Source organism: Roseateles sp. P1_C6, from assembly GCF_056406315.1.
This window is the reverse complement of the sequence record NZ_JBFUAK010000010.1, coordinates 219,333-275,250: the sequence shown is the minus strand read 5'-3', so window position 1 is coordinate 275,250 and position 55,918 is coordinate 219,333. Positions and strand designations below refer to the sequence as shown.

Sequence of the window (55,918 nt, the reverse complement as noted above, 5' to 3'; positions counted from 1 at the left end):
CCAGCAGGATCAGGTCCGGCGGCTCGGCGTCATGGGCGAACTTGAGTGCCTTCTCGCCATTGCTGGACAGGCTGACCCGGTAGCGGTCCTTGAGCAGGCCGGCCATCAGGGCCAGGTTGTCGGCGGTGTCGTCGACGACGAGGATCTTGAACTTGCGAACGCCGGTGTCTGGATCAGCCATGCGGTTCTCCCTTGTGTCGGTCGCACCTGGCTGGCCAGAATAGTTGATGCGGGAGGGGGCCACAACAAGGAACACACCCACCGCTCGGGCCTGGTCCACCTATCCGATGGTTAGCCCTTCCCGGCGCGACGACGCGGAACGGCGGGAACCAGCCTGACGCCCTCGCGAAGAAGCTCAGCGGGCTCGAAGGGTCGCGATCAACCCGTCGCACGCGGCCTCGACCAGATCCAGCACCTCGTCGAAGCCGGCCGCGCCGCCGTAGTAGGGATCGGGCACATGGCGACGGCCGGTGTGGGGGGCGTAGTCCAGCAGCAGCTTCAGCCGATGACGTTGCGCGGGTGGGCACAAGCGTTCGGCATGGGCGAGGTTGTCGTCGTCCATGGCCAGCACGAGGTCGAAGCGACTGAAGTCTTCGGCCACCAGCTTGCGGGCGCGCAGGACGCTCAGGTCGTAGCCGCGCAGGCCGGCGTGCGCCTGGCTGCGTTCGTCCGGCGGCGCGCCGACGTGGTAGCCGTGCGTGCCGGCGGAGTCGACCTCGACGTCCAGCCCGGCCGCGGCCAGCTTGGCGCGCATGACGCCCTCGGCCGTGGGGCTGCGGCAGATGTTGCCCATGCAGAAGAACAGGATGCGGCGGGTCATCACCGCATTCTCGGCGGCGGCTAGAACCGCATGTCGGCCCGCAGCGAGACCACCCGGAAGGTCTTGTTGCGCGACCAGCTCTCGGTCAGGCGGTGGTTGATGACGTCGAGGCCCTCGGACGACGACGTGGCTTCGCGCGGCACCAGGTTGGCCATGGACAGCCGCCAGTTGATGCCGTCGCGCACCGCGCCGCTGGCCCAGGACAGATAGGCGTCGAACTGGCGGCGGTCGCTTTCCTCGCGCCTCAGCGTCTCGGTCTGCTGCACGCGGCTGGCCGGCACGTAGTTGATGTTGAAGCCGCTGCCGAAGTTCTGGCCCAGCGCCTTCCAGCGGTGGTCGATGCCGAAGTTCAGGCTGCCGCGCGGCTGCTGGTCCAGGCGGGCGTTGGCGCCGGGGATGCCCTTGACCTTGCTGTCGAAGACGGCGATGTTGAAGCGCAGCAGCATCAGCTGCAGCTCGGGCGGCGCGTCCTCCCAGATCTCGTCCATGCGCGCCTTGACCTCGAACTCCAGGCCCATCGTGCGCGCGCCTTCCATGTTGCGCGGGCGGCTGACCCAGCGCTGCGAGGTGTCCCAGGACACGGTCTCCAGCATCACCTGGCTGCGGATCAGGCTCTTGATGTCGCGCACGAAGGCGCTGCCCGAGATGATGCCGCCGGTGGGCAGCCAATGCTCCAGGCTCAGGTCGATGCCGGTGGCCAGTTCCGGCTTCAGGTCGGGGTTGCCGGCGCGGTCGGCATAGGTCTGGTAGTTGGGCCCGTCCGGGTAGGTGGCGTTGATGTTGGGGCGGGCGATCAGGTCGTTGAGGTTGGGCGAGCGGTAGCTGCGCGTCAGGCTCAGGCGCACCTGATCCTTGGGGAAGGCCTCGGGCTTCCACAGCAGGTGGAACAGCGGCGACGTGACCTGCGACACGTTGCGCGTCTCGGGCAGCGTGCCTGCGGCATCGGCGGTCGTCTGGATGCGCTCGTAGCGGATGCCGGCGTAGACCGACCACTGCTTGGTCGGGCTCCACTCGTCCTGCGTGTAGGCCGCAAAGCGCTGGTTGCGCGAGCCCAGCGTGTTGCCGAACTTCACCAGGCCGGGAATGACGGCACCGTTGACCAGCGTGTCGCGCACCTGCGTGCGCTGGCTGCGCTCGGTCTCGATGCCGGTCACCCACTGGTGCTCCTGGGCCGTCTTCAGGCTCCACTTGCCGCCCAGGCTGGTCTGGTCCTCGTCGACGACGTTGTGGTCGTCCTGGATGCGTTCGGTGGTGACACCCTGGAAGGCCCGCGTGTCGCGGCGATGGCTGTTGCCGGTGTTCTTGAAGCCGCCCCGGCCCAGGCGCAGCTCCCAGGTTTCGCCGACCTGGGGCCGGTAGTTGGCCGACATGTTGAGCCGCAGGTTGTGCATGCGGCCGTCGGTCTCGCCATGCGCGTCGCGAAAGCGCGTGCCCTCGGCATTGTTCTGGCTGCTGCCCTCGCTTTGCGACAGCGCGAAGAACGGCGAGATGTTGAAGCTCAACGTGTCGCTGTACTTCCAGCGCAGCCGGGCGTTGCCGTTCAGGTTGGCACTGTTGCCCATGCTGGTGCCGATCTGCGCGGTCTCCTCCACGACCTCGCCGGTCTCGGTGTCGGTGACGCGGTTGTGCGAGTCGATGTTGTTGAAGCGCCGGTGCAGGCCGCCGTTGGTGGAGAAGGCGCCGACGAACTCGTCGCCGTTGGCGCCGCCCCACTTCAGGTTGCGCGTCCAGCTGAAGTCGGCCTGAGGCTCGCCGCGGTCCTGGCCCAGCGTGAAGCGCAGCTCGTGGTTGGCCTTCACCAGCGGCTCGCGCAGGATGATGTTGATGGTGCCGGCAATGGCGCGCGCGCCCGTCTCGGCGGTCGGGGCGCGGTAGATCTCGATGCGCTCGACCTGGTCGGGCGGCAGGTCTTCCACGGCGAAGCCGGCCGGTGCGCGCTCGCCGTCGACGAGGATCTGCGTGAAGCCGCTGCCCAGGCCGCGCATGCGGATGTCGCCGCCGCGCCCCGGCCGGCCGCCGATGGTCACGCCCGGCAGGCGGCGCAGCACGTCACCCAGCGCGGTGTCGCCGTAACGGTCCAGGTCCTCGCGCTCGATGACGATCTTGCTGGCCGTGCTGTTGCGCCGCCGGCTGTTGGCGGTGGGGCCGCTGCTGACCTCCACGCGGTCCAGCCGGTTGCCGGCACCGCTGGCGGCAGGCGCCGGGGCGGCCGCTGCGGCGGGCGCGGCGGGAGAGGGGGCGGGCTTGGTCTGGGCCGCACACAAGGCGCTGGCACACAGCGTTGCCAACGCAAGGAGGAGGCGGCTCATGGCGGCGGATTCTGCGGGCCACCCCCGCCGGCCAACCATGTAAAGCGCTCATTTACATGAGCGGAGCGCCGCCGCGGGCGCGTCAGGCGGCGGTCTTGCCCAGGCGCTTGCAGAGTTCCAGCGCCAGCGCCGATTGGTTCAGCGTGTAGAAGTGCAGGCCCGGCGCGCCGCCAGCGATCAGGCGCTCGCAGAGCTGCGTGACGACATCCAGGCCGAAGGCGCGGATGCTGGCCGTGTCGTCCATGAAGCCTTCCATCTTCATCTGCACCCAGCGCGGGATCTCGATGCCGTCGCGCTGCGCAAACTGGGCGATGCGGCCGTAGTTGTGGAAGGGCATGATGCCCGGCACGATGGGCTGGGTGACGCCCAGCTTGCGCGCCTCGGCGACGAAGTGGAAGTACGCGTCGGCGTTGAAGAAGAACTGCGTGATCGCGCCGTCGGCGCCGGCACTCATCTTGTCGACGAAGTGCTGCAGGTCGCGTGCCGCATAGCGCTGCTGCGGGTGCACCTCGGGGTAGGCGGCCACCTCGATGTGCCAGTCTGGCCCTTGGGTCTCGCGGATGAAGCGCACCAGCTCGGACGCATAGCGGAACTCGCCCGCCGTGGCCGTGCCGCTGGGCAGGTCGCCGCGCAGCGCCACGACGCGGTGGATGTTCTGCGCGCGGTAGGTGGCCAGGATCTCGGCGATGTTCTCGCGCGTGGAGCCCACGCAGCTCAGGTGCGGCGCGGCCTCGAAGCCGGCCGCGGCGATGTCCATCACGGCGGAGAGCGTCTTGTCGCGCGTGGAGCCGCCGGCGCCGTAGGTGACGCTGAAGTACTGCGGCGACAGGGTGCCGAGGTCTTGGACGACGGTCTTGAGCTTCTCGACGCCGACCGGCGTGTTGGGCGGGAAAAATTCGAAGGAAACAGGGGTGCTCATCGGGAGGCCCACAAGAAGAATTCGCGGTTGCCATCACCGCCGGTGATGGGGCTGTCGAAGTAGTCCAGCACCTTGAGGCCCAGGGCCGTGCAGGCCAGGCGCACGCGGGCTTCCAGTCGCGGGTAGTCGGCCTCGTCCTTGACGAGACCGCCCTTGCCCAGGGCTTGTGGCCCCAGTTCGAACTGCGGCTTGATGAGCACGAGCAGGTGGCCGTGCACTTCAAGCCAGGGCAGCAACTCCGGGAGGCTGCCGATCATGGAAATGAAACTCAGGTCGCCGACGATCAGCGTGAAGCCGCCCGTCGGTGCGTGCTGGCGCAGCACGGCCAGCTCGCGCACATGCACGCCTTCCAGCGCCGACACGCGCGCGTCGGCCTGCAGCCGCGCATGCAGCTGGCCATGGCCCACGTCCACGCCGACGACGTGCCGCGCACCATGCGCCAGCAGGCAGTCGGTGAAGCCGCCGGTGCTCTGGCCCACGTCCAGCACGATCTGGCTGGCGGGGTCGAAGCCGGTGTGCTTGAGCGCGCCTTCCAGCTTCAGCCCGCCGCGCGACACGTAGCGCAGCTCCGCATCGTCGGTGACGCGCAGCTGCGCCGTCTCGGGCAGGTCCTCGCCAGCCTTCTTCAGCGCGGCCCAGCCGGTGGGCGAGGCCCATTCGGCAGCGCCGTTCGAGATCAGGCGCTGCGCGACCGAACGGGTCGGCGCAAGGCCCTGGGCGACGAGGAGCTGGTCAGCGCGCATGTCAGGTCAGTAGCGGTACGCGTCGGGCTTGTAGGGACCAGCCTTGTTGACGCCGATGTAGGCCGCCTGCTCCTCGGTCAGCTCGGTCAGCTGCGCGTTCAGCGTGGTCAGCTGCAGGCGCGCGACCTTCTCGTCCAGGTGCTTGGGCAGCACGTAGACCTGGCCGACGGCGTAGTTGTCCTTGTGCGCGTACAGCTCGATCTGGGCGATCGTCTGGTTCGCGAACGAGGAGCTCATCACGTAGCTCGGGTGGCCCGTGCCGCAGCCCAGGTTCACCAGGCGGCCCTTGGCCAAGAGGATGATCCGCTTGCCGTCCGGGAAGATGACGTGGTCGACCTGCGGCTTGATCTCTTCCCACTCGTACTTCTCGAGCGCGGCGACCTCGATCTCGTTGTCGAAGTGGCCGATGTTGCAGACGATGGCGTTGTTCTTCATCGCCAGCATGTGCTCGTGGCGGATGACGTTCTTGTTGCCGGTCGTCGTCACGAAAATGTCGGCCTTGTCCTGGGCGTACTCCATCGTCACGACGCGGTAGCCTTCCATCGCCGCCTGCAGCGCGCAGATGGGGTCGATCTCGGTCACCCAGACCTGGGCCGACAGCGCGCGCAGCGCCTGCGCCGAGCCCTTGCCCACGTCGCCGTAGCCGGCCACGACGGCGATCTTGCCGGCCACCATCACGTCGGTCGCGCGCTTGATGCCGTCCACCAGCGACTCACGGCAGCCGTACAGGTTGTCGAACTTGCTCTTGGTGACCGAGTCGTTGACGTTGATGGCGCGGAACAGCAGCGTGCCCTTGGCCGACATTTCCTTCAGGCGGTGCACGCCCGTGGTCGTCTCTTCCGTCACGCCGATGATCTCGGCGCTCTTGCGGGTGTACCAGGTGCCGTCCTCAGCAACCTTCTTCTTGATCGCCGCGAACAGGATGCGCTCTTCCTCGCTGCCGGGGTTGGCCAGCACGGAGAGGTCCTTCTCGGCCTTCTGGCCCAGGTGCATCAGCAGCGTTGCGTCGCCGCCGTCGTCCAGGATCATGTTGGGGCCTTCGCCCGCCGCGCCCTTATCCGCGAATTCGAAGATGCGGTGCGTGTAGTCCCAGTAGTCTTCCAGCGTCTCGCCCTTGTAGGCGAACACGGGTGTGCCGACGGCGGCCAGCGCGGCGGCAGCGTGGTCTTGCGTCGAGAAGATGTTGCACGACGCCCAGCGCACTTCCGCGCCGAGAGCCTGCAGCGTCTCGACCAGCACGGCCGTCTGGATGGTCATGTGCAGCGAGCCGGTGACGCGCGCGCCCTTCAGCGGCTGGCTCTCGGCGTATTCCTTGCGGATGGCCATCAACGCCGGCATCTCGTGCTCGGCGATCTTGATCTCTTTGCGACCCCAGTCGGCCAGCGACAGGTCCTTGACGATGTGGTTCGTGGTGCTCATGCAGGGCTCCTTCAAGCGAATGAAGCCGCTGGCGGTCGTGCGAGGGGATCAAACCTCACCCAGGCACGGATGGCCAGCGGGTGAGCGCGGTTGCAGGGGGGGTGAAATCTCCGAGCCTGGCCTCAAAAGGTGCTGAGGTTGCAACGCTCCTCGGAAGACGCGCATTCTAGGCGCAGGTCAGCCGGTGCTGGCACGCAGAAGTGAGATGTCCTCACGCGGCGGCGTGCCGAAGAGGCGCCGGTACTCGCGGCTGAACTGCGACGGGCTCTCGTAGCCCACCCGGTGCGCGGCGCTGGCGGCGTCCAGGCCGTCGCCCAGCATCAGCTTGCGGGCCTGCTGCAGCCTCAGCGTCTTCTGGAACTGCAGCGGCGACAGGGCGGTCAGCTGCTTGAAGCGCAGGTGCAGCGTCGACGGGCTCATGTGCGCGATCTCCGCCAGCTCCTCGATGCGCAGTGGCTCGGCAAAGCGGCGCGACAGCTGTTCGACGACGCGACCGACACGCCGCGTGACGCCGTCGGTGTGGGTCAGCGTGCGCAGGCGCGGGCCCAGCGGCCCGGTCAGCACGCGATACAGGATCTCGCGCTGCAGCAGCGGTGCCAGCGTCTTCAGGTCCTGCGGGTGGTCCAGCAACTGCAGCAGCCGCAGCGCCGCGTCCAGCAGCGGCGCGGTGACGGGTGCGACCTGCAGGCCGGCCGCGCCGTCGTCCGCCTGCGTCGGCGTGTCGCTGTCAAGCAGCAGTTCGGCCAGCGCCTGGGTCTCGCAACTCAGGCGCAGGCAGACGTAGGGCTTGGCGGGGCTGGCCTCCATGACCTGGCCGCGCGGCAGCATGGTCATCGGCACGAGCAGGCATTGCATCGCGTCGTACTGCACGACGGCGTCACCGACCCGGGCCTGCTTGCGGCCCTGCAGCACAAGGACGAGGCCGGGCTCGTAGACGGCCGGCACCGGCTGGGCCGGGGCGCTGGCGCGGATCAGCCGCAGCCAGGGCAGGGCGGTGCCGTGCAGGCCGTCGCTGCCGGCACGAGCCAGCGCCAGTGCAATCGCGCGTTCGCGCAGGGCCAGCAGGTCGTCGTCTTGGGGCATGCGGCCCATTGTGCAAAGGCTGACGCGGGTTTTGTGTAACGCCGGGCATGGCCTCGGAGGATCAGGCAAGCATGCCCCAGCTTTGTGCTGGGCGAAGCGGGGTGGGGATTCCTAAGCTCTCGTCATCCCGTTGATGATTCATTCAAGGAGTTCCGCGATGACCACCACCCCCTCTCAACACCTGCCGCGCCGCCGCCTGGGCACCCACGGCCCCGAGGTCTCGGCCCTGGGCCTGGGCTGCATGGGCATGTCCGATTTCTATGGCCCGGCCGACGACGCGCAGTCGCTGGCCGTGCTGCACCATGCGCTGGACATCGGCATCAACTTCCTCGACACGGCCGACATGTACGGCGTGGGTGCCAACGAGCGCCTGCTGGGCCAGCTGCTGGCGCTGCGGCGCGATGACGTCGTGCTGGCGACCAAGTTCGGCAACGTGCGCGCGCCGGACGGCGCGGTGCTGCGCATCGACGGCAGCCCGGCCTATGTGCGTGAAGCCTGCGACGCCAGCCTGCGGCGCCTGGGCGTCGAGCACATCGATCTCTATTACCAGCACCGCGTCGACAAGAACGTGCCCATCGAGGACACGGTCGGCGCGATGGCCGGGCTGGTGAAGGCCGGCAAGGTCAAGCACCTGGGTTTGTCGGAGGCCTCGGCGGCGACGATTCGCCGCGCCCACGCCGTGCACCCCATCGCCGCGGTGCAGACCGAGTATTCGCTGTGGAGTCGCGATGTCGAAGCCGAGGTGCTGCCGACCTGCCGCGAGCTGGGCATTGCGCTGGTGCCGTACAGCCCGCTGGGCCGCGGCTTCCTGACCGGCGCGATCCGCTCGGCCGAGCAGCTGGCGCCCGACGACCGCCGCCGCATCCACCCGCGCTTCCAGGGCGAGAACCTGGACCACAACTTGGCGCTGGCCGACGCGCTGCGGGCGCTGGCCGAGGAGTGGAGCTACACGCCCGCCCAGCTGGCGCTGGCCTGGCTGCTGGACCAGGGCGACGACATCATCCCCATCCCGGGCACGCGCAGCATCACGCGGCTCGACGAGAACGCGTTGGCGGCGCATGTCCGTTTCGACGACGGCCGGCGCGAGCGCATCCAGGCGCTGCTGGCCGCCCATGCGGTGGCCGGCACGCGCTACCCTGCGGCGCAGATGGGCGCGCTCAACGTGTGATGGCGGGGCTGCGGTAGGCCCAGAAACGCGGCAGGCCAAAGCCTGTCGCGACGACGCCCACCAGGCAGATCGCGCCACCCACCCAGATGGCCGGCGCCACGCCCCAGGCGTCGGCCATGAAGCCGGCGCGCGCATTGCCGACAAGCGGGCCGGTCAGGTAGCTGATCATCTCGATGCCGGCCAGCCGCCCGCGCAGCGCGTTCGGGATGGTCTCGTTCCAGATCGTGCCGCGGAACACGCCGCTGACCATGTCGGCCGCGCCGGCCACCGCCAGGCAGGCCAGGCCCAGCATCAGGCCGGGCGCAAAGCCCAGCGCCACGATGCCCAGCGCCCACACGGCCGCGGCGATGACGACGGCGCGGCCGTGGCGGCTGACCCGGCCGGTCCAGCCACTGAACAGGCCGATGACCAGCGCGCCCACCGACATCGCCGACAGCAGCCAGCCCACCGATTCGGTGCGCCCGTCCGCCGCGGCCATGGCGGGGAACAGCGCCACCGGGAAGGCGAAGGCCATCGCGACGATGTCGACGATGTAGGTGCCCATCAGCTCGGGTCGCGCCCACGCAAAGCGCAGGCCTTCGGCCAGGTCGGCCAGCAGGTGCGGTCGCTCGCCGGGGTCGTCGAGCGTGCCAATGGCTTCGCGCGGGATGCGGGCGATGAAGAGCAGCGCCGCGATGAAGGTCACGAAGTCGAAGATGTAGGCGCCGACCGCGCCCCACTGGGCCAGCAGCAGCCCGGCCAATGCCGGCCCGGCCACCATGCCGACGGTGCCGCGCACGGACGACAGCGCCGCCACGGCCGCGAACTCCTCGGGCCGCGCGAGCTTCTGCGTCAACGCCTCCAGCGCCGGCCGGTGGAAGCCGCTGGCGCCTTGCAGCACGGCCACCAACGCGTAGATGGCCAGCACGCTGGGCGCGGCGGCGAGCGCATTCAGCAGCAGGCCCGCCAGGCACAGCGCCATCAAGGCCTCCGACGCGATCAGCAGCCGCTTGCGGTCCACGCGGTCCGCCACCGCGCCGCCCAGCAGGCCGCAGACGACGACGGGGATCAACTGCACCAGGCCCAGCAGGCCGACCTGCGCGTTGGAATGGGTCAGCTGGTAGAGCTGCCAGGGCACGGCCACATAGCTGACCATGGTGCCCAGGCCGGAGATGAACTGGCTGGCGAAGAGGCGTCGAAAGGCGGTGTTGCGGCGCAGCGGGCCGATGTCCAGAAACATGCAGTCAGTGGGTCAGGGCCTCGAAGCGCGTGAAACGCGCCTCCAGGTCCCATTGCAGGCGGGCCTTGGTGTGGGCGGTGAGGAAGTCGCGGCAGCGCGGGCTCTTGGGCTCGGCACCCGCGCGTTCGCCCGCGCAGGCCGGCACGAAGCGGGCGCTGCCGGTGTCGGCCAGCAGCGGCTGGCCCGCGACGAAGCTGTAGTGGAGCGCGTTGCGCGACAGCTGCTTGAAGTCACGGTAGGTCAGCGTCGGGTAGGTGGCCGCCGCGCGCTGGTACTCGTTCGTCAGGTCGATGCGGAACACGCCCTCGTCGTCTGCCGACAAGGCCGTGGGCACGCCGAACTGGCGGTACAGCAGGAAGGGATGCTGCTCGCCCTTCAGGTCGTGCACGATGGCGTTGCTGGTCAGGTTGATCTCCACCAGCACGCCGCGCTTGGCCATGTCGCGCAGCGTGTCCAGCGCACCGGTCTCCAGGCCGATGGCCTCGCCATGGCCGATGCGGCGCGCGCCGGCCACGGTCAGCGCCTGGCGGATGTGGTCGCTGAAGTCCTCGGGCGGCACCAGGCCGAAGCCGAACTCGCCGGCATGCAGGCTCACCGGCACCTCGGGCATGAGCTTGCCGAGCGCGCCGATGACGGCCATCTGCTCGCGGTAGTGGCGCAGTGTGCTCGGGTCGTCCTCGGGGGCGACCAGGTTCAGGCCGACATAGCGCGGGTCGGCCTTGACGAGCAGGAAGGCCAGCGCGATCTGCGCATTGACCTGCTCGGGCGGGAAGGTGCGGATGACCTGCGCCAGGTAGCGCACGGTGACGCCGCAGCCCGGCTCGGCGGCGGCCTGGCCGCAGTGCGACAGCTCGCGCCAGCGTGCCTCGTGGCGGTCCAGCTCGGCGCGGGTGTCGGCCACGATGCGGGCCAGCGCGGGGTGCCCGGCCCAGTCGGCGGCCGGTCGGTCGGCCTTGAAGGCACCGGGCTCGGCGGCCGCCAGCGCGCGCGCCTTGTCCATGCCGTAGCTCTGCAGCAGCTCCAGGTAGACCGTGTTCTCGGCGCCGCGGCGGTTGCTGGCCTCGCGCAGCATGTCGCCCTCGCGCCCGATGGTGCCGGGGATGAAGCGGCCGAAGGTGACGAAGGTCTGGTCGTGGCCGGACTTGGCGCCGCGCTCGTAGTTGCGCACCGAATAGGCATCGACGAGCTGGCTGTAGCGGGCGCTGTCGGCGGCGTGCTCCTTCATCGGCGGCCGCGCCGCGTCGCAGGGCGGGAAGCTGATCTGGCCGCTGGCCGGGTCCACGCATTTCCCGTCGGCGCTGGCCCAGGCAATGATGTTCTCGGCGTAGATGCTGCCGTCCAGGTGGTTGTGCAGGTCGCCGCCCTTGGGGAACTGGGCCATGAATTGGCGCAGCAGCCAGGGCTGGCTGCGCAGCTTCTGGAAGGCGGCGGCCGTGCGCGCTTCGTCGGCCTGGGCCGTGCCCATGAGTGCGCAGGCGGACAGCAGCAGGGCGGAGAATCTGAGCATGGCGGTTCCCTTTCAGTCGGCGAGGCCGAGGAAGACGTGCAGGCGCTGCAGTTCCTCGTCCAGCGCGGCCTTGTACCCGGCTTCGCGCGGCGCGCGGCCGGCGACGTAGCCGCAGTCCACCAGCAGCCGCCCGCCCTTCACGCTGGCATTGGCCCAGCCGATGACCTGGTCGCGCCACAGCAGCGGCAGCGCGTAGTGGCCGCGCACGCGTTTGGCCGCCGGCGTGTAGGCCTCGAAGCGGTAGGCCCAGCCCCACAGCAGCTCGAAGCGGCGCCGGTCCCAGACGACCGGGTCGAACGGCGCCAGCAGCCGCACCTGCGACGGGATGCGCCAGCCGCGCGTCGGGTCTTCGTCGGCGGGCCAGTACCAGTCGACGCCGTCGACGCGGGCATGGGCGAGGCGCTCCTTGGCGCGGGCGAAGGTGGGCTTGCGCAGCGCCTCCCATTGGTGGGTGGCATGGAAGAGCATGTTGATGAGCTGCGACAGGCTGCCGGCCGGCAGCGGCGCGTACTTCTGCACCAGCACGTCGGTCATCGCGTCCATGGCGGCCTGCGGGTCGTCGTGCGGCTGCCAGTCGGGCGCCAGCCGGTAGACGCGCGTGCCGCTGTCGCGCCGCACGACGTCCAGCCGGCCGCGGTAGTGCAGGCCGTCCAGCAGCTCCGTCGACAAGCGGCTGTTGCCGCCGAACCAGTTCTTCACCGGCCCATGACCCAGCGCGGCGTCGACCTCCGCGGGGTGCGCGTCGCCCAGCCGTTCGACCTCGGCCAGCACGGCGTTGGCGAGCTTCCAGCGCGGCTTGTCCCAGACGTTGCGCGTCGTGCGTGGGTGCATCAGCGCGCGCAGCTCGGGCGTGATGAAGCCGTAGTTGATGAAGAAGTCTTCCTGCAGCGGCAGGCGCGGGTAGCGGCGCTCCAGGTCGCCGGCCTGGTAGCCCTTGACGCGGTGGCGCAGCGTCAGGTCCTGCGCGCGGGCGGGGGCGCGCAGCGGGTCGGCCTGCACGAAGCCGCCCAGCCGCTCGACGGCCTTCAGCAGCGTGGTGGGTGTGAAAAGGCTGCGCGCGACGGCGTGGCGGCGCAGCGCGGCAAGGTCAAGTGGGGTCGGCATCGGCGGACTGTTGCTTGCGGGCGTACATGTCGGCGTCGGCGTGCTTGAGCAGGGTCTCGGTGTCCTGGCCGTCGTCGGGGTAGAGGGCGATGCCGAAGCTGGCCGCCGTCTGGAAGTCGGGTGGCGCGACGCCCGCCAGGCTGTCCAGCGGTGCGCGCATCGCGGCCTCCAGGTGGGCGCGCGCGGCCTCGGCGTCGGCGCGGTTCTCGACGGACTCCAGCAGCAGCACGAACTCGTCGCCGGCGTAGCGCGCGACGAGGTCGCCGATGCGTACGCCGCCGCGCAGCCGCTGGCCGACCTCCTTCAGCACCGCGTCGCCCACGCCGTGGCCGAAGCGGTCGTTGATGGTCTTGAAGCGGTCGAAGTCGACGAACATGACGGCGAACGGCCAGCGGTCGCCGCGGCGGCGCTGCTGCAGGATGCGGTCCTCGATGCGGCGCAGGATGGCGCTGCGGTTGGACAGCCCGGTGAGCTGGTCGGTCAGCAGCCGTCTTTGCATGTCGGCAAAGCTGCGTGCCAGCTCGCCCAGCTCGTCGTTGCGGTGCACCTCCGGCGGCTCGTCCAGCACGCCGTCGCCGACGCGCCGCGCGGCTTCGGCCAGCTGGCGCAGCTCGCGCGTGACGATGCCCAGCACGGCCCAGCCCAGGCCCAGGGCCACCAGCGTGGCCACGCCAGCCAGCACGGCGGCTTGCACGAAGCCGCGTTGCAGGCCACCCAGGAAGTCCGCGCGCGGCACGGCGGCAATGATGAGCCAGTCCAGCCCCAGCGCCGGGTCCACGCGCGCATAGCCCACCTGCACGGCGCGGCCGTCTTCGCCCTCGAAGCTGAAGGTGCGCGGGGCCGTGCCCAGGCCTTGCGCTGCCAGCGTGCCGCGCTGGCGCACCGCGTCGAAGGCGCCGGCGACCAGCGCGTCGGGGCTTTGCTGGGCGTTGAGCCGCTCGTGCTGGCCGGCGGCCAGCGTCTTCATGTGCGGGCCGCGTGACACGCCCACCAGCTTGCCGTCGCCCTCGACCAGCATGGCCACCGCGTTCTCGCTCAGCGACAGCCGCGACAGCAGCGCGTTGACCTGCGCCAGCGGCAGGTCGGTGGCAGCCACGCCCTCGGGCTCGCCGACGTCGTTGCCGATGCGCTTGGTGCGCGTGACGACGAGGTCCTGGGTCTTGAAGTCGACATACACCGGCGTCCAGCCCAGTGGCGCCGGGTGGGCCAGCGACGCCTGGAACCAGGGCCGCTCGCGCGGCTCGAAGACCTTTTCCTCGGTCACGGGCGAGCGCAGCGTGCCGCCGATGCCGCTCAGGCGGTAGATGGTGCGGGGGCCGTCGCCGCCGGTGCGCAGGCGCAGCTCGGCCTCCAGCTCCGAGAAGCGCCACAGGCCGATGAAATGACCCCGGCGATCGCCGTAGTACACATAGTTGTTCGGGTCGCGGTGCACCGAGGTGGCCAGCCAGAAGCGCGCGCGCAGCGCGTCGGTCTCGCGCTCCAGGTCGTCGGGCGCGACCACGCCGGTCGGGAAGGCGGCCTCCAGCACCGCGTCGGCGCCGCCCACATGGCGCTGCAGCGACACGGAGATGCGGTTGACCGCCTCGACGAGCAGCTGGCCGGACAAGGTGTCCACCGTGTCGCGGCCGGTGCGCCAGGACAGGGTGGCCATCAGCAGCACCAGGGCCAGCACCAGCACCGCGTAGGGCAGGGTCAGCAGGTTGCGCAGGCTCAGACGGTCGGACAGCGTCCTCTTCGGCAAGGGGTGCTCCGCGGTTGGGGTGGGGTGGCGCCACGGCCCCGGGGCGGCGGCGGGCGCAGGTTAGCAGGCCGCAGGGGCCGCGGCCCACCTCGGCAGTGGCGCGGCGGGCGGTTGGCCGGGCGGCACTAGAATTCAAGGTTGCTTTGCGGCGGCCGCAGCCGCCCTATACCCCTAGGAAACCACCGTGTTCATCTCCAACGCCTACGCCCAGGCCGCCCCGGCCGCTGCCAGTCCCGAGTCCGGCCTCCTCGGCATGCTGCCGCTGGTGCTCATGTTCGTCGTGCTCTATTTCGTCATGATCCGGCCGCAGATGAAGCGCCAGAAGGAGCACAAGGCCATGATTGAGGCGATCGCCAAGGGCGACGAGGTCGTCACGGCCGGCGGCGTCATCGGCAAGATCAGCAAGCTGGGCGACAACTTCGTCCACTTGGAAGTGGCCAACGGCGTCGAGCTGCAGCTGCAGCGCAGCGCCATCACCCAGGTTCTCCCTAAGGGCAGCTTGAAGTAAGCCGGCCAGGCGCCACCTCCCCCGGCGCTGACAAGGAAGTCTCATGAACCGCTATCCGCTCTGGAAGTACGCGATCCTGCTCGTCGCGCTGCTGATCGGCACCCTGTACACGCTGCCCAACCTGTTCGGCGAAGCGCCGGCAGTACAGGTGTCCAGCGCCAAGGTCACCGTCAAGGTCGACACGGCCGTCCAAGCCCGCATCGAGGCCGCGTTGAAGGACGCCGGCGTCCAGCCGGACCTCGTGCAGTTCGATGGCAGCTCGATCAAGGCCCGCTTCGGCGACACCGACACGCAGCTCAAGGCCAAGGATGCGATCAGCAAGGCGCTGAACGCGGACCCGGCCGATCCGACCTACATCGTCGCGCTGAACCTGCTGTCGCGTTCGCCCCAGTGGCTGACCCGCCTGCACGCCAACCCCATGTACCTGGGGCTGGACCTGCGTGGCGGCGTGCACTTCCTGATGCAGGTCGACATGAAGGCGGCCCTGACCAAGAAGGCCGAGGCGCTGACCGGTGATGCGCGCACGATGCTGCGCGAGAAGAACATCCGCCATGCCGGCATCAGCCGTGAAGGCAACACGGTGCTGATCGCCTTTCGCGACGCCGAGCAGCGCACGGCCGCCACGGAGTTGCTGAAGAACCAGGTCCCCGACGTCACCTGGACTGCACGCGGCGAGGGCGCCGAGTTGCAGCTGGCTGGCAGCCTGTCGCCTCAGGCCGAGGTGGCCGTGCAGGACGCAGCCATCAAGCAGAACATCACGACGTTGCACAACCGCGTCAACGAACTGGGCGTGGCCGAGCCGGTCATCCAGCAGCAGGGCCTGGACCGCGTGGTCGTGCAACTGCCTGGTGTGCAGGACTCGGCGAAGGCCCAGGACATCATCGGCCGCACGGCGACGCTGGAGCTGCGCATGGTGGACGACGGTGCCGAGTCGCTGGAGGCGCTGAAGGGCAACGGCCCCGTGCCCTTCGGCACCGAGCGTTTCATCGACCGAGGCTTCGGCCCCATCATCGTCAAGCGCCAGGTGCTGCTGACCGGTGACAGCCTGATCGACGCCCAGCCGGCCTTCGACGAGAACCACAACCCCGCCGTGGCGCTGACCGTTGACGCCAAGGGCGCGCGGATCATGAAGGAGATTTCGCGCGAGAACATCGGCAAGCGCATGGCCATCCTGTTGTTCGAGAAGGGCAAGGGCGAAGTCGTCACGGCGCCCAAGATCAACAGCGAGCTGAGCAACCGCTTCCAGATCACCGGCGCGATGACCACGCAGGAGGCCGCCGACACGGCGCTGCTGTTGCGCGCCGGCTCGCTGGCCGCGCCGATGGAGATCATCGAATCGCGCACCATCGGCCCGAGCCTGGGCAAGGAGAACATCGAGAAGGGCATTGCCAGCGTCAGCTGGGGCTTTGCCGCGGTGGCCGCCTTCATGTGCGTCTACTACCTGCTGTTCGGCGTGTTCTCGTCGCTGGCGCTGGGCTTCAACCTGCTGCTGCTGGTCGCGGCGCTGTCGCTGATGCAGGCGACGCTGAGCTTGCCGGGCATCGCGGCCATCGCGCTGGTGCTGGGCATGGCCATCGACTCCAACGTGCTGATCAACGAGCGCGTGCGCGAGGAGCTGCGCGGCGGTGCGACGCCGCAGCAGGCCATCCATCTCGGCTACGAGCGCGCCTGGGCCACCATCCTGGACTCCAACGTGACGACGCTGATTGCCGGCGTGTCGCTGCTGGTGTTCGGCTCCGGTCCGATCAAGGGCTTTGCCGTCGTGCACTGCCTGGGCATCCTGACGTCGATGTTCTCGTCCGTCGTGTTCTCGCGCGGCCTCGTGAACCTCTGGTACGGCCGGCAGAAGAAGCTCAAGAGCGTGTCCATCGGGCAGATCTGGAAGCCCGACGCCCAGACGACCGACGTGGCCGCCAAGGCTTAAGGACAGAAGATGGAACTCTTTCGCATCAAGCGCGACCTGCCGCTGATGAAGCACGCGTTGATCTTCAACGCGATCTCCTTCATCACCTTCGCCGCCGCCGTGTTCTTCCTGATCACGCGCGGCCTGCACTTCTCCATCGAATTCACGGGCGGCACCGTCATCGAGGTGGCCTACCCGCAAGCGGCCGAGATCGAGAAGACCCGCCTCACCGTCGAGAAGATGGGCTACGGCGAAGTCCAGGTGCAGAACTTCGGATCCTCGCGTGACGTGATGATCCGCCTGCCGGTGCGTGCCGGCGAGAAGCAGACCGAGGTCGTCGGCAAGGTGTTCACCGAGCTGTGCAAGGCCGAGACCGGCACCGTCAGCGAGCACCAGGAGGTCACCGCCCAGGGCGAGCAGGTCAGCAAGCAGATCTGCAGACGAGCCGATGGCGCCGAACCGCTGAAGCTGTCGCGCTCCGAGGTCGTCGGCCCGGCCGTCGGTGCCGAGCTGGCCCAGGACGCCGCCAAGGCGCTGGCCGTGACGGTGATCGGCATCATGATCTACCTGGCCATCCGCTTCGAATGGAAGTTCGCGGTCGCCGGCATCATCGCCAACCTGCACGACGTGGTCATCATCCTGGGCTTCTTCGCCTTCTTCCAGTGGGAGTTCTCGCTGGCGGTGCTGGCGGCCATCCTGGCGGTGCTGGGCTACTCGGTGAACGAATCCGTCGTCATCTTCGACCGGGTGCGCGAGGCCTTCCGCAAGTTCCGCAAGATGAACACGCACGAGGTCATCGACCACGCGATCACGTCGACGATGAGCCGCACCATCATCACCCACGGCTGCACGCAGCTGATGGTGGTGTCCATGCTGCTGTTTGGCGGCCCGACGCTGCATTACTTTGCCGTCGCGCTGACCATCGGCATCTTGTTCGGCATCTACTCGTCCGTCTTCGTGGCCGCCGCGATCGCGATGTGGCTGGGCGTGAAGCGCGAGGATCTGGTGAAGACTGCCGTCAACCGCGACGACCCCAACGACCCGAATGCCGGGGCCGTCGTGTAGAGTGATTGAGAACCCTCACCCACGACCAGCAGCCCTCCCGCCTCCATGACCGCCGCCCGCAACCAGGCCCTGGCCACGCAGGCACGGCGCGTCTACCTTGAGGCCCTGGTGAGGGGCATGACGCCCCTGTTGGCCGCCATCGGCCAGGGGGCGACGCAATTGCTGTCGCATGGGGTGCCGCACACCGTCATGTCGGCGCGGCGCGACGCGGTGCAGGCTTGGCAGAAGCTGGGCCCCAACTGGCAGATGGCCGTCGTCGGTGCGCTGCGCCATGCGGCCGCCCACGGTGTCTCCGACGTCGGTCGCGACCACGAGCCGACCGTGCCGGCCCAGTCGCAGAAGATGAGCCTGGTCGACGACTCGACCATCGAGCGCGAGATCACGAGCTCGCGGCTGGCGCTGGTCATGATGGACCGCGCCACCTGGGAGTTCACCGACCTGCGCACGCGCATGCAGTCGCTCGAGGCGCATGACGACCTGGAGCCGCTGGACCTGCTGCGCGCCCATGTCATTGCCCGCATCGCGCTGGACGCCTGGACCCGCGTGGGCCTGGATGCCAATGTCTGGCAGCTGCTGCACAACGAGCTGCACGAGGAATTCGCGCAGCTCATCAGCGAGGCTTATCACGAGACCAACCGCTGGCTGATCGCGCAGAAGGTCTTGCCCGAGGTCGACCTGCGGCCCTTCATCCGCCGCACGGCCCAGGCCGCCGCCGCCGCGACGGCCGCTGCCGGCGGGACGCCGGTGGCCACGCCGCCGCCGCCCGTGGCGGCCTCATCGGGCCTCGCGCCGTTGACGGTGCCCTCGGGCAGCGGCGAGCTGCCGCGCAGCAAGGCCAGCTCCCAGGCCGACGAGGTCATGGCCCAGCTGCAACGCGTGCTGGCCCGTCATGTGCCCGGCTTTCCGGTCACCAAGAGCCAGGTGCCGGCCCGCCCCGGCGGCGGCAAGCCCAGCCTGGCCGGCTTCGGTACCGGGCGTGACGGCGGCTCTGGCGCGGCCGCGCCGGGTGGCGAAGTCGGCAGCGCCAGCAAGCCCTCGCTGGCGGATGCGCCGCCCGTGAGCGTCGCCTCGCCGCGCCTGATCGGCGCCATCAAGCATGCGCAGGAATCCCTGCAACGCCGCCCCGGCGGGGCGGGCGGCGGCAGCGACACCGGCGGCCAGAGCGCGCCGCGGGCGCTGGAGGAGATCGGTGCCCGCAACCAGGCCTTCAAGCAGGTCCTGAAGCAGGCCGCCAGCACGCCGGCCGAGCGCGCCACGATCGAGATCGTCGCGATGATGTTCCAGAGCATCCTGACCGAGGAGCGCATCCCGGCCACGGTGCGGGTCTGGTTCGCGCGGCTGCAGATGCCGGTGCTGCGCGTGGCCGTCAGCGAGCCCGACTTCTTTGCCGCCGCCGACCACCCGGCGCGCCGCCTGATCGACCGCATGGGCGCCTGCGTGATGGGCTTCAACACGGCCCAGCACAGCGGCCCCGGCGCCGAGCGCGCCAGCAACGATGCGCTGGAGCGCGAGATCAAGCGCGTCGTGCAGGTCGTCGAGGCCTACCCGGACACCGGCCGGCGCGTGTTCGCGACCGTGCTGACCGAGTTCGAGAAGTTCCTCGACCATTATTTCGAGAACGAGAACCAGGCCTCCAAGCGCGGCGTGTCGCTGGCCCAGCAGGTCGAGCAGCGCGAGACGCTGGCCATCCAGTACACCATCGAGCTGCGCAAGATGCTGTCCGAGGTGCCGGTGCAGGACGGCGTGCGCGACTTCCTGTTCCACGTCTGGGCCGATGTGCTGGCCGTGACGGCGGTGCGCTCCGGCGCGCAGGCCGAGGTCACCAAGTCCATGAAGCGCGCCGCGGCCGACCTGATCTGGAGCGCCAGCGCCAAGTCCTCGCGCGAGGACCGCGCCGACGTCATCCGCCGCCTGCCGCCGCTGCTGAAGACGCTGCGCGACGGCATGAGCCACGCCGGCCTGCCCATCGACAAGCAGGACGAGCATGTGCGTCAACTCAACAACGCGCTGGCCGCGGCCTTCACGGCCAAGACGGCCGCCATCCCGCGCGAGCGCCTGGACGAGCTGATGGATCAGCTCGAAACGCTGGAAGCCATGCTGCCCGAGGACATCGACGGCGACACCCACGTCGACGAGATGCTGGTGCGCGACCTGTCCGGCCACGAATCCGAGGGCATGGAGGTCGTCGCCGAAGGCGGTTCGGCACCGACGCCGGCCATGGTCGCCTGGGCCCGCGAGCTGCAGGTGGGTGGCTGGTTCATGCTCGACTACCGCGGCCGCAACGAGCAGGTGCAGCTCGCCTGGCGCGGCCTGCGCAAGCAATTGGCGCTGTTCGTCACGCCCAAGGGCCGTGGCGTGCTGTTCTCGCTGAACCGCATGGCCGCCTTCCTGCAGGCCGGCCTGCTGCTGCCGGCCCAGGACGAGGCGCTGACCGTGCAGGCCACGCGCAAGGCGCTGGCCAAGCTGGACGCCGACCCGGATCAACTGCTGAAATGACAAACGGCGCCGAGGGCGCCGTTTTCGTTCCTGCCAGCCAACCGATCAGTGGATCAGCCGGTCCTCGGGGGCGACGAACAGTTCATCCAGGATCAGCGCGTCGGGCTCCTCGCCCAGGCTCCAGAACACCATCAGCACGATGATCTTCAGGTCTTCCAGGTCCATCGGCGTGCCGGGGATGGCCATCGCACGGTCGATGACCATCTCGCGCATGGGCCCGGGCAGCACGCCGGCGGACTCGAGGAAGCTGACGAAACCGACCGAGGACTCGCCCAGGTGCTCGATCTCGGCGGGCGAATAGACGCGCATCGCGCTCGCGCTCTGCTCGCCCTGGTAGGACTCGCCGGACGCGGCCAAGCCATCGAGCCAGGAGAGGGCCTCCTGGATCTCATCGTTCTCGAAGCCCACCGCCGTCAGCTTGCGCGTCAGCTGCGCATGGTCGGGGCAGGCGTCCGGGCGCCAATAGGTCTCGTAGAGATAAACCAGGACATCGAACATCGTGAGGGGATGATAGCCCAGCGTTCCGGCCGCCCCGGCTGCGAATAACCCCCCGGATCGGCCTCTGATATCCGGGGTTAAGCTCGCTATCCCTGCTTGCGGCGCTGGAACAGCTGGCCCGCCAGCCGGGCAACCTCACCGTCCAGCTCCAGCTCCAGCAGCGCCGCATTCAGCTCGGCCGCCGGCCAGCCGCAGCGGGCCATCAGCGCGTCCAGGCTGACCGGGTCGAAGCCCATCGCGTCCAGCAGTGCCCGCTGCTCGTGCGGCGTTTCGGGCGTCTCGGCCGCCGCGGACGAAGTCGTCCCCTGGGCGCCGCGTGGCGGCAGTTCCTCCAGCACGTCCTCGGCCGATTCGACCAGCTTGGCGCCCTGGCGGATCAGGGCGTGGCAGCCGCGCGCCTGCGGCGAGTGGATGGAGCCGGGGATGGCGAACACCTCGCGGCCGGCCTCGACGGCCAGGCGGGCCGTGATCAGCGAGCCCGACTGCACGGCGGCCTCCACGACCAGGCAGCCCTGCGTCAAGCCGGCAATGATGCGGTTGCGGCGAGGGAAGTTGGCCTGCGTGATGGGCGTGCCAAGTGAGTATTCGCTGACGATGAGGCCGCCGCCAGCCAACAGCCGGGCCGCGAGACCCGCGTTGCGGCGCGGGTAGACCTGGTCCAGCCCGGTGCCGACGACGGCGATCGTCGCGCCCTCGCCGTCGAGCGCCCCCTCATGGGCGGCGGCGTCTATGCCCAGCGCCAGGCCGGACACGATGGTGTAGCCGGCGCGGGCCAGTGCACGGCCAAAGGCGCGCGCGTTGTCACCGCCCTGGGCCGTCGGGTTGCGGCTGCCGACGATGGCGATGGACGGCGTCGCCAGCAGGTCACGCCGGCCTTGCAGCCACAGCAGCAGCGGCGGGTCGACCGTGGCCAGCAGGCGCGGCGGGTAGTCGGCATCCCCCAGCACCAGCAGGTCGTGGCCCGGTTGGGCCAGCCAGGCCTCGGCCTTGGCGATCAGCTCGTCAAGGTGCTCGGGTGGCCGGCCGAAAGCATCGCGCTGCTTGCCCGGCAGCGCCTGATCCAGCGCGGCGGCGGGCAGTTCGAACACGGCTTGCGGGCTGCCGGCCATGGCCAGCAGCCGGCGCGCGGCGCCGGGGCCGACGCATTCGGTCAGCCGCAGCCAGGCAGACAGCTCGGCCGGGGCGAGCATCGGCCTGGGTGGTCAGGGCTGGGTGAAGCGGTCGCCGGTCTTGACCGGCTCCTTGACCGAGATGATCAGCGCGTAGGAGACGCGCTCGTAGACCTCGAAGACGAACAGCACGCCGTGGCGCTCGTCCGGCAGCTTGATCATTTCGGGCTTGGCCACCGTTTTGTCGACCACGGCCTCGCCGTCGCGCCACAGCGCGAACACGTGGCCGCGCTCGACGCCGTCACGCTTGCCGCGGTTCAGCGCGACGATCTGGTTCTGGCCGGCGTTCAGCGCGTCGCCGTACAAGGCCGCGATCTGACCCGCCATGGGCTTGTCGGGCGCATGCGGCACGTAGCGCTGCAGATCGCGCTGCGGTGCCGGCGCCAGGCGGTCGCCGATGCCGACCTCCTGTTTGATCAGCCCGACCTGCAGCGTGGCCGGCACGACTTCGGTCTTGCCGTCGGGGCGCAGCCGGTTCTCGCCGGGGCGGATCAGGTCGGCAGTGCCGACGTAGGGCGCCTCGTAGCCGAGGATCTCGTTGGTGGCCGGGTCGCGCAGCACGCGCGTCGTGCGGAAGACGCGGAAGTCCGTCGCGCCGCCGAAGTCGCCGCGGGCGTAGGCCAGGTCACCCTTGCCGAGCAGCACATGGCCCTCCTGGGCCGCGACGATGCGCGGCGCGGTCGCCAGCGCATCGGTGTCGAACACGGCGGTGTCCGTCAGGAAGGGCTGGATCAGGCTCAGCGGGATGGCCGGGATGGGATTGGCGTCCAGCGCCGAGACGCGCATCTGCGGGCTCACCTTGATGACGTCGCCGCCAGTGCCGCCGATGCGCTGGCCGAACTGCAGCCGTGCGCGGCCGTCCATCTTGACCAGCACCAGCACCTGGCCGGGGTAGATCAGGTGCGGGTTGCGGATCTGGTCGCGGTTCATGCCCCACAGCTCGGGCCAGCGCCACGGCGTCTTGAGGAACAGCTTGGAGATGTCCCACAGCGTGTCGCCGGGCACGACGACATGCTGGTCGGGCGCGTTGGGCGCCAGCTCGGACAGCGGCACGCCGTTGGCGGCGACCTGGTCGGCCACGCGGCGCTGCTCCTGGGTGATGGGCAGGTTGCTGGTCTGGGCCCAGGCCGAGGTCGTCGCGAGGGTCAGGCAGGCCGCAAGGACTGAAATATGGGCGGGGCGTGCAGCGAGCATCAGGCGCAGTCTCCGAAGGGGTTGCCGAATCGGCGAAAATCCGCGTGATTCTGCCCGCATTCAACCCGGCCGACCCGCGCTTGCGAGTGCTTACAACGCAAGCGCCGTGGCCGCCGGCCCACACCTCATGGCCCAACTCGACATCCTCCGCTACCCCGATCCGCGCCTGCACACCGTCGCCCAGCCCGTGGCCGCAGTCGACGAACGCATCCGTCTGCTCGTCGACAACATGCTCGAGACCATGTACGCGGCCGATGGCGTGGGCCTTGCGGCCACCCAGGTCGACGTGCATGAGCGCGTCATCGTCATCGACACCTCGCAGGACCGCGACACGCCGCGCGTGCTGATCAACCCCGAGCTGGTCAAGACCAGCGAGCGCATGGTGGAGGGCGAGGAGGGCTGCCTGTCCGTGCCGCAGATCTACGACAAGGTGCCGCGCCATGCCGAGGTCACCGTGCGCGCGACCAACCGCGACGGCGAGATCTATGAGTTCGACGCGGACGGGCTGCTGGCCGTGTGCGTGCAGCACGAGATGGATCACCTGCTGGGCAAGGTCTTCGTCGAGTACCTGAGCCCGCTCAAGCGCGACCGCATCAAGACCAAGATGGTCAAGAAGACGCGCGAAGAGGAAGCCGAAGCCAAGAAGCGCAACCAGCGGTTCTGATGCGCGTGGCGTCATGAGAGTTGTCTTTGCGGGCACGCCCGAGTTCGCCGCCGTCGCGCTGGACGCGTTGCTGCGCGCCGGTTTCACCGTGCCGTTGGTGCTGACGCAGCCCGACCGCCCGGCCGGGCGTGGCATGAAGCTGCAGGCGTCTGCCGTGAAGCAGCGCGCCGTCGCCGCCGGCATCCCGGTTGCCCAGCCCCAGGGCCTGAAGCTGGACGGCAAGTACGCCATCGACGCGGCCGCGGGGCGCGAGGCGCTGCTGGCTGCCGACGCCGACGTGATGGTCGTGGCCGCCTACGGCCTGATCCTGCCGCAGTGGGTGCTGGACCTGCCGCGGCGTGGCTGCCTGAACATCCACGCCTCGCTGCTGCCGCGCTGGCGCGGCGCGGCGCCCATCCACCGCGCCATCGAGGCCGGTGATGCGGAGACCGGCATCACCATCATGCAGATGGACGCCGGCCTGGACACCGGGGCCATGGCCGTCATCGAGCGACTGAAGATCCGCGCCGACGACACGACCGCGTCGCTGCACGACCGCCTGGCCCACCTGGGCGGCCGCCTGATCGTCGAGGCTTTGGAGATCGCCGCCTGCGGTGGCCTGCCGCTGACGCCGCAGCCGAGCGAGGGCGTCACCTACGCGCACAAGATCGAGAAGGCCGAGAGCGCCATCGACTGGCGCATGCCCGCCGTCGACATCGAACGCCGGCTGCGCGCCTTCGACCCCTTCCCCGGCGGCATTGCGACGCTGGCCGGCGAGGCCGTCAAGGTCTGGCGCGCCGAGGTGGTGGACGGCCGAGGCACGCCGGGCGAAGTCATCGCCCCCGGACCGGTCGTTGCCTGCGGCGAGGCCGCGCTGCGCCTGACTGAACTGCAGCGCGCGGGCGGCAAGCGGGGGCCTGCCACGGCCTTCCTGCAGGCCCGGCCCATCGAGGTGGGCGAGCGTTTCGACGCTTGAAGCCGGGCCACGTGGCACCATCTGCCACGTCATCCGTCACTTCCGAGGCGCCCTGAGATGTTCAACCTGGTGAAGACCGCCGTCCTGATGGCCGCCATCACGGCGCTGTTCATGGCCGTCGGCGCGATGATCGGCGGCCGGACCGGCATGCTGGTGGCGCTGCTCGTCGCCGTGGGCCTGAACTTCTACAGCTACTGGTTCTCCGACAAGCTGGTGCTGAAGATGTACAACGCCCGCGAGGTCGATGCGGCTTCGGCGCCGCAGTTCCACGGCATGGTGAAGGAGCTCAGCACCCGCGCCGGCCTGCCCATGCCCAAGGTCTACCTGATCGACGAGCAGGCACCCAACGCCTTCGCCACGGGCCGCAACCCCGAGAACGCCGCCGTGGCCGCGACGACCGGCATCCTGCGCGTGCTGTCGGAGCGCGAACTGCGCGGCGTGATGGCGCACGAGCTGGCCCATGTGGCCCACCGCGACATCCTCATCAGCACCGTCAGCGCGACCATGGCCGGCGCGATCTCCATGCTGGCCAACTTCGCCGCCTTTTTCGGCAGCCGCGACGAGAACGGCCGGCCGACCAACCCGATTGCCGGCATCGCCGTCGCGCTGCTGGCGCCGCTGGCGGCCAGCCTGATCCAGATGGCCATCAGCCGTGCGCGTGAGTTCGAGGCCGACCGCGGCGGCGCCGAGATCTCCGGCGACCCGCAGGCGCTGGCCTCGGCGCTGGACAAGATCCACCGCTACGCCCAGGGCATCCCGCTGCCCACCACCGAGGCTCACCCGGAGACGGCGCAGATGATGATCATGAACCCGCTGTCCGCCGGCGGCCTGCGCGGGCTGTTCTCCACCCACCCGTCGACCGAGGAACGCGTCGCGCGCCTGCTGGCGATGGCGAAGCGCTGATTCAAGTTGGCGCGCACCTGGCCGATATCTGAGCAGATGAAGCGCTCTGTCCTTGCCGTTGTCCTCGCCCTGCCCCTGCTCGCCGCCCTGAGTGCCTGCGAGCAGCTGGGTATTGACGACCCCGCCAAGGTCGCCGCCAACAAGGAGGCTGAGGGCAAGGCCATCGGCAGCGCCTGTCGGCACGCGATGCGCGCCATCGAGGACTGCTATGTGCTGAACCCCAAGGCCCAGAAGGCGGCGATCTACACGGGCTGGCGCGAGATGGACGAGTACATGCGCGAGAACAAGCTCGAAGGCGTGGCGCCGGTCGTGCCGCGCCCGGGTGCCGTCAAGCCGCCCGCCGACGAGGCCGAGGCCAAGCCGGCCGAAAAATCCGGCGAGAAGGCCGCCGACAAGGCCAAGAGCCACTGAACCGCGCGGCCCGGCCGCCGCCAGCCGCATTTCGCGCCTCCCATCCTGCGCACCGTCGCGTCGAAGCGGCCCATGCCGGCGTCACCCGGCACCATGGGAACCATCACAACCCCGATGGAGCCCGACATGACTACCTCCCGCCGCCTCTTCGCTCTCGGTTTCGTGGCCGCCGCCGTGTTCAGCGGCTCCGCCCAGGCCTGGAGCTGGACCATCAACAGCGAACGCGTCAACGGCAATGGCGACATCGCCACCGAGGCCCGCGATCCCGGCGCCTTCGACGGCGTGGCCCTGAGCGGCGGCTTCAATGTCGTCATCCGCCAGGGCAGCGGCAACAAGGTCGAGGTCAAGGCCGATCGCAATCTGCTGCCCCTGATCGAAACCCGCGTCGTCGACGGCGGCAAGGGCCGCACGCTGCAGATCGAGCCGAAGAAGGGCGTCAACATCCACAGCTCGAACAACCCCAGCCTGGTCATCGAGATGCCGGCCCTTCGCTCGATCTCGGTGGCAGGCTCCGGCACGGTCAAGGTCGAGGCGATGAAGACGGCCGGCGTCGACGCGTCCATCGCCGGTTCGGGCGACATCCGCTTCGCCGGCCTGGATGCCGAACGGCTGGGCATGAAGGTCAGCGGCAGCGGCGACATCGTCGCGGCCGGCCGCTGCGCCAGCGCCACCGTGTCCATTGCCGGCAGCGGCGACGTGAAGGCCGGCGAGCTGGTGGCCGAAGACGTCAAGGTCACCATTGCCGGCAGCGGCGACGCCCAGGTCAACGCGACCAAGCGGCTCAACGTGTCCATCGCCGGCTCGGGCGACGTGAAGTACGCTGGCTCGCCGGAGATCAGCTCCTCCATCGCCGGCAGCGGCAGAGTCCGTCGTCTCGGCCAGTGATCCGCTCCCGCCGACAATGGCGGGATGCAGTTGATCGAGAAACTGCGCGCGCTCGCGGCTGACGCCGATTTCCGCAGCGGCGCGCGCGACATGGCCTCGCCCTCCCTGGGGCTGGCCGCCTGGGGCCTGGTGACCGGCGTCACGATGGTGAAGAGCGGCCTCAGCCTGCCGCTGGCCATGGGCATGTCGCTGCTGGTGTTCGCCGGCAGCGCGCAGTTGACGGCCTTGCCGCTGATCGCCTCCGGCGCGCCGCTGTGGGTGCTGCTGGCCACGGCCTTCTGCGTCAACCTGCGCTTCGTCATCTTCAGCGCGCAGTGGCGCAACTACTGGGGCCAGCTGCCGCTGCGGCGCCGACTGCTGAACGGCTACCTGTCCGCCGACCTGAACTTCGTCTACTTCGTGAAGCGCTACCCCGATCCGGTGCCCGCGCCGGGCCAGCAGCGCTATTTCTGGGGTGGCGTGGCCGTCAACTGGCCGACCTGGCAGGTCGCGTCCTTCACCGGCATCCTGCTGGCCGATCGCATCCCGCCCCACTGGGGCATAGGCTTTGCCGGCGTGCTGGCGCTGCTGGGCCTGTCCTATGCGCTGCTGACCGAGAAGATGCTGTGGAGGGTGGCTTTGACGGCCGCCGTGGTGTCGATCGCGACCTATGCGCTGCCGCTCAAGCTCAACATCCTGTGCGCCATCGTCGCGGCGGGCGCGGTGGGCTGGTGGCTGGACACGCGAAAGGTGCGCCATGCCTGACTGGCTGACCTGGATCGCGCTGTTCGGGCTGGCCGGCATCTCCGTGCTGACGCGCAGCTTCTTCATGATCGGCGAGAAGCCGCTGCCCATCCCCGACTGGCTGCGCGAGCTGCTGAAGGTCGCGCCGCTGGCGGCGCTCGTCGCCGTCGTTGCGCCCGAGATCTTCATGACGCAGGGTCATGTCATCACCACCTGGCAGGACGCCCGCTGGCCGGCCGCCGTGGCCGCCACCGGCTACTTCTTCTGGCGCCGCGACATCCTCGGCACCATCCTGGTCGGCATGGCCGTCATGCTGCCGTTGAAGCTCGGCCTCGGCTGGTAACCGCGCCGGAACGCGGGGCGGTGAGAATCGCGGCAGTTTCAAGTTTCTCAACTGCTCCGCCCCGACCATGAACGTCATCCGCTTCTCTGACCTGATCGCCGCCGGCAAGGTGGCCGGCCAACGCGTCTTCATCCGCGCCGACCTCAACGTGCCGCAGGACGACGACGGCAAGATCACCGAGGACACCCGCATCCGCGCGTCGCTGCCCGCCATCAAGGCCGCGCTGGACGCCGGCGCCGCCGTGATGGTCACGTCCCATCTGGGCCGGCCGACCGAAGGCGAGTTCAAGCCCGAGGATTCGCTGGCGCCGGTGGCCGAGCGCATGGCCGAGCTGCTGGGCCGCCCGGTGCCCTTGAAGGCCAACTGGGTGGACGGCGTGGACGTGAAGCCCGGCGAGCTGGTGTTGCTGGAAAACTGCCGCGTCAACAAGGGCGAGAAGAAGTGCGACGAGGGCTTGTCCAGGAAGCTGGCCGCGTTGTGCGACATCTTCGTGCACGACGCCTTCGGCACCGCCCACCGCGCCGAGGCCACCACCTACGGCATCGCCAAGTTCGCCAAGATCGCCTGCGCCGGCCCGCTGCTGGCCGCCGAGATCGATGCCATCACCAAGGCGCTGGCCAACCCGAAGCGCCCGCTGGTCGCCATCGTGGCCGGCTCCAAGGTGTCGACCAAGCTGACCATCCTGCAGGCGCTTTCGGCCAAGGTCGACGGCCTCATCGTCGGCGGCGGCATCGCCAACACCTTCATGCTGGCCGCCGGCCTGAAGATCGGCAAGTCGCTGGCCGAGCCTGACCTGGTCGACCAGGCCAAGGCCGTCATCGATGCGATGAAGGCCCGTGGCGCCGAAGTGCCGATTCCCGAGGACGTCGTCTGCGCGAAGAAGTTTGCCGCCGACGCCGAAGCCACGGTGAAGGCCGCGACCGACGTGGCCGACGACGACCTCATCCTCGACATCGGCCCCAAGACGGCGGCCAAGCTGGCGGCCAAGCTCAAGGCCGCCGGCACCATCGTCTGGAACGGCCCGGTGGGCGTGTTCGAGTTCGACGCCTTCGCCAAGGGCACCGAGGTCATCGCCCGCGCCATTGCCGACAGCGACGCCTTCAGCATCGCCGGCGGCGGCGACACGCTGGCCGCCATCGCCAAGTACGGCGTGGACGTCAGCTACATCTCCACCGGCGGCGGCGCCTTCCTGGAAGTGCTGGAAGGCAAGACGCTGCCGGCGTTCGAGATCCTGGGTCAGCGCGCAGCCGGTTGATGGCGCGCGGCGGCGCGCCGTCGCCGGTCTTGCTGGCTGGCGTGGCGCTGGGTGCGGCAGCGCTGAACCAGTTGTTCTGGTTGCTGCCACTGGGGCTGATGCTGGGCTTGCCGGCGCTGTGGTGGGGCAATGCCTTTATCGCCGGATTGGCGCTGGTCGCTTTCGTGCTGCTGGCCTGGCTGCTTCAGCCCAACCAGCCTGCGCCGCCGCATGAACTGCAGCCGGACGACGCGCCGCGGCTGTACGAGCGGGTGCATGCGCTGGCGGATGCGCTGCAGGCCCCGCGCGTGCACGCCATTGCGCTGGACGACGAGCTCAATGCCGGCGCGCTGGAGCTGAACCGCGGCGTGTCGCTGCGGCCCGTGCGACGCGTGCTGGTGCTGGGCCGGCCGCTGCTGGCGGCGCTGGACAGCGCGGCCGCGCAGGCCGTCATCGCTCACGAGCTGGGACATTTCTCGCGCCGCCACGGCCGGCTGGGCCATTGGCTGTACCGCACCCGGCAGTCCTGGGCGGCCTTGTGCCAGCTGGACGACGGGCCGGGCCAGGCGTCCGACAGCTCGGCCTGGGAGCGGGCGGCGGCGGGTTTCGCGAGCCGCTTCCTGCCCTGGTTCGACCGCCTCAGCCTGGCCCACATGCGGCGCTGTGAATTCGAGGCCGATGCGCTGGCGGCCCAGGTCGGCGGCGCGGCCGAACTGGCGCGGGCGCTGGCGCTGCTGGAGCGCCTGCAGGTGGGCCGCGCGCAGCTGGGCGATTCGTTGCAGCGCCGGTTGATGCGAAGTCACGCCGAGCCGCCGGCCGACGGGCTGGCGCGCGAGGTTGCTGCTTGGCGCGACCTGGCGCAGGCGGCAGATGAATCGCCTGTCGATGCCGCGGAGGAAGGGGGTACGCATCCGCCGCTCGCTCAGCGCCTGGCCGCGCTGGGTGTGGCCGCGCAGGACTGGCGCTGGCCGGTCGACAGCGCGGGTGCCGAATGGTTGGGCGAGCGTTGGCTGCAGGTGTCGGGTGGGCCGGCCGATACCGCCGGCGCGCGGCTGGCGTGGCGCATGGGTCACCGGCTGCTGCAAGGCCTGGCGCCGGGGCAGCAGGCGATGCCGGAAAGGCGGCTGCAGCTCGCGTTGACCTTGGGCGAGCCCGCGCCGGCCGAGCCACTGGTCGACACGCCGGCGGCGTTGCTGCTGCGCGCGCGCTTCGAGCTGCTGGCGGGTCGTCGTGAAGCGGCGGCGGCGCTGCTGGAGGCCTGCCGCGAGCACAAGACGGCCGAGCGCGACGTGGCCACCCGCTGGCTGGTGCAGCACGCGCTGGGTGCCGACGCCGAGCAGCATCGCCGCAACGAGCGGCGGCTGCGCGTCGTGAGTGCCCGTCGCGAGGCGGCGTTGGAGGCGCTGGCCATTTCGCGCGAGCAGGGCCAGTTGGGCGCGGCGCCGCTGGCGGCCGTCGATGGCCCGGCGTTGGCCGCCGCCCTGCGCGAATACCCTGCCGTGCGGCAAGCCTGGCTGTTCGGCCAGGCCGCGGCCGTCCAGGACGTGGACTACCGGGCCGCCGTGCTGCTGCTGCGCGTCGACCCGCAGCAGGCGACGGACCTCGACGAAGAGGCACTGGCCGAGGTGGCCCACGAGTTGCTGAGCTGGATAGCGCCACCCGGCCTGCTGCGGCTGGTGCTGACGCGTTACACGACCGAGGGCCTGCACCCCGAGCTGGCGCGAGCCCTGGCCACGCACACGCCAACACAGTTGTTCTGACGCGGCCCGATTTCACGCGCGCCTGCGCACCACCCGGCCGCTGGGCACTGTCGGCCGCCACAATGGCCACATGGTCCTGCGCTGGCTGCTCGCCTTGCTCGTCGTCGCGACGGGGCTGGGCCTTTATGCCAACGAACACTGGATGACGCGCCGGCTGATGCTGGACGGGAGAGGCCCGGGCCAGCATCTGGAGCTTGTCGACGACCGCGGCAGCGGCGGTGCGAGCACGGCCACGATGAGTGCGGCGTCGGCCGGCGGCCCGGTGACGATGCGATGCGAAATCCGCCCCGGCTACGAGTGGCCGTTCTGCGAGCTGCAGATCGAGATGCGCGACGAAGACCTGGACATGCGCAGCTTCAGCCATGTGCGCCTGTGGCTGCATGCCGAAGGTCCGATGAAGGATGGCAGCCCGACGCAGGTGCGCATCTTCCTGCGCAACTTCAACGCGGCCTATTCGCGCAAGGGCGAGGCGCAGGACCTGAAACCCCATGAGGTCATCTTCGCGCCCGGCGCCCAGCCGCAGCCGGTGGAGCTGCGGCTGAGCCAGTTCATGGTCAGCTCCTGGTGGGCGCAGGAGCATCCGCTGCCCGTGCCGCTCATGGGCCCAGACCTGGACCGCGTGCGCCTCATCAGCTTCAGCACCAGCGGCCAGGCCGCACCGGGTATGCATGTGATCCGCCTGGACCGCGCCGAGCTGGTGGGCGACTGGATCGCGCCCGAGACCTTCCGCCTCGGCCTCATCGGCCTGTGGATGTTCAGCCTGCTGGGCTATCTGGCCTGGGAAAGCTGGACCGTGCACGGCCGGCTGCGCCGCTCGATGAAGCGTTCGCGCACGCTGGAGAAGATGGCCTTGCGCGACCCGCTGACGCGCGTGGCCAACCGCGACGGCCTGCACCGCGCGCTGGAGTTGCTGCTGCAGGTGCAGGGCGACATGAGCTTTCCGCTGTCCATCGTCTTCGTCGACGTGGACCACTTCAAGCGCATCAACGACGGGCATGGCCACGAGGTCGGCGATCAGGTGTTGATGCTGCTGGCGCGCACGCTGCGCGCCAACCTGCCGCGCGATGACTTGTTGGCGCGCTGGGGCGGCGAGGAGTTCGTCATCGTCATGCCGCAGACGCCCGCCGAGGAGGCCGTGGCCGTGGCCGAGCGGCTGCGCCAGGTGTTCGCGCGCACCGAATGGCCGGCCGGCCTGCAGGTGACGGCAAGCTGGGGCGTGGCCCAGGCCGTCGGTGCGGTCGATCTCGACACGGCGCTGCGCGAGGCCGACCAGGCCATGTACCGCGCCAAGCGCGCGGGCCGCGACCGCGTGATATCGGCTTCGGCATAGATCGCCAAAAAACCTGCATCGGCGGTTGCTGAAACGCGGCGTAATCTCAGGGGTTCCCCTCTGGAGACTTGCTGCCATGGAAAAGAACAACGCTCCCTTGTCGCCTGCCGAAGCCGCACTGCGCGACGCCGCCCTGGACTACCACCGCACGCCCACGCGCGGCAAGATTTCGGTCACGCCGACCAAGGCGCTGTCCAACCAGCGCGACCTGTCGCTGGCCTATTCGCCGGGCGTGGCCTACCCCTGCCTGGACATCGAGCGCGACCCGTCACTGGCGGCCGATTACACATCGCGCGGCAACCTGGTGGGCGTCATCACCAACGGCACGGCCGTGCTGGGCCTGGGCGACATCGGTCCGCTGGCGGCCAAGCCGGTGATGGAAGGCAAGGGCTGCTTGTTCAAGAAGTTCGCCGGCATCGACGTGTTCGACATCGAGCTGGCCGAGCGCGACCCGGACAAGCTGGTCGAGATCATCGCGGCCATGGAGCCCACGCTGGGCGGCGTGAACCTGGAGGACATCAAGGCGCCCGAGTGCTTCTACGTCGAGAAGAAGCTGCGCGAGCGCATGAACATCCCCGTCTTCCACGACGACCAGCACGGCACGGCCATCATCTCGTCGGCCGCGCTGCTGAACGGGCTGGAGCTGGTGGGCAAGGACATCGCCACCGTGAAGGTCGCCGTGTCGGGCGCGGGTGCCGCGGCCATCGCCTGCCTCGACGTCATGGTGGGCCTGGGCGTGAAGCGCGAGAACGTGTTCGTCTGCGACTCGCGCGGCGTCATCCAGTCGGAGCGCGACGATGCCAAGGCCGGCAAGCTGGACGAATCCAAGCAGCGCTATTGCCAGATCACCACCGCGCGCACGCTGGCCGACGTGGTCAACGGCGCCGACGTCTTCCTGGGCTGCTCGGCGGCCGGCGTGCTGACGGCGGAGATGGTCAAGACCATGGGCACGCAGCCCATCATCCTGGCGCTGGCCAACCCCGAGCCGGAGATCCGACCCGAGCTGGCCAAGGCCGTGCGGCCGGACTGCATCGTCGCGACCGGCCGTTCGGACTATCCGAACCAGGTCAACAACGTCCTGTGCTTCCCCTACATCTTCCGCGGCGCGCTGGACTGCGGCGCGACCAAGATCACCGAGGGCATGAAGCTGGCCTGCGTGCGCGAGATCGCCGCGCTGGCCAAGGCCGAGACGAGCGATGAAGTCGCGGCCGCCTACGCCGGCCAGGAACTGGCCTTCGGCCCCGAGTACCTGATCCCCAAGCCGTTTGATGCGCGGCTGATCCTGCGCATCGCGCCCGCCGTGGCTGCGGCTGCGGCGGCCGACGGCGTGGCCACGCGGCCCATTGCCGACCTCCCGGCGTACCGCCAGTCGCTGGAGCGCTTCGTCTACCAGACCGGCATGTTCATGCGCCCGGTGTTCGCCGCGGCCAAGGCCGACCCCGCGCGCGTCATCTACGCCGAGGGCGAGGATGAGCGCGTGCTGCGCGCCGTGCAGGTGGCGCTGGACGAAGGCCTGTGCAAGCCCACGCTGATCGGCCGCCCCGAGGTGCTGGCCGCGCGCATCCAGCGCGCCGGCCTGCGCCTGAAGCTGGGCGACGACGTGGCCGTCATCGACCCCGAGGACGACCCGCGTTTCCGCCTCTACTGGGAGGCCTACCACCAGCGCATGAAGCGTAACGGCGTGACGCCGGAGATGGCCAAGTCGGCCGTGCGGCGCTCCAACACGGCAATCGGCGCGCTGGCCATCGAGCTGGGCGACGCGGACGCAATGATCTGCGGCATGGTGGGCCGCTTCGACCGCCACCTGGAGCAGGTGCGCGACCTCGTGGGCTTGCGCGAAGGCGCGCGCCAGTTCGCGGCGATGAACGCGCTGATGCTGGACAAGATGACGCTGTTCATCACGGACACCTTCGTCAACGACGACCCGACGGCCGAGGAGCTGGCCGACATCGCCGCGATGGCCGCGGACGAGTTGCGCCGCTTCGGCCTGCCGCCCAAGCTGGCCTTTGTCAGCCATTCGATGTTCGGCTCCAGCACGCGCCCGTCGGCCGTGAAGATGCGCCGCGCGCACGAACTGTTCGCGGCCCAGCATCCCGAGGTGGAGTGCGACGGCGAGATGCATGGCGACGCGGCGCTGTCCGAGAGCGTGCGCCAGGCCTTCCTGCCCGACAGCAAGCTCACGGGCGCTGCCAACCTGCTCGTGCTGCCGACGCTGGACGCCGCCAACATCCTGTTCAACGTGCTGAAGATCAGCGCCAGCCAGGGCGTGACGATCGGCCCCATCCTGCTGGGCGCCGCGGCACCGGTGCACATCCTGACGCCGTCGGCGACGGTGCGCCGCATCGTCAACATGACGGCGCTGGCGGTGGCTGATGTGCGCGAGGTGCGGGCAGGCAAGGACTGAGGCTGCGGCTGCGGGTTCGGGCGGGGTTTTCAGCCCGCGACGGGCCGGCTACCCTGACCTGCCGGGCGGCACCGCCGTCCGCCCCGATGTCCGAGTCCGCGTGAAACCCAGCGCCCATCCACCCCGCCGCCTGCTGGTCGCTTTTCTGGCCACCTGCGCAGCTGCCCGGGCGGGCGCCGCCGACCTGGTGCTGTACTTCGAGGAGCGGCCGCCGTTGATGAGCCGCCAGGGTGACCAGCTGACGGGCGTGCAGGGGGCGCCGGCGATGGCCGCGTTGCAGCGCGCCGGTCTCACGGCGGAACTGCGCGAGGCGCCCGTGGCACGCCAGATGGCGATGATCACGCGCAGCGCCGAACCGGCCTGCGCGCTGGGCCTGTACCGCACGCCGGAGCGCGAAAGGATCGGCAGGTATTCGCGGCTGCCGGTCTACAGCAGCCCGCCGCAGAGCTTGATGATCCGCAAGGATGGCCGGCTCAAGGACATCCACCGGTTCGCGGCCGCCGTGCAGTCGCCCGCCGTCACGCTGGCGCTGCGCCATGGCTACTCCTACGGGGCAGAGACCGACAGGGCGCTGGCGGTGGGCAGCGCGAAGATCATCCGGTCGTCCGACCACAGCATGGCTCGCGCTCGCCTCGTGCTGCTGGGCATGGCCGACGCCACCCTCTTCACCGAGGAGGAGGGCGAAGCCTTGATCAAGCAACTGGGCGAGGCCGGCGCCGCCCTGGAGCTGCGCCGCCTGCCCGATGCGCCGCCCGGGGAAGGGCGCTTCTTCTTCTGCAGCAAGGCGCTGCCCGACCGGCAGATGCGAGCCCTGGATGACGCGATGGGATCGCCGCGCCCGAGCGGGCCCTAGCTGCGCTAGCTGGCCGTGTGGCTGTCCAGCGGGAGGCGCCCTGGCCGAGAGGGCGTGGCACTGAACTGCGCGAGCGCCACGCCGGCCAGGATGACGCCGGCGCCCAGCAGCTTCGGCGCGGTGAACTGCTCGCCGCCCCACGCCCACGCTGCCAGGCCGGCGACCAGCGGCATCAGGTAGATCAGCGGCGCCGTGCGGGCCACGCCGCGCCGCTCGTTGGCCCAGCCCCAGGCCAGCCAGCCGAGAAAGCCGCCGCCGGCGACCTGCCACACGGTGCCGCTCCAGACCCAGGCGGGCTGGGCCTGCCACTCCAACGCGAGCAGTTCCGGCGCGCACCACAGCAGCATCGGCAGCGTGCAGACCAGGCTGCCATAGCCCAGCACCGTCACGCCGCCGTGGTGCTGGATCAGCGGCTTGGCGGCCACCGTGTAGTAGCTGAACAGCGCCGCGGCCGCCAGCAGCGTCAGGTCGCCCACGCCGGCGCGCCAGTCGGCGGCGAGCAACTTGTCCGACAGGAACAGCAGCGCACCCGTGGCCGCCATCGCCACGCCGGCGACCTGGCTGCGCGACAGCCGCTCCACGCCGCTGAAGCGCAGGATCAGCAGCGTGAACACCGGCCCGCAGGCCAGCAGCACGCTGGCGCTGAACGCGGTGGAACCCTGCATGCCGTAGGTCGACGCCATCAGGTGCAGGCCCTGGCCCACCAGCGTCAGCCGCACCAGCGGCCACACCTCGGCGCGGTCCAGCCGCGGCCAGGCCCAGCCGAAACGCCAGCACAGCAGCGCCACCGCGCACAGCGGCATCAACAGGTAGCGCAGGCCGAGGAACGCGGCCGGGCCGACCTGGCCGAACAAGGCCTTGGCGAGCGGGAAATTGACGCCCCAGACGAGCACGACGGCCAGCGCCGCGGCGAGTGGGGTGGTGTGGCGATCGTTCATCTGCGCTAGCATATTCCCATATGCGAGAAGAATTCTCTGAATTGAGCGACGAAGGCCAGTTCGAGCGCCAACTGGCCGAACGGCTGGCGGCGCTGCGCCTGGCGGCCGGCTGGTCGCTGGACGAACTGGCCGCCAGGAGCGGCGTCAGCCGCGCGACGCTCTCCCGGCTGGAGCGCGCCGAGACCAGCCCGACGGCGACGCTGCTGTCGCGCCTGGCCCGCGCCTACGGCCTGCCGTTGAGCCGGGTGCTGGCCGACGCCGAGGCGCTGCCCGTGCGGTTGCTGCGCGCGGCCGACCAGCCGCGCTGGCACGACCAGCAAAGCGGCTTCGAGCGACTGATGCGCTGCCCGCCGCTGGCCGGCTTCGCCACCGAGGTCATCGAGGGGGTGCTCGCGCCCGGCGCCGAGCTGGTCTACGACGAGCCCACCGTCGCGCGGCTGGAGCACCACCTCTGCCTGCTAGACGGCCGCCTGCGCCTGACGCTGCAGGGCCAGGCCTTCGAGCTGCTCGCCGGAGATTCCATCAGCTTCCGTGTGTTGAGCCGCAGCGCCTTCGCCAACCCCGGCACCGAACCCGCGCGCTACCTGCTCGCGATGACGGTGCCCAGCCTGTAACTGGACCCTTTCCAAAATGAGCCCAGACCTGCCCACCCGCCTCGCACCGCTGGACCCGGCCCACCCCGACGCGCAAGCGCTGATCGCCCAGTCCGAGGCCTACATGAGCGCCCTCTATCCGAGCGAGAGCAATCACTTCGAGCCCGCCGACGGCCTGCGCCCACCTAACGGCCAGTTCTGGGGCCTGTGGCTGGGTGAGCGCCTGGTGGGCTGCGGCGGCGTCAAGCATCACGCGCGCGTGGGCGCAGAGCCGGCCTATGGGGAGATCAAGCGTCTTTTCGTGCTGGACAGCGCGCGTGGGCGCGGCGTGGCCAAGCAGCTGATGGCGCGGCTGGAAACCGATCTGATCGAGTGCGGCGTAGGCCTGGCGCGGCTGGAGACGGGCATCCACCAACCCGAGGCGCTGGCGCTGTACGGCCGCCTGGGCTACCGCGAGCGCACACCCTTCGGCGGCTACGCGCCCGACCCGCTGAGTGCCTTCTTCGAGAAGCAACTGTCGGCCGCTGCGACGTGAAACACGAAGAAACTCGCGCGGGGCTCGGCGGACCATAATTCCGCGCCTTCCAAGAATCGAGACAGCCATGACCCGCGCCACCAAGATCGTCGCCACCCTCGGCCCTGCTTCCAACACGCCGGAGGTGCTGGAGAAGATGATCCGCGCGGGCGTAGACGTGGTGCGGCTGAACTTCTCGCACGGCAAGGCGCAGGACCACATTGATCGCGCAACCATGGTCCGCGCCGCGGCCGAGCGCGTCGGCAAGTCGGTGGCCATCATGGCCGACCTGCAAGGCCCCAAGATCCGCGTCGGCAAGTTCGAGAACAACAAGATCGAACTCATCCCCGGTGCGCCCTTCATCCTCGACGCCGACCGCACCGAGCTGGGCAACCAGGACATCGCAAGCCTGGACTACAAGGAACTGCCGCGCGACGTGAAGCCCGGCGACACGCTGCTGCTCAACGACGGCCTGCTGGTGCTGACCGTCGAGGCCGTTCGCGGGGCCCAGGTGCACACCATCGTCAAGCTGGGCGGCGAGCTGTCCAACAACAAGGGCATCAACAAGCAGGGCGGCGGCCTGACGGCGCCGGCGCTGACGGGCAAGGACATGGAGGACATCAAGACCGCGATGTCCTTCCAGTGCGAGTACCTGGCCGTCAGCTTCCCCAAGAACGCGACCGACATGGAGATGGCGCGCCAGCTGGCCAACGTGGCCGGCGAGCCCTACCGCCACAAGCCGGCCATGATCGCCAAGATCGAGCGCTACGAGGCCATCCCCCACCTCGAAGCCATCCTGAAGGCCAGCGACGGCATCATGGTCGCGCGCGGCGACCTGGCCGTGGAAGTCGGCAACGCGGCCGTGCCGGCGCTGCAGAAACGCATGATCAAGATGGCCCGCGAGCTGGACAAGGTGTCCATCACGGCCACGCAGATGATGGAGTCCATGATCGTCAACCCGGTGCCCACGCGCGCCGAGGTCAGCGACGTGGCCAACGCGGTGCTGGACGGCACCGACGCCGTCATGCTGTCCGCCGAGACGGCCGCCGGCAAATACCCCATCGAGACCGTCGAGCAGATGGCCAACATCGCGCTGGAGGCCGAGCGTGCCGAGTTCGTCAGCCTGGACACCGACTTCGCGGGCCGCCAGTTCGGCCGCATCGACCAGTCCATCGCCATGGGCGCGCTGTTCACGGCCTATCACCTGGGCTGCAAGGCCATCCTGGCGCTGACCGAGTCCGGCTCGACGGCGCTGTGGATGAGCCGCCACCGCATCCAGGTGCCCATCTTCGGCCTGACCACCCAGCCGGTCAGCCAGCGCAAGATGGCGCTGTACCGCAATGTGCTGCCGCTGCTGATGCCCAAGTTCGACGACCGCGACGTGGCGCTGGCCGCGGCCGAGAAGATCCTCGTCGAGCGCGGCGTGCTGATGCCCGGCGACACGTATGCGATCACCTGCGGCGAGCCGATGGGCTACCCGGGCGGCACGAACATGCTGAAGGTCTGCCGCGTGGCCTGATCAGTGACTGTGGCCGACGTGACTCTTGGGCGGTAGCGCCGCCCCGGGTTCGGCCAGGCTTTCGAGAATGGCGCAGGCCGGCTCGTCGCCGTTGCAACGCGCCCGCAACTCGCGCAGTTCCTTCTCCAGCTCCTGCAGCGCCGCGATGCGGGCCGTGACGTGGCCGATGTGCGCGTCCAGCAGCGCATGCGCCTCGCCGCCGTGTGCGCCTCCCTGCAGCGCCAGCAGCGCGCGCACCTCGGCCAGGTTCATGTCCAGCGAGCGGCAACGGCGGATGAAGTGCAGGCGCTCGGCGTCGGCCGGGCCATAGACACGGTAGCCGGCGTCGGTGCGCGGCGGCGGCGCCAGCAGGCCTTCGCGCTCGTAGTGGCGGATGGTGTCCACGGGCGTGGCCGTCAGGCGGCTGAGTTCTCCGATGCGCATGTGACCGATTCTCGGCTTGACGCCGGAGCGGCTCCAGCGTTTGCAATGACGGCAGTTTCCCGCCAAGGTCTGTCGGCCGGCGCGCCCGTGCCGAGCTGGTGCACCCTTCAAGCCATTGACAGCGGCAGCTTCCTGATGCGCTTGCCGGTGGCCGCAAAGACGGCATTGAGCACCGCAGGCGCGCCGAGCGGCGCGGACACTTCACCGAGGCCCCCCGGCCGGTCGGCATCGCTGCCCACGAAGTGCACGTCCATCCGCGGGCACTCGTTCATGCGCATCAACCGGTTCTGATGGAAGTTGCTGTGCATGACGCGGCCGTTCTCGATCGGCGCCCCGCCATGGAAGAGCGCGGTCAGGCCCCAGACCATGCCGCCGGTGATCTGATTCGCGGCGCCGGACGGGTTGATGAGCCTGCCGCAGTCGACGGCGATGGTGACGCGGTCCACCACCACCTGCGCGCCGCGCACCGTGACTTCGGCGACCGCCGCGCAACACGTGTTGCCATAGGGCACGAGGGCGATGCCCATGCCCTGACCCGGGGCCATCGTCCGGCCCCAGCGGGCTTTCTCGGCCGCCACCGTGAGCACGCGCCGCAACCGGTCGCTCGACAGCGTGTCGCCGCCGACGAAGACGTCCCGGCCTGGCGTGAGCAGCGAGAGGCGGAACTCGAGCGGATCGCGCTTGAGCTCGGCGGCGATCTCGTCGACGAAGCATTCGCTCAGCGCCTTGCCGTGCACGACGACGCCGCGCCACGCCGAGGAATGGATCAGCTCGTGGGCGCTCAGGTCCTCGAAGTCGTAGCGGATGTTCGGGATGTCGTAGGCCATCGCCGGCAGGGCGGGGTCCGTGTACTTCGCGCCCCAGGTGTAGGTGCGCAGCTCCTTCTCGTACCACGCGTGCAACTTGCCGTCAGCGTCCAGTGCCGCCTGGTACTCCATGTGCTGGAAGTGGTGGGCGAGGTTGCATTGCTGGTCGTCCTCGCGGGTCCACAAGGTCTTGATCGGCACATGGCCGGCCTCGCGGGAAATGAACGCGGCTTCGACGGCGATGTCCGGGTAGTAGCGGCGCCCGTAGCCGCCGCCCGAGGGCATGAGGTGGACTTTGATCTTCTCTTCCGGCAGGCCCAGCAGCTTCTGCAGTTCGCCGACGATCAGGTTGGGCGCCTGCGAGCCCATCCACACCTCGCAGCCGTCGCGCGTCGCGTGGGCGGTGCAGTTCAGCGGCTCCATGCAGGAGTGCAACTGGTGGGGGTAGACGTAGGCGGCCCTGAGCGTCTTGCGCACCCGGCGCATGTCGGCAACCGCGTTCTCCTGGCCGATGAAGCCGGTCGGGTCGCCCCGCTGCACCGCCCGCTCCGCGGCCAGGCGCTCGAAGTCCCTGGAGCCGAGGCGACCGTTGGGGCCATCGTCCCAGACGATCTTCAAGGCCTCGCGGGCTTTGCAGGCGGTCCAGAACGAATCGGCGACGACGGCCACGCCTTCGCGGATGTCATGCGGCATGTAGGGCGGCACGTGCTCGCCCGCGATCGGCTGCGTGGAGAAGACCTTGCGGACGCCCTTGATTTTCAGTGCCGCGGATGCGTCGAAGGACTTGAGCTTGCCCTTGAACACCGGGCAGCGCGCCACCACGGCGTAGAGCATGCGGTCGACGCGCGTGTCGATGCCGTACTTCACCCGGCCGGTGACGATGGCGGGGATGAGCTTGGCCGCGCGTGGCGTGCCGATGACCTGGAACGCCTGCGCGTCCTTGAGCCTCACGTCGGTGGGCACCGGCAGCGCGGCGGCAGCGGCGGCCAGCTCGCCGAACGGCAGCCGGCGTTCCGATGCGCGATGCAACACCCAGTGGTTCTCTGCCGCGCAGGCCGCGGCAGCCACGCCCCAGTGCCGGGCTGCGGCCTCGATGAGCAGCTGGCGCGCGGTGGCGCCGGCCTGGCGCAGCAGGTCGTATTGGTAGATCAGCGTGCAGCTGCCGCCGGTGTCATGCCCGCCGTTGCGGTCGTTCTGGTAGCGCTTCATGTCCGCCAGCGGGAACTCGACACGCACGCGGTCCCAGTCCGCGCACAGCTCCTCGCACAGGATCTGCGCCAGCGACGTGGCCACGCCCTGTCCCATCTCGTGCTTGATCACCTGGAACAGCACGTCGCCCTCGGGCGTGATGCGGATGAAGTCGCCGAGCGGCGTCGTCCCCGACACGTTGGCGATGGCAGCGCCGTGCATCGACAGCGTCAGCCCCGCGGCGGCCAGTGCGGTCTGGTGGAGGAAGTCTCGACGGGTGAGCGGCACGGTCACGCTCCGGCCACGACGCTCTTGATCGCCTGCTCGATGCGCGGGTAGGTGCCGCAGCGGCACAGGTTGCCGCTCATCGCACTGCGGATCTCCGCATCGCTCGGGCGCGGATTGGCCTTCAGCAAGGCCGACGCCGTCATCAGCTGCCCCGCCTGGCAGTAGCCGCACTGCGGCACGTCGAATTTTTCCCAAGCGAGCTGCAGGGGGTGCGAGCCGTCGGCGGACAGGCCTTCGATCGTCGTCACTGCGCGGTGGCCGACGCGGGAGACGGGCATCGAGCAGGAACGCACCGCGCTGCCGTCCAAGTGAACCGTGCAGGCACCGCACTGGCCGATGCCGCAGCCGTACTTGGTGCCGGTCAGGCCGATCGTGTCCCGCAGCACCCACAGCAGCGGCACCGAAGCGTCCTCCACCTGCACCGCGTGCGGTGCGCCGTTCACCTTCAGATGCAAAGGCGGCATGCCGTTCCTTTCGAGCCGAGATGGCGCAAGGATGGCGGGCGGGCCGCGGGCCGTCTTGTAAAAAATCGGCGCCCGCGGCCTTGCTAGCATCGCGGCGACGCCCCCGGAGCACGGCCTTGGACCCCACCTTGATCAGCGGCGACATGCGCTACTGGCTGCTGAAGCCAGATCCGCGGCTGCGCCCCTGGATCCACAGCTACTTCATCGTCGAGCCCGTCGCGCCGGCCGCCTGCGTGGCCGAGCTGCACGGCGAGGACCAGCTGCTCATCCCCGACGGCCATTCGGAAATCGTCTTCAACTTCGGCGGCGCCTACGAGCGGTGGCACGTCGGCGAACGCGAGGGCGAGGGCGCCGCGCTGATGCGCTCCAGCTACCTGATCGGCGGCCGCTCCCGCTCCGTGCTGACGCGCAATGCGAGCCCCGTCCGCCTGGCCGGCGTGAAGCTGGACCCGCGCGCCTTGCATGCGCTCATCGCGGTGCCGCTCGGTGCGTTCGCCGATGCCACGTTGTCGCTGGCCGACCTGAACGCGCCGGGCCTACTCCAACTCGAAGATGCCCTGGCGTCGGCGCGCGGAGCCGCCGCGGTGCACGGCACGCTGGATCGCTTCTTCCTGCGCGCCCTCGATCCGCTGCAGGCGGAGCGCGCCGCCACGGACCAGCTGCTGCACGACCTGCGCCGCACGCGCGGGGCGTTGCCCATCCTGCAATGGGCGCGCGAGCACCGGCTCGATGCGCGCACGCTGGAGCGGCGCTTCAGCGCCGCGGTCGGCATGACACCGAAGCGGTATGCCCGCGTCATTCGTTTCAAGCACAGCTACCACCAGCTGCTGTCGGCACCCGACTCCCGGCCGACCGGGGCGCATCTGGAGGGCTACTACGACCAATCCCACTTCAACCGCGAGTTCCGGTATTTCACCGGCACCTCGCCGAACGCGCGGGTGACAGGCGCCATGGCCTCGGGCACCACCATCAGCGACCACCTGCTGGACGGCGAACTGTCAGCCTGACCCGCCGGGCGTTGACGCCGCGCGCGGCCCTCAGGCGAACGCCAGCGCCACCACCGCCAGGGCCATGACCCCCGTGGCCGCCCACCCCATCACGCGCAGCTTGCGGCCGATGACGTGGGCGCCCATGACGCCCTGGCGCGTGGCCAGCACCATCATCGCGGCCATGAAGGGCGCGGCCGTGACGCCGTTGAACACCGCGGCCCAGAACAGCTGCCGCACCGGGTCCAGCGGTGCGTAGCACAGCGCCACGCCGCCCAGCGTCGCCACGGCAATGACGGCGTAGAAGCCGCGCCCCTCGCCGCGTTCCAGCTTCAGGCTGAGGCTTTCCTCGCGCCAGCCCGCCACCTCGGCCACCGCGTAGGCTGCGGAGCCAGCCAGCACGGGCACCGCCAGCAGCCCGGTGCCGATGATGCCCAGGCTGAACAGCAATGCCGCGTGATCGCCGGCCACCGGCCGCAAGGCCTCCACGGCCTGAGCCGTGGTCTGGATGTCGTGCACGCCGGTCGCATGCAGCGTCGCAGCGGTGGACAGCATGATGCAGAAGGCGATGAGGTTGGAGAAGCCCATACCGATGTGGGTGTCCACCTTGATGCGGCGCAGATGGCGGCGCACGTCGGCCGGCTCGCAGGGGCGGCCGTGGCAGGCCTCGACCTCCTGGCCGGCCTGCCAGAAGAACAGGTAGGGGCTGATCGTCGTGCCGAACAGGGCCACGAGCATCAGCAGCGCGTCGCGGTTCCAGGTCAGTTGCGGCCGCAGCGTGCGCGCCAGCACCTCGCCCCAGTCGATCTGGATGACGAAAACCACGCCGACATAGGCCAGCAGCGCCAGCGTCAGCCATTTGAGCCAGCGCACATAGGTCTCGTAGGCCAGGAAGACCTGCATCAGCACACTGGCCACGCCGAACGCCATGGCATAGAACAGCACCGGGCCGCCCACCAGCATGTGCAGCGCGGCCGCCATTGCCGAGATGTCCGCGGCGATGTTCAGCGTGTTGGCCACCAGCAGCAGGCCGACGAGCGCGAGCAGCACCGGCCGCGGGAAGGCCTGCTTCATGTTGGCCGCCAGGCCCTGGCCCGTGACGTAGCCGATGCGCGCGCTGACGATCTGGATGGCCGTCATCAGCGGCAGCGTGAAGACCAGGCTCCACAGCATGCCGTAGCCGAACTGCGCGCCGGCCTGCGAGTAGGTGGCGATGCCACTGGGGTCGTCATCCGCGGCGCCGGTGATGAGGCCAGGGCCAAGCTGCTTCAGCGGGCGTGAGAGTCGGGCGAGGAAGGGCATGGTGCGCTGAGCCTAGGGGCGCACGGTGTGCGGGCCTGTCGGAGAGCGGTGATCCCCGCCGTCAGACGCCGCGACGCGGCAGCCGGCGGGTCTCGCCGATGGCCAGCGTGAAGAAGGTGTCCTCCGCGAGGCCGAGCGCGGCGCGCTGCCGGGTGAGCTGGCGCGGCGGCTCATCCAGCGACTCGTCGGTCAGCTCGAAGGTGCCCCAGTGCACGCCGAGTGACCGCTTGGCGCCGAGGTCGGCGTGGATCTTCAGCGCCTCTTCCACGTTGACGTGCTGGCTCTGCATGAACCAGCGCGGCTCATAGGCGCCGATGGGGATCAGCGCGATGTCGAAGCCGCCGTCCCGTTGCCGCTCGGCGAAGCGCCCACGGATGTCGGCGAAGTCGCGCGAGTAGCCGGTGTCGCCGGCGAAGAACAGCTGGCAGTCCGGCGCGAACGCGGCAAAGCCGCCCCACAGCGTCTTCATGCGGTCGTTCAAGCCGCGCGCCGACCAGTGCTGGGCCGGCACGAGCACGATGTCCACACCGGCCAGCGTGTGGCTCTGCCACCAGTCCAGCTCCACGACGCGCGCGATGCCGCGGGCCTGGAACCAGGCCTGCAGCCCCAGCGGCACGACGAAGATCGGGCTGCCACCGGGCTGGCGCGCGAGGGCGCGGCAGGACGCGAGGTCCAGATGGTCGTAGTGGTTGTGCGAGACCAGCACCGCGTCGATGTGCGGCAGCTCGGCCAGCGCGACGCCGGGCGGCTGCTCGCGCTTGGGGCCGGCAAAGGACAGCGGCGACGCACGCTCGGAAAAGATCGGGTCGGTCAGCAGGTTCAGCCCGCCGAACTGGGCCAGCACCGTGGCGTGGCCTATCCACGTGACGGCCGGCTGCTGCGTCGCGCCCGTGTTGGCGCGGATGAAGCCGAGGTCGGCCGGCTGCGTGGGAATGGCTTCGACGGGGCGCTTGGGCAGCCCCAGGCGCGAGGCGTTCCAGCGCCAGCGCAGCACGTCGGCCAGCGACTTGGGCTCGAAGTCGCCGTGGTTGTTCTGGAAGCCGCCCTCGCGGTGGTGGGGCGGGCGGCCGTTCACTTCGTGACGATGTCGCGGTGGAAGAACGCCATGCGGGCCAGCAGCTGGTTCTGCGTGCCGAAGGGCACGCCGGCGGCGTCCATGGCCAGCTGCAGGTTCTCGACCAGCGCGTTGAAGTCGGCCTTGGCGATGCCCAGGTGAGCGTGGGCATTCGTCATGCTGACGCCGTCATAGGTGCAGGGGCCGCCGGCGACGACGCAGAAGTAGTCGGCCAGCACCCGCTTCAGGTAGGTCATGTTGATGCCGTCGAAGAAGTGCGCGATGCGCGGGTCCTTCAACATGCGATCGTAGAAGTCGTTCGTGAAGCGCTGGATGGCTTCCTTGCCGCCGAGTTCCTGGTAGAGCCGGTCGTCCGCCGGCAGTGGCGCCGTGCCGGGCAGCGCGGTGCGCCCCTGGGCGGGCTGCGGCAGCGGCGGCTGGGCTGGCGCCAGCGGGGCCGCCAGCGCGAAGGCGAGCGCGGCGGCGAGCGAGGGGCGGCACTTCATCGGGCCAGTCTAGCGGCGGCCCGGGCGCGCCGGCGTCGCATGGCCACGGCTTTTCGTGCGCCGGTCACGCTGGCGCGCCGCTCTATCGCCCCCTCGCCACCCAAGGTCAAGCCGGCGCGGCATGATGCCGGCCCATGAATGGGGGCCGGGGTGGTTGGACGCGGAGGATGCTGGGCGGCGCGGGTGCGCTGCTGCTGTGCGCGCTCGCCTGCGGCGAACCCGCGCGCCCGCTGGTGCTGCTGGTCGAGACCAGCGCGCTGATGCCTCAGGCCCGCATCGAGGGTGACCAGGTCGTCGAAGGCCTGCATCTGGACCTGGGCCGCGCGCTGGGCCGCCGGCTGGGCCGCGAGGTGCTGGCCAAGCCCGTGCCGCGCAAGCGCCTGGCCGATGCGCTGCAACGCGGCGAGGGCGACCTGCTGTGCGACTACCAGAGCGACTGGCTGCCGGGCACCTTTGCCTGGAGCCGGCCCTTCCTGCCCGACCAGGCCTTGCTGATCAGCGCCGCGACGACGCCGGCACCGCCCGGCCTGACGTCGCTGGCCGGCCAGCCGGTGGGCACCGTGCGCGGCTATGTCTACCCGGAGATGGCCGACATGCTGCGCGCGGGCTTTGTGCGTGACGACGCGCCCGATGCCGTCGTCAACCTGCAAAAGCTCGAGCGCGGCCGCATCCAGCACGCGCTGACCGGCCGCCGCGTGCTGGAGTACCAGCAGCGCATCGGCCACTTCAAGCTGGCGCTGCACCCGCCGCTGGTCGTCTCCGAGGTGCTGGCGCAATGCGCGCTGTCGCCCAGCAGCCCGGTGGGCCTGGCCGCGCTCAACGGGGCCATCCAGGGGCTGGTGTCCGAAGGCGAGCTGACCCGGCTGCTGGCCCGCTACCGCTGAGTTCGGCAGGCGTCGAACAGCGCTGTCGCTGTTCTCGGCCCTGCCTCAACCCTCGGTGATGCGCTTGGCCAGATGGGCCAGCGCCTCTTCCACCTGATCCACCAGCACCAGGCACAAGTCGCCCGGCTGAAGGCGTGCCAGCGCGCGGTCGATGGCCGTGAACTCGCCGACGATCTCCTCGATGTGCCGGGTGCGCGAGGCGCCTTCCAGGCCCTGGCGCAGCAGCGCCACGACCTCGCCGGCCGCGCGGCCGCGCTGGCAGGCGTCTTCGTAGAGGATGACCTCGTCGAAGGCGGCGCCGAGGATCTCGGTCTGCACGCGGATGTCCTCGTCGCGGCGGTCGCCCGCGCCGCTGATGACGACGCTGCGCGTGTTGGCCGGCAGCGCGGCCACGGCACCGACCAGTGCCTTCATCGCGTCGCCGTTGTGGCCGTAGTCGGCGATCACGGTGGCGCCGCGGTAGTCCATCACGTTGAAGCGGCCCGGCGCGTTGTCGGCGTCGTTGGCAAAGCTGCCCACGCCGCGGCGGATGGTGTCCCAGTCCAGGCCCACGGCCCAGGCGGCGGCGACGGCGGCCATCGCGTTCTCGACCTGAAAGCCGATCAGGCCGCCGCGCGTCAGCGGGATGTCGCGCAGCGGGATGCTTTCGCGCCACACGCCTTGCGCGGCGACGAGTTGGTCGCCGTCCACGTAGACGCAGCGCTTGCCCTGCGCGCGGTGCGTGGCCATCAGCGGGTGGTGGCGGTCGGCCGCGAAGTAGATGACCTGGCCCGGGCAGACGGCGGCCATCTGCGCGGTCAGCGGGTCGGTGGCGTTCAGCACCGCGTAGCCGGTGGGCGCCACGTTCTGCACGATGACGCGCTTGACCAGCACCAGGTCCTCGGCCGTGTGCAGGAAGTTCATGCCGAGGTGGTCGCCCTCGCCGACGTTGGTGACCACGGCCACCTGGCAGCGGTCGAAGCCCAGGCCTTCGCGCAGGATGCCGCCGCGGGCCGTCTCCAGCACGGCGGCCTCCACGTCCGGGTGCATCAGCACGTTGCGTGCGCTCTTGGGACCGGAGCAGTCGCCGCTGTCGATCTGGCGGCCGTCCACGTAGACGCCGTCGGTGTTGGTCATGCCGACCTTCAGGCCGCAGCTGGCGAACAGGTGCGCGATCAGCCGCGTGACGGTGGTCTTGCCGTTGGTGCCGGTGACGGCGACAACGGGGATGCGGCCGTCCTCGGCCACGCCGCCAGCCTTGTGGCCGCTGCCGAACAGGTGGCCGACGATGCCCTCGCCGACGTTGCGGCCCTTGCCGTAGCTGGGGCTCAGGTGCATGCGCAGGCCGGGTGCGGCGTTGACCTCGACGATGCCGCCGCTGATTTCCTCGAGCGGCCGCATCACGTTCTCGGCGACCACGTCGACGCCGCAGACGTGCAGGCCCACCACCTGCGCCGCCGCAATCGCACGGGCAGCGACTTCGGGGTGCACGTCGTCCGTCACATCGGTGGCCGTGCCGCCGGTGGACAGGTTGGCGTTGTTGCGCAGGATGACGCGCTGGCCTTTCTCGGGCACGGACTCGGGGGCCAGGCCTTGCTGGGTGAGTCGCGCCACGGCGATGTCGTCGAAGCGGATCTTGGTCAGCGACGTCGCATGGCCGTCACCGCGGCGCGGGTCGGCGTTGACCTTGTCGACCAGTTGCTTGACCGTGTGCGTGCCGTCGCCGATGACGTGCGGCGGGTCGCGACGCGCGGCGGCGATCAGCTTGTCGCCGATGACCAGCAGCCGGTAGTCGGCGCCGGGCAGGAACTTCTCGACCATGACCGTGCCGATCTCGTCGGCCGCCTTGTAGGCCGCCTCGATGCCCTCGCGCGTCGTCACGTTGACGGTGACGCCCTTGCCCTGGTTGCCGTCCTGCGGCTTCACCACCACCGGCAGGCCGATCTCCTGCGCGGCGGCCCAGGCGTCATCGACCGAGTCCACCGGCCGGCCGGTGGGCACCGGCACGCCGGCGGCCTGCAGCAGGCGTTTGCACAAGTCCTTGTCCTGGGCGATGGATTCGCTGACCGCGCTGGTCGCGTCCACCTCGGCGGCCCAGATGCGGCGCTGCTTGGCGCCCCAGCCGAACTGCACCAGGCTGCCCTGCGTCAGGCGGCGGTAGGGGATGCCGCGCGCCAGTGCCGCGTTGACGATCGAGCCGGTCGAGGGGCCCAGGCGAATGTCCTCGTCCAGTTCGCGCAGCCGGGCCAGCGTCGCGTCGGCATCGAACTCGCCGCCGTTCAGCGCCGCCAGCACGAGCTTCAAAGCCTGCTCGAAGGCCAGGCGGCCGACGTCTTCCTCGCTGTACTCGATGACGATCTGGTAGGTGCCGGCCTCCGGCGTCACATGGGTCTGGCTGAAGGTGACCGGGCAGCCGGCCTGGGCCTGCAGCGCCAGGGTCGCCTGCTCCAGCACCTGGGCCAGCGAGGCGTCGCTGCGCAGCTCGCCGATGGTGGGGAAGAGCTGGCGCAGCCGGGGCTCGAAGCCGGGCAGGCGCTCGAGCGAGCGCTCGGCGTCCAGGCAATGCACAACGGCTTCGATGGCAGTGTGGCGGCTCCACATGTTCGGGCCGCGCAGCGCGCGGGTGCGGGAAACGTCCATGTTTTCTCTTTATGCCAGATGGAGTTCGGGGACGAAGGTGTCCAGGCCTGCGGCGATCAGCTCGGGCGAGATGCCCAGCGCCCAGGCGGCCGCGACGGCGGCGAGCAAGGTGGAGGCGTCGATGGCCTGGGCGCCGAAGCGGCGCAGCAAGGCCTCGATGTTGGCGCCGGGCGTCTCGGCCGGGCCTTGCGCCAGCACGGCGGCGCCGCCGCGCAGGAACACGGCACGGCCGCCGCGGTCGCGGTGGTGTTGCAGCGCTTCGAGGCTGCCGTCCTCGGCGTAGAAGACGACCTCGCCGTCGCTCAGCTCGGCCATGTCGACCAGGCGGGGGTGGGCGGCATTCAGCACGCTGGCGCCGTCGCTCAGCACCACGTCGATCTGTGTGCGCAGCACCTTGTAGAGCTGGTCCTCGTCGCGCACGTCGAAGTCGGCCAGTGCGGCGATGCCGTCCAGGTCCGTGACGACCCCGACCGCGGCGCGGTCATAGGCTAGGCCGTCGCGCAGGATGGAGGCCGGGTCGTTCTCGACGACCACGGCATTGACGCCGCGGTTCATCAGCAGCCGGTGCGCGGCGTCCCAACGGGCGCTGTTCTTCTTCTCGACGCGGCGCGTGCCCAGGAACAGGCCGTCGCGGCAGGCCAGGCCCACGTGGCGGCCGTTCAGGTGCAGCAGCCAGGCGACGAGGCGGGTGATCTGGTGGCCGCCGCGCGAGCCGGCCACGCCGACGATGGGGATGCGGCCGCTCTCGTCCTCGGCGAACAGGTGGTCGATGATGGCCTGGCCCACGGGCTGCGGCGCGCCGCCGGCGGGCTTCAGGTGCATCAGCAGGCCCGGGCCGGCGTTGACCTCGACGATGGCGCCGCCGGTCTCGCTGAGCGGCTTGGAGATGTCTTCGGTGACCAGGTCGACGCCGGCGATGTCCAGGCCGATGGTGCGCGCGGCCAGCGACACGGCGTGCGCCACTTCCGGGTGAACGTCGGGCGTGCAGTCGATGGCGACATTGCCGTTGCGCTGGATCAGCACGGCCTTGCCGGCCGCGGGCACGGCGTCGGGCGTCAGGCCCTGGCGCTGCAGGTCCAGCAGCACGACCGGGTCGTCGCCCAGCTGGATGCGGTTCAGCGGAAAGTCCTCGGTCAGGCCGCGGCGCGGGTCGGTGTTGATCTGGCTGTCCACCAGCTCGGCGACCGTCTGGCGGCCGTCGCCATGCACCCACGCGGCCTCGCCACGGGCGGCCGCGACGACCTGCCCGCCGACGACCAGCACGCGGTGCTCGTTGCCCTTGATGTAGCTCTCCACCAGCACGGACGAGCCTTCGGCATCGGCCAGCTTGAAGGCGGATTCGCAGTCGGCCTCGTTGGCGATGTCCAGCGTGACGCCGCGGCCGTGGTTGCCGTCGCTGGGCTTGATGACGACGGGCAGGCCCAGGTCTTGCGCAGCCGCCCAGGCCTCGGCGGCGCTCTTGACCTCCTGGCCCTCGGGCACCGGCACGCCGACGGCCTTCAACAGCGTCTTGGTCAGGTCCTTGTCGCCGGCGATGCCTTCGGCAATCGCGCTGGTCATGTCGGTCTCGGCCGTCCAGATGCGGCGCTGGCGCGCACCATGGCCCAGCTGCACGAGGTTGCCGTCGTTCAGGCGGATGTGCGGGATGCGGCGGTCCGTCGCGGCGGCGACGATGGCGGCCGTGGACGGGCCCAGGTAGCAGTCGTCCAGCTTGTCGCGCACGCGGGCCACGGCGGCGGCCACGTCGAAGGGCTGGTCGTTGATGACGGCCATGATCAAGGCATGGCCCTCGGCCAGCGCCGCGCGGGCGACCTGCTCGTCACGGGCGCGGAACACCATGCGGTAGACGCCGCGCTGGCTGGTCGAGCGCGTCTGGCCGAAGCCGGTGGGCATGCCGGACAGGTTCAGCAGCTCGATGACGATGTGCTCCAGCACATGGCCGCACCAGGTGCCCTCGCGCAGCCGCTCCAGGAAGCCGCCGCGCTCGCCGACGCCGCAGTGGTGCTCGATGAGGGCGGGCAGGGCGGTGGTCAGGCGGTCGTTGAAGCCGGGCAGCAGGTGGCTGGGGTGGTCCTCCAGCTCGCCGAGGTCCAGCCAGACTTCCAGCACCGGCCGGTAGGTCCACATGTTGGGCCCGCGCAGGTAATTGACGCGCAGCAGGCGGATGTCGTTCATCAGGCTCATGGAGCTATCGAGTGAGGGGTTGTGCAAGGCCTAAGCGCGTGGAATTGTGCGCCGAAGTCATGGCGGAGAATCGCGCCAGCCCGTAAGAGCCAGGAACACATGCAAGACATCCCTCGCGACGCAGCGCCACACCCCCACGCGGCCGCCCTTCAAGGGCGACTCACGGCTGACGAGAACGTGGTGGCCACGCTGGAGGTTGACCTGGACGCTGAAGGACGCTTCGCCCAGGGGCTGATTGCGCTGACGAATTCACGCCTGCTGGCCTTCGAGCCGACCAGTGGCGGCTGGCGCGAGCACCCGCTGGCGCCCGGCCAGAGCCTCAAGCTGAGCGACCACGGCGGGCTGGCCTTCATGGAGTTGTTCAGCCCGACCCAGCGGCTGGCGCGCTGGCGCTTCACGCTGGCGTGCAACCCGGCGGCGGTGCGCTTCGTGGACAGCTTTGAGCGCGAGGTGCGTCGCGTGGCCGGCCACGCCGCGCTGGTGGAGGTGGACGACGGCGGGGATTCAGCCTTCGACTTCGGTGACGCCAGCAAGCCGCCCAGCACCTGGGTGCTGCTGCGGCTGTGGCGCTTCGCCAAACCCTATCAGGGTCAGCTCTTGCTCGGCTTCACGCTGATGATGGGCGCGACCGGCGCGACGCTGGTGTCGCCCTACCTGACCATGCCGCTGATGGACAAGGTGCTGATCCCGTTCCAGAACGGCCAGTCCATCGACCCCCACCTCGTCACGCTGCTGCTGGCCGGCCTGTTCGGCGCGGCGCTGTTCTCCTGGGCGCTGGGCTGGGCCAAGACCTATCTGCTGTCGCTGGTGTCGGAGCGCATCGCGGCGGACCTGCGCACGGCCACCTTCGAGCATCTGCTGGGCCTGTCGCTGGAATACTTTGGTAACAAACGCACCGGCGATCTGATGTCGCGCATCGGCTCGGAGACGGACCGCATCTCGGTGTTCCTGAGCCTGCATGCGCTGGACTTCATCACCGACGTGCTGATGCTGGCGATGACCTCGGTGATCCTGTTCAGCATCCACCCCGGTCTGGCGCTGGCCACGCTGGTGCCGCTGCCCTTCATCGCCTGGTTGATCCACCTGGTGCGCGACCGGCTGCGCACCGGCTTTGAGAAGATCGACCGCGTCTGGGGCGAGATCACCAACGTGCTGGCCGACACCATCCCCGGCATCCGCGTCGTCAAGGCGTTTGCGCAGGAGCGGCGCGAGGCCTCGCGCTTTCGCGAGGCCAACCAGAAGAACCTGCAGGTGAATGACCGGCTCAACAAGACCTGGAGCCTGTTCACGCCCAGCGTCGCGCTGCTGACCGAGATGGGCCTGCTGGTGGTCTGGGGCGTGGGCATCTGGCTGATCGCACACCAGAGCATCACGGTGGGCACGCTGACCGCCTTCCTGGCCTACATCGGCCGCTTCTACGGGCGCCTGGATTCGATGAGCCGCATCGTCTCGGTCACGCAGAAGGCCGCGGCCGGCGCCAAGCGCATCTTCGACATCCTGGACCATGTCTCCAACGTGCCCGACCCGGTCAACCCGCTGCCGTTCGAGAACGTGACAGGCGCGATCTCCATGCAGGGGCTGGACTTCCGCTACGGCTCGCGCTCGGTCGTGCGCAACCTCAACCTGGACATCCGCCCCGGCGAGATGGTGGGCCTGGTGGGCCACAGCGGCTCGGGCAAGAGCACGCTGGTCAATCTGATCTGCCGCTTCTATGACGTGACCGAAGGCAGCATCAAGGTGGACGGCGTGGACCTGCGCCGCATCCGCGTGTCCGACTACCGGCGCCACATCGGCCTGGTGCTGCAGGAGCCCTTCCTGTTCTTCGGCACCATCGCCGAGAACATCGCCTACGGCAAGCCGGACGCGACCCGCGACGAAATCGTCGCTGCCGCCCGCGCCGCGCACGCGCACGAGTTCATCCTGCGCCTGCCGCACGGCTACGACAGCCTGGTCGGCGAGCGCGGCCAGGGCTTGTCCGGCGGCGAGCGCCAGCGCATCTCCATCGCCCGTGCGCTGCTGATCGATCCGGCCATCCTGATCCTCGACGAGGCGACGTCGGCCGTCGACACCGAGACCGAGAAGGAAATCCAGCGCGCGCTGGACAACCTGGTGAAGGGCCGCACGACGATCGCCATCGCCCACCGCCTCTCCACACTGCGCAAGGCCGACCGCCTCGTCGTCATGGACCGCGGCGAGATCGTCGAGTTGGGGCCGCATGACGAGCTGATCGCCAAGCAAGGCCACTACTGGCGGCTGTGGGAGGCGCAGGCCCGCCGCGTCGACCAGGAAGAGAACGACGACCAGGGTCTGATGGTCGTCGCCCCCAACCCCAGCGCCCACACCGTCGATGGCTGATACCACCCCAGACGAACGTGACCGCGAGCTGGCCGCCGCCGCTGCGGAACATGGCTTCGACCCGAGCGTCGAGATCCAGATCGGCGGCCGCTACACCTCCTTGGTGCGCGACGGCCGAACGCTCTATCTGAGCGGCCAGATTCCGCGCATCGGCGACCACGTGGCCATCACCGGCGTCGTCGGCGCCGAGGTGAGCATGGAGCGCGCGCGCCGCGCCGCAGGCGTCTGCGTGCTGCGTGCGCTGACGCTGCTGCGCCAGGAGCTGGGCAGCCTGTCGAAGCTGCAGGCCGTGCTGCGCATGACGGTCTACGTGCATTGCGGCGCCGACTTCACGCAGCACAGCGAAGTGGCCGACGGCGCCTCCGACCTGCTGTGGCGCGTGCTGGGCACGGCCGGCGCCCACACGCGCACGACCGTTGGCGTGCTGCAGCTGCCCAAGAACGCGGCCGTCGAGGTCGACCTGATCGCCACCGAAGCGGAGTCCTGACGATGTCTACCCTGCCATTCCGCGACCTGCACATCGACGCCCACGGCAAGCTGGTGCTGACCGACCTGAACGGCGACACGCATGTCGGCGTCACGCCCGTGCGCGCCCACCCGATCTCGGCGCCGGACGAAGGCCTGTCCCTGGTCGGCGTGCACGGCCATGAGTTGGCCTGGGTGGAGCGCCTGTCCGCCTTGCCTGACGGCCCGCGCCGGCTGCTGGAGGCCGAGCTGGCCGCGCGCGAGTTCCACCCGACGCTGCAGCGCCTGATCTCGGTCAACACCTTCTCAACGCCCAGCACCTGGCGCATCGCGACCGACCGCGGCGAGGTCGATTTCGTGCTGAAGAGCGAGGAAGACATCCGCCGGCTGGACGAAGGCCGGCTGCTGATCACGTCCAACCACGGCGTGCAGTTGCAGGTGCCGGACCGCTGGGCGCTGGACAAGCCGTCCAAGCGGCTGCTGGAGCGTTTCCTCTGACGCATGAAAAAGCCGCCTGACAAGGCGGCTCTTCAGTGAGTGGCGGGCTGGCTCAGCTGGCGTCGCCCATCTGCGACTGCAGGTAGTTCTGCTCGCCGACCTTGGTGACCAGTTCCAGCTGGGTTTCCAGGTGGTCGATGTGCTCCTCGGTGTCGTCCAGGATCTGCACGAACAGCTCGCGGGACACGTAGTCGCGCACCTGCTCGCAGTAGGCGACGGCTTCCTTCAGGTGGACGTGCGAGGCCTTTTCGATGATCAGGTCGCAGCTCATGGTCTCGACGGCGTTCTCGCCGATGTAGAGCTTGCCCAGGTCCTGCAGGTTGGGCAGGCCGTCCAGCGTCAGCACGCGCTCGATGAGCTTGTCGGCGTGCTTCATCTCCTCGATGGACTCGTCGTACTCGTGCTTGGCCATCTTCATCAGGCCCCAGTTCTTCAGCATGCGGGCATGCAGGAAGTACTGATTGATGGCGGTCAGCTCCAGCTTGAGCTGGGCGTTCAGGTGGACGATGACTTGGGCGTCGCCTTGCATGGGGAACTCCGAAAACGTGACATTGGACCGGAGTATCGGCAGTGAAAGCCCTTCAGCAAAACCGCTCTTTTTGCAAATGAGACCGATTCGCATTAGACTTCGCACCCATGATTGTCTGTGTCTGCCACCGCGTCTCCGATCGCGACATCGCGATTGCCGCCTCCAGCGGCTGCCCGAATTTCGAGGCCTTGCAGGATGACCTGCGCGTGGCCACGGCCTGCGGCGCCTGCCGGGACTGCGCTTGCGCCGTCTTCGAGGAAAGCCGCGTGGAAGGTGGTGCCGGTCGCGGTCGCGTGGTGGCGATCGCAGCCGCTCGCACGCTGCAGGCGGCCTGAGCCCCTACAATCCGCCCTTCGGTCGGCATTCGCTGACCGGCGCCCGTCCCGTCTGATCTTGAGTGTTGTGTTTTGCCGCAGCCGCTCGGGCTGCGGGCGAAACTGATCCAACAACATCAAGGAAATCTCATGAGCACC

At 69.8% G+C, this 55,918-nt stretch carries 50 protein-coding genes and 1 riboswitch (1 of these 51 running past the window's edge); of the genes, 26 read left to right on the top strand and 24 right to left on the bottom strand.

Going from position 1 to position 55,918, the window contains the following annotated elements; genetic code table 11:
• The 7 genes from AC1D29_RS22500 to AC1D29_RS22470 all read right to left on the bottom strand — a co-directional run.
• A protein-coding gene (locus AC1D29_RS22500) for a response regulator (protein ID WP_477901612.1) crosses the window boundary here: on the bottom strand, positions 1–181 show its start. The gene continues 977 nt to the left of window position 1, outside the view; the window shows 181 of its 1,158 coding nt (coding positions 1–181); its start codon is at positions 179–181; the stop codon falls past the left edge of the window.
• A gap of 174 nt (positions 182–355) precedes the next feature.
• On the bottom strand, positions 356–820 hold the full coding sequence (locus AC1D29_RS22495; RefSeq protein ID WP_477901610.1) for a low molecular weight protein-tyrosine-phosphatase: 465 nt from the start codon (positions 818–820) through the stop codon (positions 356–358).
• Positions 821–840: 20 nt separating this feature from the next.
• A complete protein-coding gene (locus AC1D29_RS22490; protein WP_477901608.1) occupies positions 841–3,129 on the bottom strand; it encodes a TonB-dependent receptor plug domain-containing protein in 2,289 nt (762 codons plus the stop codon).
• Between the two features lie 82 nt (positions 3,130–3,211).
• Entirely contained in the window at positions 3,212–4,048 is an 837-nt protein-coding gene (gene metF / locus AC1D29_RS22485; protein ID WP_477901606.1) for a methylenetetrahydrofolate reductase [NAD(P)H], read from the bottom strand.
• Entirely contained in the window at positions 4,045–4,791 is a 747-nt protein-coding gene (locus AC1D29_RS22480; protein WP_477901604.1) for a TlyA family RNA methyltransferase, read from the bottom strand. Before AC1D29_RS22480 ends, metF begins: the two co-directional genes overlap by 4 nt.
• Positions 4,792–4,797: 6 nt before the next feature.
• Entirely contained in the window at positions 4,798–6,210 is a 1,413-nt protein-coding gene (gene ahcY, locus AC1D29_RS22475) for an adenosylhomocysteinase (protein ID WP_477901602.1), read from the bottom strand.
• 75 nt (positions 6,211–6,285) lie between these two features.
• A riboswitch (S-adenosyl-L-homocysteine riboswitch) is annotated at positions 6,286–6,368 on the bottom strand.
• Between the two features lie 19 nt (positions 6,369–6,387).
• Positions 6,388–7,293 (bottom strand): AraC family transcriptional regulator, encoded by a 906-nt coding sequence (locus tag AC1D29_RS22470; protein WP_477901600.1) that lies wholly within the window; start codon positions 7,291–7,293, stop codon positions 6,388–6,390.
• A 157-nt stretch (positions 7,294–7,450) separates the two neighbouring features.
• Between AC1D29_RS22470 and AC1D29_RS22465 the strand changes: the two genes are divergently transcribed.
• Positions 7,451–8,461: an aldo/keto reductase gene (locus AC1D29_RS22465; protein ID WP_477901598.1), complete on the top strand. Its 1,011-nt coding sequence runs from the start codon at positions 7,451–7,453 to the stop codon at positions 8,459–8,461.
• Here AC1D29_RS22465 and AC1D29_RS22460 read toward each other — a convergent pair.
• Genes AC1D29_RS22460 through AC1D29_RS22445 form a run of 4 tightly spaced genes read right to left on the bottom strand, consistent with a single transcriptional unit; the run spans position 8,451 to position 14,032 of the window.
• Positions 8,451–9,680, bottom strand: a complete 1,230-nt coding sequence (locus AC1D29_RS22460; RefSeq protein WP_477901596.1) for an MFS transporter — start codon at positions 9,678–9,680, stop codon at positions 8,451–8,453. The genes AC1D29_RS22465 and AC1D29_RS22460 overlap by 11 nt on opposite strands.
• Positions 9,681–9,684: 4 nt before the next feature.
• Positions 9,685–11,187 carry a hypothetical protein gene (locus AC1D29_RS22455; protein ID WP_477901594.1) on the bottom strand — a complete coding sequence of 501 codons (1,503 nt, stop codon included), beginning with the start codon at positions 11,185–11,187 and terminating at the stop codon, positions 9,685–9,687.
• A gap of 12 nt (positions 11,188–11,199) precedes the next feature.
• Positions 11,200–12,291: a DNA glycosylase AlkZ-like family protein gene (locus AC1D29_RS22450; RefSeq protein ID WP_477901592.1), complete on the bottom strand. Its 1,092-nt coding sequence runs from the start codon at positions 12,289–12,291 to the stop codon at positions 11,200–11,202.
• Positions 12,275–14,032, bottom strand: a complete 1,758-nt coding sequence (locus AC1D29_RS22445; protein WP_477901590.1) for a diguanylate cyclase domain-containing protein — start codon at positions 14,030–14,032, stop codon at positions 12,275–12,277. The genes AC1D29_RS22450 and AC1D29_RS22445 overlap by 17 nt, the downstream gene beginning before the upstream one ends.
• Before the next feature lie 184 nt (positions 14,033–14,216).
• Here AC1D29_RS22445 and yajC point away from each other — a divergent pair, with 184 nt between their 5' ends.
• Genes yajC through AC1D29_RS22425 form a run of 4 tightly spaced genes read left to right on the top strand, consistent with a single transcriptional unit; the run spans position 14,217 to position 20,004 of the window.
• Positions 14,217–14,540: a preprotein translocase subunit YajC gene (gene yajC, locus AC1D29_RS22440; RefSeq protein ID WP_477901588.1), complete on the top strand. Its 324-nt coding sequence runs from the start codon at positions 14,217–14,219 to the stop codon at positions 14,538–14,540.
• A 43-nt stretch (positions 14,541–14,583) separates the two neighbouring features.
• Complete coding sequence (gene secD / locus AC1D29_RS22435; RefSeq protein ID WP_477901586.1) at positions 14,584–16,464, top strand: protein translocase subunit SecD; 1,881 nt, start codon at positions 14,584–14,586, stop codon at positions 16,462–16,464.
• Between the two features lie 9 nt (positions 16,465–16,473).
• Positions 16,474–17,508 (top strand): protein translocase subunit SecF, encoded by a 1,035-nt coding sequence (gene secF / locus AC1D29_RS22430; RefSeq protein WP_477901584.1) that lies wholly within the window; start codon positions 16,474–16,476, stop codon positions 17,506–17,508.
• A 45-nt stretch (positions 17,509–17,553) separates the two neighbouring features.
• Positions 17,554–20,004 (top strand): DUF1631 family protein, encoded by a 2,451-nt coding sequence (locus AC1D29_RS22425; RefSeq protein WP_477901583.1) that lies wholly within the window; start codon positions 17,554–17,556, stop codon positions 20,002–20,004.
• A 45-nt stretch (positions 20,005–20,049) separates the two neighbouring features.
• Here AC1D29_RS22425 and AC1D29_RS22420 read toward each other — a convergent pair whose 3' ends face one another.
• From AC1D29_RS22420 to AC1D29_RS22410, 3 genes are all read right to left on the bottom strand, one after another.
• Positions 20,050–20,502 carry a Smg family protein gene (locus tag AC1D29_RS22420; protein ID WP_477901581.1) on the bottom strand — a complete coding sequence of 151 codons (453 nt, stop codon included), beginning with the start codon at positions 20,500–20,502 and terminating at the stop codon, positions 20,050–20,052.
• A gap of 86 nt (positions 20,503–20,588) precedes the next feature.
• On the bottom strand, positions 20,589–21,692 hold the full coding sequence (gene dprA, locus AC1D29_RS22415) for a DNA-processing protein DprA (protein ID WP_477901579.1): 1,104 nt from the start codon (positions 21,690–21,692) through the stop codon (positions 20,589–20,591).
• A gap of 12 nt (positions 21,693–21,704) precedes the next feature.
• Positions 21,705–22,865 carry a LysM peptidoglycan-binding domain-containing protein gene (locus tag AC1D29_RS22410; protein ID WP_477901577.1) on the bottom strand — a complete coding sequence of 387 codons (1,161 nt, stop codon included), beginning with the start codon at positions 22,863–22,865 and terminating at the stop codon, positions 21,705–21,707.
• Positions 22,866–22,992: 127 nt separating this feature from the next.
• Between AC1D29_RS22410 and def the strand changes: the two genes are divergently transcribed.
• The 12 genes from def to AC1D29_RS22350 all read left to right on the top strand — a co-directional run bounded on the left by def (position 22,993) and on the right by AC1D29_RS22350 (position 35,330).
• Complete coding sequence (gene def / locus AC1D29_RS22405; RefSeq protein ID WP_477901575.1) at positions 22,993–23,529, top strand: peptide deformylase; 537 nt, start codon at positions 22,993–22,995, stop codon at positions 23,527–23,529.
• A gap of 13 nt (positions 23,530–23,542) precedes the next feature.
• Entirely contained in the window at positions 23,543–24,484 is a 942-nt protein-coding gene (gene fmt / locus AC1D29_RS22400) for a methionyl-tRNA formyltransferase (protein WP_477901573.1), read from the top strand.
• A 57-nt stretch (positions 24,485–24,541) separates the two neighbouring features.
• The gene (gene htpX / locus AC1D29_RS22395) at positions 24,542–25,387 is read left to right on the top strand and encodes a zinc metalloprotease HtpX (protein WP_477901571.1); all 846 of its coding nucleotides are present in this window, start codon (positions 24,542–24,544) and stop codon (positions 25,385–25,387) included.
• A gap of 36 nt (positions 25,388–25,423) precedes the next feature.
• Positions 25,424–25,798 (top strand): hypothetical protein, encoded by a 375-nt coding sequence (locus AC1D29_RS22390; protein WP_477901569.1) that lies wholly within the window; start codon positions 25,424–25,426, stop codon positions 25,796–25,798.
• Positions 25,799–25,924: 126 nt separating this feature from the next.
• Positions 25,925–26,683, top strand: a complete 759-nt coding sequence (locus AC1D29_RS22385) for a head GIN domain-containing protein (protein WP_477901567.1) — start codon at positions 25,925–25,927, stop codon at positions 26,681–26,683.
• 24 nt (positions 26,684–26,707) lie between these two features.
• Positions 26,708–27,427 carry an AzlC family ABC transporter permease gene (locus tag AC1D29_RS22380; protein WP_477901565.1) on the top strand — a complete coding sequence of 240 codons (720 nt, stop codon included), beginning with the start codon at positions 26,708–26,710 and terminating at the stop codon, positions 27,425–27,427.
• Positions 27,420–27,749, top strand: a complete 330-nt coding sequence (locus tag AC1D29_RS22375) for an AzlD domain-containing protein (protein WP_477901563.1) — start codon at positions 27,420–27,422, stop codon at positions 27,747–27,749. The genes AC1D29_RS22380 and AC1D29_RS22375 overlap by 8 nt, the downstream gene beginning before the upstream one ends.
• 67 nt (positions 27,750–27,816) lie before the next feature.
• Positions 27,817–29,004 (top strand): phosphoglycerate kinase, encoded by a 1,188-nt coding sequence (locus tag AC1D29_RS22370; RefSeq protein WP_477901561.1) that lies wholly within the window; start codon positions 27,817–27,819, stop codon positions 29,002–29,004.
• Complete coding sequence (locus AC1D29_RS22365; protein WP_477901559.1) at positions 29,004–30,743, top strand: M48 family metalloprotease; 1,740 nt, start codon at positions 29,004–29,006, stop codon at positions 30,741–30,743. The genes AC1D29_RS22370 and AC1D29_RS22365 overlap by 1 nt, the downstream gene beginning before the upstream one ends.
• Before the next feature lie 70 nt (positions 30,744–30,813).
• Positions 30,814–32,073: a GGDEF domain-containing protein gene (locus AC1D29_RS22360; RefSeq protein ID WP_477901557.1), complete on the top strand. Its 1,260-nt coding sequence runs from the start codon at positions 30,814–30,816 to the stop codon at positions 32,071–32,073.
• 76 nt (positions 32,074–32,149) lie between these two features.
• Entirely contained in the window at positions 32,150–34,477 is a 2,328-nt protein-coding gene (locus AC1D29_RS22355; protein ID WP_477901555.1) for an NADP-dependent malic enzyme, read from the top strand.
• A gap of 100 nt (positions 34,478–34,577) precedes the next feature.
• Complete coding sequence (locus AC1D29_RS22350; RefSeq protein WP_477901553.1) at positions 34,578–35,330, top strand: hypothetical protein; 753 nt, start codon at positions 34,578–34,580, stop codon at positions 35,328–35,330.
• 5 nt (positions 35,331–35,335) lie between these two features.
• On the opposite strand, the gene AC1D29_RS22345 is transcribed toward AC1D29_RS22350, so the two are convergent.
• Complete coding sequence (locus tag AC1D29_RS22345) at positions 35,336–36,268, bottom strand: DMT family transporter (RefSeq protein WP_477901551.1); 933 nt, start codon at positions 36,266–36,268, stop codon at positions 35,336–35,338.
• A gap of 41 nt (positions 36,269–36,309) precedes the next feature.
• On the opposite strand from AC1D29_RS22345, the gene AC1D29_RS22340 reads away from it, so the two are divergent.
• From AC1D29_RS22340 to pyk, 3 genes are all read left to right on the top strand, one after another.
• Positions 36,310–36,882 carry a helix-turn-helix domain-containing protein gene (locus AC1D29_RS22340; RefSeq protein ID WP_477901549.1) on the top strand — a complete coding sequence of 191 codons (573 nt, stop codon included), beginning with the start codon at positions 36,310–36,312 and terminating at the stop codon, positions 36,880–36,882.
• Positions 36,883–36,898: 16 nt separating this feature from the next.
• The gene (locus tag AC1D29_RS22335) at positions 36,899–37,396 is read left to right on the top strand and encodes a GNAT family N-acetyltransferase (protein ID WP_477901547.1); all 498 of its coding nucleotides are present in this window, start codon (positions 36,899–36,901) and stop codon (positions 37,394–37,396) included.
• 67 nt (positions 37,397–37,463) lie between these two features.
• Positions 37,464–38,894, top strand: a complete 1,431-nt coding sequence (gene pyk, locus AC1D29_RS22330; protein WP_477901545.1) for a pyruvate kinase — start codon at positions 37,464–37,466, stop codon at positions 38,892–38,894.
• Here the strand turns inward: pyk and AC1D29_RS22325 are convergent, their stop codons facing one another.
• The 3 genes from AC1D29_RS22325 to AC1D29_RS22315 all read right to left on the bottom strand — a co-directional run bounded on the left by AC1D29_RS22325 (position 38,895) and on the right by AC1D29_RS22315 (position 42,063).
• A complete protein-coding gene (locus tag AC1D29_RS22325) occupies positions 38,895–39,317 on the bottom strand; it encodes a Cd(II)/Pb(II)-responsive transcriptional regulator (protein ID WP_477901543.1) in 423 nt (140 codons plus the stop codon).
• A gap of 107 nt (positions 39,318–39,424) precedes the next feature.
• Complete coding sequence (locus AC1D29_RS22320) at positions 39,425–41,599, bottom strand: xanthine dehydrogenase family protein molybdopterin-binding subunit (protein ID WP_477901541.1); 2,175 nt, start codon at positions 41,597–41,599, stop codon at positions 39,425–39,427.
• A 2-nt stretch (positions 41,600–41,601) separates the two neighbouring features.
• On the bottom strand, positions 41,602–42,063 hold the full coding sequence (locus tag AC1D29_RS22315; RefSeq protein ID WP_477901539.1) for a (2Fe-2S)-binding protein: 462 nt from the start codon (positions 42,061–42,063) through the stop codon (positions 41,602–41,604).
• Between the two features lie 116 nt (positions 42,064–42,179).
• Here AC1D29_RS22315 and AC1D29_RS22310 point away from each other — a divergent pair, with 116 nt between their 5' ends.
• On the top strand, positions 42,180–43,070 hold the full coding sequence (locus AC1D29_RS22310) for an AraC family transcriptional regulator (protein ID WP_477901537.1): 891 nt from the start codon (positions 42,180–42,182) through the stop codon (positions 43,068–43,070).
• A gap of 30 nt (positions 43,071–43,100) precedes the next feature.
• Here the strand turns inward: AC1D29_RS22310 and AC1D29_RS22305 are convergent, their stop codons facing one another.
• The 3 genes from AC1D29_RS22305 to AC1D29_RS22295 all read right to left on the bottom strand — a co-directional run bounded on the left by AC1D29_RS22305 (position 43,101) and on the right by AC1D29_RS22295 (position 45,911).
• Entirely contained in the window at positions 43,101–44,351 is a 1,251-nt protein-coding gene (locus tag AC1D29_RS22305) for an NRAMP family divalent metal transporter (RefSeq protein ID WP_477901535.1), read from the bottom strand.
• A gap of 61 nt (positions 44,352–44,412) precedes the next feature.
• On the bottom strand, positions 44,413–45,426 hold the full coding sequence (locus AC1D29_RS22300; RefSeq protein ID WP_477901533.1) for an MBL fold metallo-hydrolase: 1,014 nt from the start codon (positions 45,424–45,426) through the stop codon (positions 44,413–44,415).
• Positions 45,423–45,911 (bottom strand): group I truncated hemoglobin, encoded by a 489-nt coding sequence (locus tag AC1D29_RS22295; protein ID WP_477901531.1) that lies wholly within the window; start codon positions 45,909–45,911, stop codon positions 45,423–45,425. Before AC1D29_RS22295 ends, AC1D29_RS22300 begins: the two co-directional genes overlap by 4 nt.
• 167 nt (positions 45,912–46,078) lie before the next feature.
• Between AC1D29_RS22295 and AC1D29_RS22290 the strand changes: the two genes are divergently transcribed.
• Positions 46,079–46,795, top strand: coding sequence for a substrate-binding periplasmic protein (locus tag AC1D29_RS22290; RefSeq protein WP_477901529.1), 717 nt, complete (start codon positions 46,079–46,081; stop codon positions 46,793–46,795).
• A gap of 45 nt (positions 46,796–46,840) precedes the next feature.
• Here the strand turns inward: AC1D29_RS22290 and cphA are convergent, their stop codons facing one another.
• Together cphA and AC1D29_RS22280 are read right to left on the bottom strand one after the other, a co-directional pair.
• Positions 46,841–49,414 carry a cyanophycin synthetase gene (cphA, locus tag AC1D29_RS22285; RefSeq protein WP_477901527.1) on the bottom strand — a complete coding sequence of 858 codons (2,574 nt, stop codon included), beginning with the start codon at positions 49,412–49,414 and terminating at the stop codon, positions 46,841–46,843.
• A 9-nt stretch (positions 49,415–49,423) separates the two neighbouring features.
• The gene (locus AC1D29_RS22280) at positions 49,424–51,598 is read right to left on the bottom strand and encodes a cyanophycin synthetase (protein WP_477901525.1); all 2,175 of its coding nucleotides are present in this window, start codon (positions 51,596–51,598) and stop codon (positions 49,424–49,426) included.
• Positions 51,599–51,697: 99 nt separating this feature from the next.
• Between AC1D29_RS22280 and AC1D29_RS22275 the strand changes: the two genes are divergently transcribed.
• The 3 genes from AC1D29_RS22275 to AC1D29_RS22265 are packed head-to-tail and all read left to right on the top strand — an operon-like array spanning position 51,698 to position 54,916.
• Positions 51,698–53,953: a cyanophycin metabolism-associated ABC transporter gene (locus AC1D29_RS22275; RefSeq protein ID WP_477901523.1), complete on the top strand. Its 2,256-nt coding sequence runs from the start codon at positions 51,698–51,700 to the stop codon at positions 53,951–53,953.
• Positions 53,946–54,440: a RidA family protein gene (locus AC1D29_RS22270; RefSeq protein WP_477901521.1), complete on the top strand. Its 495-nt coding sequence runs from the start codon at positions 53,946–53,948 to the stop codon at positions 54,438–54,440. The genes AC1D29_RS22275 and AC1D29_RS22270 overlap by 8 nt, the downstream gene beginning before the upstream one ends.
• 2 nt (positions 54,441–54,442) lie before the next feature.
• A complete protein-coding gene (locus tag AC1D29_RS22265; RefSeq protein WP_477901519.1) occupies positions 54,443–54,916 on the top strand; it encodes a cyanophycin metabolism-associated DUF1854 family protein in 474 nt (157 codons plus the stop codon).
• 52 nt (positions 54,917–54,968) lie between these two features.
• Here AC1D29_RS22265 and bfr read toward each other — a convergent pair whose 3' ends face one another.
• Complete coding sequence (bfr, locus tag AC1D29_RS22260) at positions 54,969–55,445, bottom strand: bacterioferritin (protein WP_477901517.1); 477 nt, start codon at positions 55,443–55,445, stop codon at positions 54,969–54,971.
• 107 nt (positions 55,446–55,552) lie between these two features.
• On the opposite strand from bfr, the gene AC1D29_RS22255 reads away from it, so the two are divergent.
• The gene (locus tag AC1D29_RS22255; protein ID WP_477901515.1) at positions 55,553–55,780 is read left to right on the top strand and encodes a (2Fe-2S)-binding protein; all 228 of its coding nucleotides are present in this window, start codon (positions 55,553–55,555) and stop codon (positions 55,778–55,780) included.
• Positions 55,781–55,918: the final 138 nt, after the last annotated feature.

What these genes read in the sequence shown, in the direction of transcription:
- AC1D29_RS22380 (WP_477901565.1), top strand. Translation starts at nt 26,708, where the DNA reads ATGCAGTTGATCGAGAAACTGCGCGCGCTCGCGGCTGACGCCGATTTC.
- AC1D29_RS22465 (WP_477901598.1), top strand. Translation starts at nt 7,451, where the DNA reads ATGACCACCACCCCCTCTCAACACCTGCCGCGCCGCCGCCTGGGCACC.
- AC1D29_RS22335 (WP_477901547.1), top strand. Translation starts at nt 36,899, where the DNA reads ATGAGCCCAGACCTGCCCACCCGCCTCGCACCGCTGGACCCGGCCCAC.
- AC1D29_RS22390 (WP_477901569.1), top strand. Translation starts at nt 25,424, where the DNA reads ATGAAGCGCTCTGTCCTTGCCGTTGTCCTCGCCCTGCCCCTGCTCGCC.
- secD (WP_477901586.1), top strand. Translation starts at nt 14,584, where the DNA reads ATGAACCGCTATCCGCTCTGGAAGTACGCGATCCTGCTCGTCGCGCTG.
- ahcY (WP_477901602.1), bottom strand. Translation starts at nt 6,210, where the DNA reads ATGAGCACCACGAACCACATCGTCAAGGACCTGTCGCTGGCCGACTGG.
- dprA (WP_477901579.1), bottom strand. Translation starts at nt 21,692, where the DNA reads ATGCTCGCCCCGGCCGAGCTGTCTGCCTGGCTGCGGCTGACCGAATGC.
- AC1D29_RS22375 (WP_477901563.1), top strand. Translation starts at nt 27,420, where the DNA reads ATGCCTGACTGGCTGACCTGGATCGCGCTGTTCGGGCTGGCCGGCATC.
- cphA (WP_477901527.1), bottom strand. Translation starts at nt 49,414, where the DNA reads ATGGACGTTTCCCGCACCCGCGCGCTGCGCGGCCCGAACATGTGGAGC.
- AC1D29_RS22490 (WP_477901608.1), bottom strand. Translation starts at nt 3,129, where the DNA reads ATGAGCCGCCTCCTCCTTGCGTTGGCAACGCTGTGTGCCAGCGCCTTG.
- AC1D29_RS22355 (WP_477901555.1), top strand. Translation starts at nt 32,150, where the DNA reads ATGGAAAAGAACAACGCTCCCTTGTCGCCTGCCGAAGCCGCACTGCGC.
- AC1D29_RS22470 (WP_477901600.1), bottom strand. Translation starts at nt 7,293, where the DNA reads ATGCCCCAAGACGACGACCTGCTGGCCCTGCGCGAACGCGCGATTGCA.
- pyk (WP_477901545.1), top strand. Translation starts at nt 37,464, where the DNA reads ATGACCCGCGCCACCAAGATCGTCGCCACCCTCGGCCCTGCTTCCAAC.
- AC1D29_RS22410 (WP_477901577.1), bottom strand. Translation starts at nt 22,865, where the DNA reads ATGCTCGCTGCACGCCCCGCCCATATTTCAGTCCTTGCGGCCTGCCTG.
- AC1D29_RS22425 (WP_477901583.1), top strand. Translation starts at nt 17,554, where the DNA reads ATGACCGCCGCCCGCAACCAGGCCCTGGCCACGCAGGCACGGCGCGTC.
- metF (WP_477901606.1), bottom strand. Translation starts at nt 4,048, where the DNA reads ATGAGCACCCCTGTTTCCTTCGAATTTTTCCCGCCCAACACGCCGGTC.
- AC1D29_RS22305 (WP_477901535.1), bottom strand. Translation starts at nt 44,351, where the DNA reads ATGCCCTTCCTCGCCCGACTCTCACGCCCGCTGAAGCAGCTTGGCCCT.
- AC1D29_RS22450 (WP_477901592.1), bottom strand. Translation starts at nt 12,291, where the DNA reads ATGCCGACCCCACTTGACCTTGCCGCGCTGCGCCGCCACGCCGTCGCG.
- def (WP_477901575.1), top strand. Translation starts at nt 22,993, where the DNA reads ATGGCCCAACTCGACATCCTCCGCTACCCCGATCCGCGCCTGCACACC.
- bfr (WP_477901517.1), bottom strand. Translation starts at nt 55,445, where the DNA reads ATGCAAGGCGACGCCCAAGTCATCGTCCACCTGAACGCCCAGCTCAAG.
- AC1D29_RS22270 (WP_477901521.1), top strand. Translation starts at nt 53,946, where the DNA reads ATGGCTGATACCACCCCAGACGAACGTGACCGCGAGCTGGCCGCCGCC.
- AC1D29_RS22360 (WP_477901557.1), top strand. Translation starts at nt 30,814, where the DNA reads ATGGTCCTGCGCTGGCTGCTCGCCTTGCTCGTCGTCGCGACGGGGCTG.
- AC1D29_RS22290 (WP_477901529.1), top strand. Translation starts at nt 46,079, where the DNA reads ATGCTGGGCGGCGCGGGTGCGCTGCTGCTGTGCGCGCTCGCCTGCGGC.
- AC1D29_RS22385 (WP_477901567.1), top strand. Translation starts at nt 25,925, where the DNA reads ATGACTACCTCCCGCCGCCTCTTCGCTCTCGGTTTCGTGGCCGCCGCC.
- AC1D29_RS22255 (WP_477901515.1), top strand. Translation starts at nt 55,553, where the DNA reads ATGATTGTCTGTGTCTGCCACCGCGTCTCCGATCGCGACATCGCGATT.
- AC1D29_RS22280 (WP_477901525.1), bottom strand. Translation starts at nt 51,598, where the DNA reads ATGAGCCTGATGAACGACATCCGCCTGCTGCGCGTCAATTACCTGCGC.
- AC1D29_RS22345 (WP_477901551.1), bottom strand. Translation starts at nt 36,268, where the DNA reads ATGAACGATCGCCACACCACCCCACTCGCCGCGGCGCTGGCCGTCGTG.
- htpX (WP_477901571.1), top strand. Translation starts at nt 24,542, where the DNA reads ATGTTCAACCTGGTGAAGACCGCCGTCCTGATGGCCGCCATCACGGCG.
- AC1D29_RS22275 (WP_477901523.1), top strand. Translation starts at nt 51,698, where the DNA reads ATGCAAGACATCCCTCGCGACGCAGCGCCACACCCCCACGCGGCCGCC.
- AC1D29_RS22460 (WP_477901596.1), bottom strand. Translation starts at nt 9,680, where the DNA reads ATGTTTCTGGACATCGGCCCGCTGCGCCGCAACACCGCCTTTCGACGC.
- AC1D29_RS22315 (WP_477901539.1), bottom strand. Translation starts at nt 42,063, where the DNA reads ATGCCGCCTTTGCATCTGAAGGTGAACGGCGCACCGCACGCGGTGCAG.
- AC1D29_RS22365 (WP_477901559.1), top strand. Translation starts at nt 29,004, where the DNA reads ATGGCGCGCGGCGGCGCGCCGTCGCCGGTCTTGCTGGCTGGCGTGGCG.
- AC1D29_RS22495 (WP_477901610.1), bottom strand. Translation starts at nt 820, where the DNA reads ATGACCCGCCGCATCCTGTTCTTCTGCATGGGCAACATCTGCCGCAGC.
- AC1D29_RS22265 (WP_477901519.1), top strand. Translation starts at nt 54,443, where the DNA reads ATGTCTACCCTGCCATTCCGCGACCTGCACATCGACGCCCACGGCAAG.
- AC1D29_RS22370 (WP_477901561.1), top strand. Translation starts at nt 27,817, where the DNA reads ATGAACGTCATCCGCTTCTCTGACCTGATCGCCGCCGGCAAGGTGGCC.
- AC1D29_RS22325 (WP_477901543.1), bottom strand. Translation starts at nt 39,317, where the DNA reads ATGCGCATCGGAGAACTCAGCCGCCTGACGGCCACGCCCGTGGACACC.
- AC1D29_RS22480 (WP_477901604.1), bottom strand. Translation starts at nt 4,791, where the DNA reads ATGCGCGCTGACCAGCTCCTCGTCGCCCAGGGCCTTGCGCCGACCCGT.
- AC1D29_RS22420 (WP_477901581.1), bottom strand. Translation starts at nt 20,502, where the DNA reads ATGTTCGATGTCCTGGTTTATCTCTACGAGACCTATTGGCGCCCGGAC.
- fmt (WP_477901573.1), top strand. Translation starts at nt 23,543, where the DNA reads ATGAGAGTTGTCTTTGCGGGCACGCCCGAGTTCGCCGCCGTCGCGCTG.
- secF (WP_477901584.1), top strand. Translation starts at nt 16,474, where the DNA reads ATGGAACTCTTTCGCATCAAGCGCGACCTGCCGCTGATGAAGCACGCG.
- AC1D29_RS22295 (WP_477901531.1), bottom strand. Translation starts at nt 45,911, where the DNA reads ATGAAGTGCCGCCCCTCGCTCGCCGCCGCGCTCGCCTTCGCGCTGGCG.
- AC1D29_RS22455 (WP_477901594.1), bottom strand. Translation starts at nt 11,187, where the DNA reads ATGCTCAGATTCTCCGCCCTGCTGCTGTCCGCCTGCGCACTCATGGGC.